The following is a 57671-nucleotide window of genomic DNA, read 5'->3' on the forward strand; positions in this document are numbered from 1 at the left end:
GGTTTGAATAAGTACCATGCAAATCGATATCCACATGAATTCAGTGGGGGGCAACGACAAAGAATTGGAATTGCGCGAGCGCTAGCGGTAAATCCAAAGCTTATTATCGCAGATGAGCCTGTGTCAGCACTAGATGTCTCGATTCAGTCGCAAATTCTTAATTTATTAAAAGATTTACAAGCAGAGTTTAATTTGACGTATCTATTTATCGCGCATGATTTAAGTGTGGTTGAACATATTTCTGACCGTGTTGCGGTTATGTACTTAGGAAGAATAGTAGAATTAACCGATAGGGATCGATTGTTTAAACATCCACTTCATCCTTATACAAAAGCATTACTGAGTGCAGTTCCAATTCCTGATCCTTCAGCAAAAAAAAATCGAATCGTTCTTACAGGTGATATACCAAGCGCTGCAAATCCACCATCAGGATGTACATTTCACACGCGATGTCCGTTTGCAAAAGATGTGTGTGTAGAAACGACTCCTGAATATAGAGACTATGGGGATAATCACTTTGTTGCTTGTCATTTTGCAGAAGAACTAGAAGGGTAGTTAGATGAGAAAACTCCACATTATCGCAAGTCAAAAAGCTTATTTAAATACGATTTCTTTCCAGTTGCTAGAAATATTTGGTGATAGCATTGCTTTATCTTCGACCACTGTGCAAGATATGACAAAGGATTTAGTGGTAGAAAACGATATCGTCGTTCTTTCTAAAGAAGTATTAATTGGAATCACACGTCCGTTTATACCAAAATCCTGCCCAGTTATACTTGCTAAAAGAGAAGTGAATATTGTTGCCACAAAAAAATTATTAAGTTTGCCTAAAAAACAGCAAATCCTAATTATTAATGACACATCCGAACATGCGGAAGAAACAGTGAATTCTTTAAGGAATATATTCTTTGAACATGAATACAGTGCTTACAATTCTATTAGTTCAATAGAGCCGACTACCGATTGGTTAGTTACACCAGGGGAAATAGAATTGGTTCCTAAAGGGTTTACAAATGTGATTGATATTGGTCCGAGAATCGTAGATTTCAATACGATTTTAGAAATTTCAAGTTATTTAGATATGAATATTAGTCAAACGTCATTAATGAATCGGTTTTTCAAGTCACAATTAGTTGTAGCTGAAAAATACAAAAACAAACAGTATTTAACTACTAGTTTGGATCATAAAGAGCATTCTTATGAACGTGAGCATACAACGCATAACGATGGAGAAACTCAAGTAAAAGATCGTTTTTCGAAAGATATAAGTTTAATGGTAAAAAAAATCGAAGTACATGGATTTTTAGACGAGAGTTTAGCAATCTTAAGAATTTACCGATCAGGAAAGAAAGAACTAAAGTCTTTTGGGCGAACAAAAGTTAAGTCGCGCTTACTAGATATGGGAATTACTTTGACAGATCAACAACTTAGGTTGCGTTTAGAAGTTCTCAATGAACTAGGTTTAGTGAACGTGCATAAAGGTAGAGGCGGTACAAAGCTGTCGGATAAAGGAGAAGTCTTTTTTGATTTTCATCAGTCAACTCATGAGTAAGTAACCAATTAGTATGAAAAATTACATGACTTTATCGAGAAGACTTTTTAATAAGGTGAATAGCAGAATTCTGAATCTGAAACACTTAGTTATAAGAAGCTTTTCGCATAAGTATGCCATCCAGTTTAAAATGCTTTGTACTAGGAGGAACACATATTGAAGGTTTTTATATCTGCAGATATTGAAGGGGTTTCTGGTGTTGTTCACGGAGAACATACGATGCGGGAAGGAAGAGAACATGATTATGCACGAATGTTAATGACAAAAGAAGTGAATGCTTGTGTACTCGGAGCCGTGGAGGCAGGTGCAGATAGGATTGTTGTAAATGACTCTCATGGAACAATGCGCAATATTTACCATGAACAATTACATAAAAAAGCGGAATTGATTTTAGGAACGCCCAAGAAGCTCGCAATGATGGAGGGCATCAGTAGCGATTTCGACGCAGCCTTATTTGTTGGCTACCATACAAAAATGGGGTCAGAAGGAATCTTAAACCACACATTTAACGGAAAAGTGATTAGATCAATTGAATTGAATGGGATAGAGCTTGGAGAATTTGGATTGAATGCTTTGGTTGCCGGACATTTTAATGTGCCTGTTGTTTTTGTATCCGGATGTAATTTAGTGGCAGAAGAAGCAACGGCGTTAGTTCCCTCTATCCACCAAGCGATTGTAAAGCAAACAGTTAATCGAACGACTGCATTAAATACACATCCTGTTTTGGCAAGAGAGCTCATAAAAGAAAATACAAAAACTGCATTAGCAGCTCGTAGTGAAATTAGTCCTTACCGAATTAAACCACCTTACATAGTGAAAATGACTTTTTTAAACACGGGACAAGCAGACGCAGTTGACATATTGCCCTACGTAAAAAAGGGGGGTCCGCTAGAAATATCATTTATTTGTACAGATATATTAGAGTGCTATCAATTAATTCGAAGTTCAATTATGATTGCGGGTTCTATCTCTTGATCGTTTTGTGCTCTTATAGAAGAAATACGAGACATTAACTATCATTCAAAAGAAAACCGCGATGTGGATTTTAAATCCATATCGCGGTTTTTCTATAAGATCAAACGACCAAATGCTCGTTAAGCGCTTGCTGTAAAGTTCCAAATGTTTTCGTCTTTGGATCAAATAACAAACCAAAAGCGACCATTTTACGCACAACGTCTGCACGTAATCCCGTAATGATGGATTTGCAGCCCATCATCGTCGAACTGTCGATAATTTTCATAATGTGAAAAATCACTTCAGGTTCCATGTCGACGATTCCGGACAAGTCCAAAATCAATGTTTGAATGCGAGATACACTGACTTCGGTTAAAACTTTTTCTTCGATAATAGATGCGCGGAAAGCATCGATTGAACCGATCAATGGCAAGATGGACACTGAGGAATTGATTGGAATGATGGGGACAGACAAGTTTTCAACGAGTTCTCTGTTTGCCAAAATCAATGAATCTTTATAAGTTGAATAGCTAATGAAAAACGTATTCAAAAATGTATCGACACGTGTATTGATCCATTTTTCCATAGCAAAAAAGTCGACTGCGTTTTCGTCGTCGGCCAACTGATTGTATCGCTCGAGAAACGTCCAAAGTGTGCGGCGAATCGCTTGGATCCATTCGAGTTTAAATGACAACTCAATCGAATGTGTAGCCCAAGCAATGGCTTCTTGTTCAGCAAATAGTTTCAGTTTTTCTTCATGACCTTCAATGATATACCCCACAACTGTATGGGCATTGGTTACAAGGTCGATGTTGCCAATGGTTAAAATCTCAGTGATTTTATCTTTTACGGTGACAGCTTCGTCCAGTAATTTATCTTGGAACGCTTCTCGGTGTTGTTGAAAAAACGCATTAATTTCTTCTGAATGTTGAACAGCTTCAGTCATGAGATTTTCTCCTTTATCTTTGAATCTATTAAGATCAAACTAGTTTTTTAAGTTAAGTATAGCATCAACAGAATGCCTTTTGTATAGCGGTTTAGAGAGGATAGAGAATTTACTTCTGTATACAAAAATAAAGCAAGAATTTCCATGTTACTGATATGATTAACAATATAATTGGTAAGTTAATAACCTATTGAAAGAAATCACACACCCTATAATAAGTCATCGATAGCAGAAGAAAAGAAGTCAAACAAGCCAAGTGGAAATCACATATGAAGTAACTGAAGACGCGTATATTGAGTTTAATTTATTTATAAAATAGCGGATTCTCTGCTTTTATTGTGCCGAAAAACAGTTTGAGTAAAGTGGATAAAGTTCCCCAGTTTTTATTAGATTAAATCAATAATCAGCATCAAGTAGATTAACTAACCATCTTTGAAAGTATTTCAAACGTGAAGATTATTTTTACTTAAAAACTATTTCGTAGGCCGAATTAAATGGGTACTCATATCTATAAAAAAATGAATAAAACAGTATAAAGTATTTCTATTCAGTACTTAAGAACTGAATATTCAGAATACATTTACTATTAGTGTTCCCTCTGGTATGCTCTTTTTGGAATAGGTTTTATACATAAAAGGGAGTGGATGTGTGTTGACGAAAAAGTGGATGAGTACAGTCGGAGCGTTGAGTTTATGTGCAGCATTGGCAATGCCAGCTTATGCGGTAGAAACCGAATCAAAACCAGCAGAACATCATCATGATAATAGCATTTCTGGATTTATTGACCATCAAGAACTACAAAAGAGTTTGAAAAAAATTGAAGCAACAAGTAAAGGTGTTGTCCAAGTAGATGTGGTTGGACAATCTCATAAAGGATTAGATATTTATACGGCAAGAGTTGGAACAGGAGACAAAGTGCTTCTTGTTCAAAGTGAAATCCATGGAAATGAAAAAACAGGAACGGTTGCCATTCTTAGTTTGTTGAAATCTTTATCAAATAACTCAAAACAAGCAAAAAAAATCAGAGAAGAAGTGACAATTGTCTTTATGCCAATGATGAATCCGGATGCTTCTGAAGGAGATAAACGTCGAAACAGCTTAACATGGAGTGAAGTTGTGGAAGATTATCCTCAATTAAATGACGTAGCTCCATCATGGAACTATTTAGATCGAGGCATTAGTCAAAGTTACGATTATGGTGCAAATCCTGGATTTGATGTGAATCGTGATTTTAATCCAGATTTAAATTATGTACCTGAAGAACAAGACTTCCCGGGAGCTTCAAATAAACCAGGATGGTTCATTACACCAGAAGCTCAAACTTCTCGTGATGTATACAAATCTTTGCAAGATGAGTTCGGCAATGTTGATGTTTTTGTTGATTTGCATCATCAAGGTCTTTATTATGTTGGCGGCACAGCGGATCCTGTCACTTTGTCATTGTCAGCTCAATTTGTTCCAAGTCCTTCTTCTCCAGAAGGGTCTAAGTATGCAGAATACGCGGATAAGTACAATTACGATTTCTCAAGACAGTTGAACTTAGCTGCATACAATGAGCTTCAATCATATGGGAATTCGAAATTTACAAATATCTCACTTTATTCACAAGGGCTTGATCTTCCGGGAACAGCGCTTGGTAGTTATGCATTAAATGGTAGTGGAACAGTATTGTTTGAAGTAAGAGGACAAACGCAAATGATGGGGCAGAAAGAAAAAGGACAATTGGTTAAATCAGTTGAACGCGGACTTTCTGGAATTATTGAAGGTGTCGCTGATGGATCAGTCGAGCAATTAGATCCAGAAGCCTACGAAGACATTCCATTAACTTCTTATAGTCCATCGTTTTAATCGAGCAACGCTTATGTGAATACAACATCAGAAACCGCAACTTGGAATTCTAAATCCAAGTTGCGGTTTTTCTATATGATGAAAACGTGTTTAACAGTACTAATTGACAGGAATAGTAAGAGTAGATCATTTGAAAAGGATGGAGAGTCAAGATGGACATTTATACAATTGGTCATTCGAGCCACTCGAAAGAATTTTTTGAAAAGATGTTAAAAGACAATTCGGTTGAAGTGTTAGCAGACGTGCGAGCATTTCCAGGCAGTCGCAAATGGCCGCAATTTTCGAAAGATATTTTCCCGGAATGGTTAGAGGCAGATAATATCCACTACCAGCATTTTCCGAAACTTGGAGGGCGTCGACGCAAATCGAAAGAAATTGAAGTAGAAGTAAACGCAGGATGGAACAATCAGTCGTTTCATAACTACGCCGACTATACCTTGACTGCTGAATTCAAAGAAGGCATAGAAGAGCTACTAGCGATTGCTAGCGAAAAGCGCGTGGCTTATTGCTGTTCGGAGCGGCATCCTTCACGTTGTCATCGTTTTTTAATCAGTAATTGGCTTGTTGCAAATGGTCATAAAGTTTTTCACATTATTGATGGAAAAGACGAAAGTATTGATATAATTGAGCATGAAATTGCCATGTGGGGAGCTCCAGCTGAACTGAAAAAAGAAGATAACGTAGAAGTTGTTTATCCAGAAGAACAAGAACGTTAATGGTATGGAATTACGCAAAAAGCAACACAAACCAGTTGGTTTGTGTTGCTTTTTTATCGTAAGTTATTTTTTAACTGTTAAATTTTCAACGTCTTTTTCTTTCTTTTCTTCTTGCTCAATTTTATGAATCATACTGCCAACAGAAGAAATACGACCTTGAATGTCTTTATGAGTTAAGTGTTTTCTCTCGAGCATTGTCGGAGACTCAACACCTGCAGCTGCGGCAATGTTGAACAATCCGGCACGCAAAGACATGACATAATTGGCAACACGGTACATTTTCTCACCAACTACTAAGCCGTCTTGTAAGTCAGGATCGGTTGTAGCAACACCGACTGGACAAGTATTCGTATGGCACACTTCTGCCATGATGCAGCCGACACTAATCATAAATCCTCGAGCGATATTAACGAGATCTGCACCCATTGAAAGCGCAATGGCGATTTTATCCGGTGTAATTAGTTTCCCGGAAGCAATTAGCTTCACACGATCGCGGACTTCGTATTGACGAAGCAATTCATCGACAATCGGCAATGCTGTCATAATAGGTAAACCGACTGAATCTGACAATTCTTGATAAGTTGCACCGGTTCCGCCTTCACCTCCATCGATTGTGATGAAATCAGGGCCTTTGCCGCTTTCTTTCATAATTTGAACCATTTCTTCGAGACCTTCGACATCACCGACGACAATTTTCATGCCAACTGGCTTGCCGCCAACTTCACGCAGCTCTTCAATAAAGTCAAACAGTTTATCAAATGAATCGTATTCCGTAAAACGGTTAGGACTATTAACGGTTTTTCCCGGTTCAATCAAACGAATCCGTGCAATTTCTTCGGTTACTTTATTGCCTTCTAAATGGCCGCCGCGTGTTTTAGCACCTTGAGCCAATTTGATTTCGAAAGCTTTGACTTGTTCCATTTCGGATTTTTCTTTGAACGCTTCCCAAGAAAATTCGCCACCGGCAGTCCGTACGCCAAACAAGCCAGGTCCGATTTGCATGATTAAATCTGCGCCACCCGCTAAGTGATGATCAGAAATGCCACCTTCACCAGTATTCATCCATGTGCCACCTGCAACGCCAAGTCCTTTTGATAAAGCGGTGATGGCATTTTCTCCTAAAGCGCCATAGCTCATCGCGGACATGCCCACTTGTCCTTTTATTCGGAATGGCTCACGACAATAGCCCTCACCTAGAACAACTGCATCTTCGTCGCGAAGATAGTATGGATCAGTAAGAACTTCTTCTCGGTGTTCTTTTCGCGACATCAAGCCTTCGTTGTCAACGACATATTTGACTGTTTTTACTTTTTCACTGTTATCCACTTTTAGTTCAGTTCGTAATTTAGGAAATAACGAATTGCGGATGTAAAAACCGTCTTCTGCAAAATTACGATTAGATCCAAACCCAATCAGGCGTTCATTGTATTTTCCAGCTTTGACGATATTTTGGTATTGGATACGTGAAAAAGGTAATCCTTCGTTGTCTCCAGAAAATAAATACTGGCGAAGCTCAGGTCCGATGTGTTCAGTCATGTAACGAACTCTTCCTAGTAACGGAAAATTGCGGAGTATCGCATGCTGTTTTTGGTGATTGTCTTTTTGGTAAATGTATGCAATATACGCAAGTGGAGCTGCTACAGTAGATCCTAGAATTGCGGATGGTAAGTATTTTGTTATTTTTCCCATAAAATCCACCTTTTTAATTTTATTATTTTTATATGTTTTTCAATGCTTTTTTAATTGGAGTCGTTCCAGATACAACTTTAAAGGTCTTATTGTATGTGGCTTTGTTGGCAAGTGATTCCACTAAAACAGCCGCCACGTCTTCAAACGCAATTTCTTTGCCTTTTTCACCATTGGAAGAAACGATATTAATCGTATTTTGACCTGGTTTGTGAACACCGCGACTCGAGTGGATAACCGTATACGTGAAACCATCTAGCTTGATCAGTTGTTCTGGAATTTTTTTGCCGCCGGTTTCTTGTGATTCTGCTGATTCGTCCACGCGAGCTGGGCTCAAGTAAATCACACGTTCAATTTGTTGTTCGCGTGCTTTTGCCATAGCATGTGCGACTGCGTCTTTATCCACCAACACGTTTTTGTTTTCGCCTGCTGTCGGATTCGCACCAGCTATGTAAATTATCGCTTCGCATCCTTCCATGACTTCGACAAAGCGATTGTCTTTGGCTACGCTTACATGAATAGCACCAATCATTCGCAGTTCTTCTGCTCGATTTTCCGTTTCTGCAATCGTGAATGCTTCGTGGTTTTCAGCAGCTAATCTCTTTAAGACATATTCACCAACATCGCCGCCTCCGCCAAATACAAATACTTTCATCCAATCCCTCCTTTAAAAGTTTCTTTACTAGGCTTTTCCCTAGCTTTCTACTAGTAAAACAATTTAATAGGAAAGAACAGATTTTATTCGAATCATGCTTTTGGCTACACCACGATCAATGGCAGGAACCTTTGTTTGGTCCCTGCCATTGATGTCGTACTATTTTTTTGGCAACTCAATTTTAAGGTTGCTATTGATATAATTGGGATAAGAAAACAATTCAACTTTCACAGGATTGAGATAGCCAGTGTCTTCTATACCGATATCAATGATTTGCCTATCTTCATATCCACTAGATATTCCAGAATATCGCATTTCTATAGGAGCACCGGTGGTATCTGTTATATTTCGATCAATTCCATACGTATGTTCATTTTCTGAATCTAGTTTCAAAGTCATTTCAAATCCAGTACGGCTCGACTTAGTTAACGCTAATTTGCCATCTTTCGGGCTATGGACTAACAAGTTCTGATCGGTATCGACTAAGAAATAAGCGTCTTCTTTGTCGACTGCCTGTATTTTGTTTATTCGCAAATACAGCTGTTTCGGCTTTTCAAAATAGTTACTTTGAATATAGTAAAGCATCTCGCCGTCTTCAATATCGCCAGTAGCCGAAATTCCGTTAGATATTGAACTCCAGATTTCACCGTTATCATCTTCTAAGCGCATATCTTCAAACTGAAGTATTTTTTTAGTGTTAGCTGGATCAAATGAAATCTTAATACCCACGCGAAGGGGATGAATTGTTACGTCTTCGATTGTGAATTTTTGTCCTTCGACTTCAACTTCTTTATTCATGTCATAAACGACACTCGGTTTTACATTTTCAGGAACGACAAACGGTATAGAAAAATCAAACAAATCACCGTTTAAAATAGTTTCTAGCTCGAGTGTAAATGATAAATCTTCAAAATTCATCGAGTCTTCAAACGTATATTTTAGAATATCTGTATAGATTTTTGGAGACTCTTCTTCAGGTACTGGAGAACTGTAAGAAATGCTTGCAGAATCAAGTTCTTGTTGCTGATTTTTTAAAACGGGTGTGTTTATAATAATATCATCCATTTCTGCAGGTGATTCAATTGTATAAAAGATATCCATTCCTGATTCATCTAAAACGACACCGTCAATCGTCATCGTCGTATGCCCAATTGTTTGAGACTCACCGATCGGTTGGTAGTAGTCATTTTCAAATATAGCAGTAAGCCCTTTGTCATCTTGTATCAATTCAACAAACGTCTCCATTCCTGGAATCGATGCTACCGCATTAGCGAAAGTAGGAGATACTCGAATTGTGGTGACTACTGTAAGCATCAACAGAGCAGCTACAGCCAGACTCCAAAAAGTTCGCTTCCGTTTGGCACGAGTTTGCATTTTGTCTCGTTTGGCTCGTTCGAGTCCCTGCATAATTGCCGCATCAGCTTTTTCGATAGGAAGTGGGACTTGTTCCAAACGTTCTCTGAAATCATTTAATTTTGTTTCTTCTTTTTCATACATGATCAATCCCTCCTTTATCTTCAAAATGCCTACGCAGCGTTCGCAGTGTTTTGTGCAAGCGTGATTTTACAGTGCCTTCAGGAATTTTCTCAATAGTCGCGATGTCTTTGATTTTGACGTCTTGAAAATATTTCATGTAAATTAATTGTTGATCAGCAGGAGACAGCATACTCAGAGCTTCTTGCAATTCAATTTGTGTCAAATCATCTGAAACGGAAGAATCTACATATTCGCCATTCCTGACGAAACGTTTGTCTTTTTTCAATTGGTCTTGACAATAATTAATCACAATGCGAATCAGCCAAGTTTTTGCATAGCTCGGTTCTTTTAACGTATGAATGTTCTTAAAGGCTCTGTAAGTTGTTTCTTGTAAAGCTTCGAGCGCATCATGTTCATTTTTGAGAAAAGCTAAAGCAGTCCGCAGCAAGGCTTCTTTATGCATGTGCATTAAAGCGATAAATGCGTCTTCATCGCCTTGTATCGCTTTTCGGGCGACGTTAATTTCATCCACAGCCAACACCTCACTTTCTTGTTATGTATTAGACATAGCAGTACCGAAAAAGTTCATGGAAAATAAAATTATTTATTAGTTTAAAATTTTGGTTTAGATTGGTGCAAATAAGCGATAAGTAAACGTGAAAACATCATAATTCAGGCTCTTTTACCCAAACTACGATGTTGATAGATAGCAATAGACTTGAGTTACTCCACAACAATGCGACCATTATCCGAATCAAGTTTAATAAGCGTGTCACCTTTGCCGAAAGTGACTTGTTCGGAAGTTTGACCAAAGATATCGATGCGTCCGTTGTCGACGTGTGTCTCAATACGTGCGTTAGTTGGCTCGGTTTGTGTCTGTATTTCAATGCGACCATTGTCCGTTTCAAAATCGATAGGGAAGTCGAGTGTGTCAGTAGTTAACTGAATGCGTCCGTTATTTGTTGTTGCTTCTAGTTTACCTGATGTATCTGTGAAAACGATACGTCCATTGGAGGTGTGGACTGTCATGTTAGCTTCCATGTTTGTCAGTTCGATCCGGCCGTTATCTGTTTCGGCATCGATGGTTTCACTTTCGACAGATTCCAAAGAGATGCGTCCATTATCTGTTTGAAGTGATAATTCTGCAGCTTTGATATCTTTTGCTCCAATCCGTCCGTTCTCGCTGTCTGCGGAAAGCGAGGTTAGACCGGTTGTTGGAACAAAAACTTGCAACGAGTAGGAGCGGTTAAAGTTTAATAGAGAAAACCAATTCTTGTTTTCTAATTCAATAAACAAACGATCGTCTGATACGTTTGTTTGCAACGTAAAGTTATCGTTATTGCCAACAACGATGATGCGAGTAGTAGCATCACCGCTCGGTAGAAAATCTACACGAGAATTTTCTAACGTTAATTCTATGTCATCGATTTGTACTTTGATCACTTTTTCTTCCAGTACGTTCTGTGGCTCCGGTTCCCAATTGTAAATAACATAAAAAACAGCCATGACACCAATCAGCAGTATGGCAGCCAAAATAATTAAAATTCTCACAAATTGATTTGTTTTCATAGCAAAATCTCCTTTCTTTACTAAAATGTTCTTAGTCATATAGACAAAAAGACGATTTTTAAAAGTGTGCCTAATGTGTATAGAATGAAGCAAGTACGTGACTGGAAGTAGCGAGCAATACAAATCACTAACCATATTGCCCATCTCGTAAACTTTATCATAAAAGTATATATTTATCAGAAAAATCAGTTTTAATAGTACTTTACATGTTATATTATGGAGTAAGAAAGTAGTCTTTTGTGTTCTTCGTAACTGCTTGAGAGGGTGCAGTGAGTGTAAGAAGAGAGGAGAATAGTGATGTGGGATGTGAAGAAAAGCATTTTCATCGACCGCAGTGTGGATGAAGTCCATCGATTCGCTACAAATCCAAAATTTTGGTATCAATGGTACGCCAATTTATCAGAAGCTGAAAACATACTTGGAACAGGTAAAAAAGGAACGAGTATGGATATGAAGTATTTTCTTTTAGGAAGAGAGCGATCTGTACATGTGCTGGTAGAAGAAAACGCACGCGTAGGGAATGGATACGTTTGGCGATGCTTCGTTACTGGTTCTTTTGATGCTACTCAAACGTGGAGGTATCTTACAAAAGATGAAGGAACTGAACTCAATTTTGAAATGAGTTATGAACTATCCGGCAGCATTATTGGGAAAGTAGCCAATACGTTTTATATTAAAAAATTAATGTCCAATTCAGTAGAGCAAACCCTGCAGAACTTAAAAGACATTTGTGAAAACGACTAATACACAAAACAACCTCCAAAGTCATGTGCATGATTTTGGAGGTTGCTTTTGCATCAAGCTTATATTCAATTCTCACAAAAGAGTGCTAGCTTTTGGAGCTCAAAGTTAGCGGGATTTACACAGTTGCTTCTTTTTCTGCAAGAGTAGCTGCGGCTGTTTTTGTTTCCGGAACAGCAGGTTTATCACGACGTAAAAACAAGCCCAGAACCGCTCCGACGATTGCTACGATGACCATGATGCCGAATGTATCCCCGAAAGAATTGGCGGCAACTTCAGCCATCGATTGTTGCATCGCTTCTGGCGTTAAGGCGGTTGTTCCTGTAGCGGCAGCGGCTGTTAACTCATCGGTTCTGAACGTAATTCGAGCTGATAAAATTGTTACCAATGTAGCGACAGAAAGTGAGTTGATCACTTGCTGCATCGAATTTGTTAGTGATGTGACTCGACTAACTAAGTCGCGCGGTGCTTTGTTGAACAAATGCGTGTTCATCGGCATGGTCATCATACCCATGCCGGCTCCTGCCATGATCAACGGCACCATTAAATCTTTGCCGACAGTTGTGATGTCAACTTGAGCATATTGATAAGTGGCAGCTGATACGAGTCCGAGCCCAATAACAACTAACCAACGGACACCGAATTTATCGAACAAATAACCTGCAATGGGCATAACAATCATCGAGGCAATTGCTTGTGGCAATAAAATCATTCCTGTATCGAATGCACCAAAACCACGTGCTTGCTGAAGAAACTGCGGCAATAGGAAAATTGCACCGAACAAAGCGAATTGTCCAATCCATTGTACGACGATTCCAATAGAAAAATCGATAGACCGGAATACGCGAAGATCAAGTAACGGTGTTTTAGTCGATAACTCACGGATGATAAAAGCAAGTAACGCGATGCCACCGATGATAATCCCAGCAAGGGTTTGGAAAGAAGTCCAACTGTTTGCACCTTCAATGACACCGTATGACAATCCCGCAAAAGCAATAGGTGCTAAAATCATACCCGGTAAATCGATGCCAGTTACGGTTTGACGTTCTACTTTTGGAAGTGTTTTTAATCCGAGTAAGATTGCAATAATACCAACCGGAATATTAATGATGAATAGCCATCTCCACGAATAAAATTCAACGAGCCAGCCTGAAAGAACCGGGCCAATTGCGGGTGCAAACAAAATCGGAATCCCCATCATAGCCATGACTGTTCCAACTTTGTGTTGGGGGCTCAAACGATACACATAAGCCATTGCAACAGGAATCACACAGCCTCCGCCCAGTCCTTGAATAATACGGAAAGCGATTAGCCAGCCGGCACTGTTTGGTAACGCGCATAAAACAGATGCCATCGTAAACAAGGCAATAGAACTTAAAAAAACTGTTTTTGCTCCGAACCGGTCGGATAACCAGCCGGCAAGCGGAATGACCGATGCTTGGGCAAGCATATAACCTGTCACTGTCCATTGGATTGTTGGGAAATCTGTATTTAAATCTTTCAGTAAAGTAGACAATGCTACGTTCATCGAGGTAGTGTTCAAAACAACCATGAATACGCCTGAAATGATTGCTAGCAAAGGTACAATAATACTTGTAATTCGAAATTCTTCTGGTGCCGCATTTTGTTCCATTTTGTGCCTCCAATTGTTTGTCAAATCTATTTGACTGCTGTTTAGTTTGCTTGTTATAATCAAATCGGACAATTGTCCGCTAAAAGAATAATACGGACAACTGTCCGTAATGTCAATCGCTATTATTTACTATTGAACATATTTTTTCTGAAAACAGCGGGGAGGCTTTAACATGACTGAAATTCAAGACAACTCCAAGACCTTGAAGTCTGGAAAAAAGCCAGTAGACTATCAAAATCGAATAATAAATGTGTCTGTCCAGTTGTTTAAAGAACAAGGTGTTGAACATGTGACCATGCACCAAATCGCTAAAGTCGCAGAAATTGGACAAGCAACTCTTTACCGTCGCTATTCCAATATAGGTGAAATTTGCATGGCGATTTTGAGCAATAACACACAAGACTTCTTAAAAGAATTAGATGAATTTCTCCTCTCTAGCAACCAAGACCAAAGCCCTTTAGCACAGTTAAGTAGCATCATCGAAAAAATTGCTGATTACATCGATGGCAAAGCAACAATGCTTGTCGTCATTAAAAATGAATACAGTCGCGAGCTTCAACTGTTGCAATTCAATCATCCCGTTTTTCTTTATTTACATGAAATTATTTCTGGCTTGTATTCAAAGTCTATCCAGCAACAAGAAATAGGAAAATTGAATGTCACGTTGACTACTCATTCGTTAGTCGCGGCACTAAGCCCTGATCTTTTTCTATATCAACAGCAAACACTGGGATTTTGTAAAGAAGAGATTATTGCCAGTGTGAGACAGATTTATATTGAAAGCTTGAAAAAATAAAACGAAACCCGCAATGTGGATGTATACATCCACATTGCGGGTTTTTTATAAACATAGAGTTACTTTAAAGGTTCTTTTCTTTGTGAAATATAACCTAATTTTTGTTGTTTAAAAAAAGTAGATGGCGCAACAAGTGTTAAAAGGTTTTGGCTGAACGTAATTTTAAAATCTACTTTTCCCTAAAAAAGAAATGTTAAGCAGCTTCTGCACGCTTATTTTGAAATACGCACGCTCCGGAGCAATTCTGCACGGTTAGAAAAATATACGCACGGTCGCGAACAACTTACGCACGTTCAGTGAAAAATACGCACGCTTCGAGCCACAATATTACTTATTTGATGGAATGACTAGCGATGGATCTTGTTATTGGAGTGATTCAATATGGACATTCAGACAATTCAGCTTCTATAATAAAGTATGTATTAAAATTATACAAAAACTATATAATGCAAGTTTTTAACACCAATAGATAGGGAATCAAAAGAGCTATAGCGATGTGTTGATCTGTTGATAGAAAACATAACGGTGAATAAGAAAGGCGGAATATAAATATGGGTAGTCTACAAAAATCCGTAATTGTAATTGGAGGGGGACTTGGCGGCTTATCAGCAGCTATTTCTCTTGCTCAAAAAGGATATGCGGTTTCTTTATATGAGAAAAATGACCATATTGGCGGAAAAGTAAATCGCCTCGAACAAGACGGATTTGGTTTTGACTTAGGTCCATCTATTTTAACAATGCCCCATATTTTTGATAAATTGTTCCAAGGCAGCGGCAAGCGGATGGAAGATTATGTGCAAATTCAAAGACTAAACCGGGAATGGCGTTCGTTTTTCCCAGATGGCACCAGATTGGATTTGTATCATGATCTTGACTTGATGGAACGAGAAAATCCTTCACTTTCTCGCAAAGACATGAAAGAGTATTATGCGTTATTAAAATACGCGCAGAAGATTTACAAAACAACAGAGCGCAGTTATTTAAAAGAGGGCTTTGAGTCACCGCAAGAAGCAGTGGCGCAAAACGGCATCATAGCGACGTTGACTGGATTCGATTTGACCTCAACGATGTATAGCGCGATTTCGAAACGCATAAGCCATCCACACTTGCGTGACATGCTGTCGTATTACGTTAAATACGTGGGCTCTTCTCCTTACAGTGCACCTGCTGTTCTCAATATGATGATTTACATGCAACACGCGCAAGGGTGCTGGTACGTGAAAGGCGGTACGCATAAATTGGCGGAAGGATTAACAAAACTTGCAGAAGAAATAGGTGTCAAACTGCATACGAGTATGGGTGTGATTCGTGCGTTGACCAGTGAAGAAGACAAAATCGTTGGTATTGAACTAGAAGATGGTTCATTCGAAACCGCAGATTATTATGTATCCAATATGGAAGTTATTCCGTTTTATAAAAAAATGGTCGCTACAGACGAAGCGTTTGTTGCTGACTTGAAGAAAAAGTATGAACCTGCAAGTTCAGGTCTTGTGCTGCATCTGGGCGTAAAAAAAACCTATCCATTCTTAAATCATCATAACTTTTTCTTCTCAGAAAACTTGCATGAACAAATGGAGAAAGTATTTGAAAAACACGAGTTGCCTGATGATCCAACTATCTATTTAGTAAATGTGAATAAAACCGATCCATCTCAAGCACCAGAAGGACATGAGAACATTAAAATTTTGCCACATATTCCGTATATTCAAGATAATCCATTTACACCTGAGCAATATGCGGATTTTGAAGAACTGGTGCTTGATAAATTAGAACGTATGGGCTTAGACGGGCTGCGGGAAAATATTGTGACACGTGACGTCTGGACACCACACGACATTGAACGTGTTTACGGATCAGATAGAGGCGCTATTTATGGAACAGTTTCTGATAAAAAGAAAAATGGGGGATTCAAACATAAAAAGCAAAGCGAATTGTACGATAATCTGTACTTTGTCGGGGGCACAGTAAACCCAGGTGGTGGTATGCCAATGGTGACACTGAGTGGCCAACAAGTTAGTGATAAAATTGTGAAACGTGATCAAGCTGAGAACACATAAAGACGCTATAGTTAGGGACGAAATCTGAGAAGAGGTGACTAGGTGAAGGTGATACGATTCATGGATGATGTAGTTGGCACGATTTTTGACGGATTCAAACTCGTCGTTTATTTTGTCGTTGGGGCATTTAGTGTATCAATGATCATGTACGGGATTACCGGGTTGTTTAATGTGATTACGGATCTGTTTTATTGAAATATGACTAGTGGAAAAAGCCATCTTTGAAAAAATCAAAGATGGCTTTTAGTAGTTAAAAAGAGCTGTGTAATTCAGAGCGAACGCGCGAAATGTGCTGTCCCATCAGTCGTTTAGCTAAGTCACTGTTTTGAGATGCGATGGCGTTGTAAATTTCTTCGTGTTCGTTGAGCGTTTCTTGATGACGATTAGACTCTGTAAAGCGATGCCTACGTGTTTCGCGGATGTTTTCTTCTATTCGTGTTGCTAACGTTCCCATTAAATCAATCAGTAATTGGTTTTTTGTGGCATAGGCGATTTGTAAATGGAAATCAACGTCTGCTTGAACACCTTTTTCAGGATCGCTTTTAGCTCTAGCCATTTGAATAAGTACCTTTTTTATGGCTTCCAGGTTTTTGGGAGTGGCTCGTTGGGCAGCTAGAAAAGCAGCTTCTACTTCAAAAGCACGTCGCAATTCGAGCATTTCATCGATCAAAATGGCCTTTGCTTTATCGATATGCGTCCGAAGTTCATCGCCGAGAAGGTCGCGTTTAGACGACGCACGAAAGCTCCCACCCCCTTGTCGGATTTCGATAAATTCTTTGCTTTCCAAGTCTTTTAAAGCTTCTCTTATGGAGTTGCGGCTGACACCAAACAAACTGGCAAGATCGCGTTCAGAAGGAAGACGATCTCCCGGTTGCAAGTTTTGTTCCAGGCAGAGAAGATGAATTTGTTCCACAATCAATTCATAAGTCTTTTTCTTCGGATTCAAAATAAACGCTCCTCCTGCTAGTTTTTTAGATTTACTTTATCATACAGCATAAAATCTGCAATGACTTTTAAAAAAACGTTGTACTTTTCAGATTATTATGTATAATTGGTTTTAATTGGTTGGACCAATTTCGCGGAAAACAAAATAAAACCAGTATTAACTATAGAAAAGTAAAAAAGGAGCGAACATCTATGACAATGACAAATCAAGAAACTGTCCTCGATCACTTAAAAGAACATTTAACAGCTGAGCAAATCAGCATGAATGAAACCATTAAAGAACTCCATGGTCAAGATGAGTCGTATCATCAAATGAAACTCCCTGATATTGTAGTTTTCCCAGAAACCACAGAACAAGTTTCTGAAATTATGAAAATTTCCACACAACACGAAATTCCTGTTATCCCATTTGGTCTCGGATCCAGTTTAGAAGGGCATGTCATCCCCGAAAATGGTGGAATCACTATTGATTTTTCATTGATGAATCGAGTATTGGAAGTATATGAAGAAGACTTTTTGGTAAGAGTGCAACCAGGAGTAACACGGACACAGCTCAATAAAGAATTAAAAAAATACGGCTTGTTTTTCACAGTAGACCCAGGAGCAGATGCAACACTTGGGGGAATGGCTGCAACAAATGCAAGTGGCACAACTTCTGTGAAGTATGGCGTCATGCGCGATCAAGTGCGTGATTTAGAAGTGGTTTTAGCAGACGGAAAAGTCATTCACACAGGTAACAAAGCCGCGAAATCTTCATCAGGTCTCCATTTAAACGGTTTATTTGTTGGATCTGAAGGAACGCTCGGGTGCTTTACGGAAATGACGCTGCGTGTTTATGGAATTCCTGAGTTCGTCACCGCAGCTCGTGCATCGTTCCCTACAGTAAAAGACGCTGTTGAAGCTGTCGTCTCCATTTTGCAGGCCGGCATTCCAATTGCCCGCGTTGAATTAGTTGATGAACAATCGATGAAGCAAGTGAACAAGTACAATGATACCGTTTATTTAGAAAAACCAACTTTATTTTTAGAATTTCACGGCAACGAAGCGGGTTTAAAACAAGATGTCGAATTTATGGAGGCAATTGTTCAAGAACATGCGTGTGAAGAAATTGCGTTTGAAACAGATACCGCAGCGCGTAACCGTCTATGGGAAGCGCGTCATACATTGGCTTATGCCTATATTCATAGCCATCCTGGAAAAAAGATGATGGTAACCGATGTATGTCTGCCAATTTCAGAATTAGCAGGAGCTGTCGGACATGCGCGTGAAAACTTGGTGGCATTAGATTTACCTGGAGGAGTCGTTGGGCATGTCGGAGATGGCAACTTCCATGCACTGATCATGATGGATATGAATAATGCAGAAGAAGTAGCAAAAGCACAAGAGTTTAACGAACGCATTGTGTTGTATGCACTTGAAAGAGGCGGTACATCTACAGGAGAACACGGTGTTGGAATTGGTAAGCAGAAATACCAACAACAAGAACACGGACATGCACTTGATGTTATGGAGAAAATAAAAGCTGCACTAGATCCAGCAAATTTACTGAATCCTGGTAAGAACGTCCAATCAGCAACCAAAAGAATCGAATAATATAGAAGCATTGCCTACACTGAGTCATATTACTAGAAACTGTTTTGCAGTCTGGTAATTTTAATGGCGCTTGTTGTTTTGTTATTCCCATGCGTCTAGAACTTACCGAAAAAAGTAGATCGTGTTTAATGCTTTCTGTATTGTAGTAACCCGTAATCAGGACAGTTCTGACTGCGGGTTTTGTTTAGATGGAAGGAAAGTTGTGAAAGTAACCGATAAATAGCTTACACTTTAGGAAGAACCGTAGAATTCGAGCATTACGTGAGGAGGACAATCATGAAGATCGGAATTATTGGAACCGGTAACATTGCAGCCTATTTACTAGAACAAGTAAACAGTAATCAGATGGTCGAAGGGAAAGTCATAGCCGTTTTTGGCCGCAATCAAAAAGTAGGATCACACTTGAGCGAGCAATTTGGTGTGGACTTTCATACCGACATTCACGAATTTTTAGAAACACCACTTGATATCGTCGTAGAAGCAGCGACGATAGAAGTGGCGGGTTTATATGCTAAAGAAGTAGTTGCTTACAAGAAAGACCTGGTTGTTAGTAGCATTGGCGTGTTTAAAGATAGCGATTTTTTAAAGGAAGTGGAACGGGTAGCGGGGTCTGTAGGTGCGCAAGTTTTCTTGCCATCTGGCGCAATTGGCGGATTAGACGTATTGCAATCGGCTAAAGCAACTGGGGGCTTAAAACAAGTTCGAATCACGACACGAAAGTCACCTGCATCTCTTGGTATCGAAGCAGACGAAGAGGAAGTGATATTCGAAGGTTCTGCTTATCAAGCTGTCGAGAAGTTTCCAAAAAACGTTAATGTGGCAATGACGCTCGCACTTGCTGGAATTGGTTTTGAAAAAACCATCGTACGGATTATTGTCGATCCGGACGTTGTGCGAAATACGCATACCATCGAAGCGATAGGGGATTTTGGACGGATTGAATTAACCGTCGAAAACAATCCGATGCCAAACAATCCGAAGACTAGTCTTCTTGCGGCATTAAGTGTTTTGGCAGTGTTGCAGAACAAAGACAAGGCGTTACGCATTGGGAATTGAATGCAAGCAACTATCAGTGCAACGGCTAAAATAAAAACGATTATACCTTTTTTTCCAGTAGTAGCTAGTTTAAGTGGAGACTTTTAATATATTGGGATTTACTTTTGAGTTGATGGAATTTGTTTTCAGTTTGACAGCTGTGACTAAACTAAAAAACTTGAAAAGAAAGTTTTTGAGATAGAGAAAAAATCTTGAATAATGTCTCATTGAGTATTTTTCTTATTGAATACATAGTCACCGCTTGAAGTGGAATTTAAAATTCTTCGAAAGAAGGTCATAGCCATGGTGATTTTTCAAGTTCTTTTAAGAGGAGGAATTCCATTAGTCATTATGGGTGGAATTGCTTTGTTGCTTTATCTTCAAGGACAGTATAGGGATGCTGAAAGTACTTTTTGGGTTAGTTTGATCTCGTTTTTCGTTGGTGCCACATCTGTAATTTACAGTATTGATAGATGGAGTCTAACTAAACAAAGCATTATTCACTTTTGCATAATGCTAGTTACTGTTTTACCTATTCTTTTGTTCAGTGGCTGGTTTGAAATTTCGACAGGTTTTGATGTTTTAAAGGTATTCTGTGTGTTTCTATTGTCTGGAATCGGTTTATGGTCATTCTTCATAATGAGTATCAAGCTTTTCTCTCGCCATTGACTACAATAGCAATACTGCAAAATAACAACCAGGTATTAAGAATTAACATAATCAAATACTAAGGAGTGGATTAGGTGGAGACGTTTGCAATTTTGGGATTTACTTTTGGAATGACAGGATTCTCTTTCGGCCTGATTGGATTTATTTTAAGTACTACAGCAACGAGTAAACTAACCAAACTGGAAAAGAGATTGGAGGATTTGGAGAAAAAAACTTGAGGCTTTCTTAAAGAGCAAACTTACTAGTAAGCAAGCCCAAACAGGTATAAATGGATTTATACCTGTCTATTGATAGAAAACTGAAAGTGATAATAAAAAACTCCAGTCGCCTAGTTAAAGCAGGGGACTGGAGTTTTTCTACCTATAGATAAAAGAGTACTTACATTAAAAAGATGTTTCAAAATGAGTTAATCTCGCATTGATTTATCATGCCTCTTATCTGAGTCTTTTTCGTCTTGTTAATACTGAATGATATCAGCGAATACAACGAAGATGCCGCCAATGACAAACCAAATGAGGATTAACGGCCAAATAAATTTAACCCATTTTTCATAGGGTACACCTGATGCCGCCAAATAAGCCATCAGCGTCGAACCGGTCGGGAAAATTAAATTTGTGAAACCGTCACCGAGTTGAAACGCCAAAACGCCTGTCTGTCGAGACATACCAATCAAATCACCTAATGGTACCATAAGCGGCATTGTAGCAGCTGCTTGTCCAGATCCTGAATTAATGAAGAAGTTAGTTATAGTTTGTGCTACATAAATACCGAGTACTTGGACTGCATCCGGCAAAAAGACGATAACGCTTGCTAATCCGTTAATGACTGAGTCGATGATCATTCCTTCTTCAAGTGCAACTGGAATCGCCATGGCAATCCCAACTATCAATGCACCCAGTGTAAAGGCTTTTGCCCCGAGGATAAATTCTTCTGCAATCCGACTTGGCCCCATTTTTGCACAAAGACCGGCAATAATACCAATGGCAAGGAACAAAGCGGCAATATCGTTGATATACCATGCTTTCGTTGAAACTCCCCAAACGAGGACACCAAGACCTAAAATGACTGTCAGTAGGACAAAATATTGTCTTGTTTGGAACCGACCTGATTCAAGAGGTAGTTCTTCTACCGATCGGTTTTGCTCCATTTCTAGAACGATGCTTTTGCTCGGATCTTTTTTGATCTTTTGCGCGTAGCGGATTAAGAACAAGCTTGAGGATACAAGCAGCACTACAAGTACGATTATTCTGAGCCACATGCCCGAATAGAGCGGAAGTTCAGCTATTCCTTGGGCGACACCCACATTAAAGGGGTTCATGAGTCCAGCAATAAATCCACAGTAGACACCAATCAAAACCATCGATACACCTGTAATTGCGTCATAACCGAGTGACCGAGCAAGCGCAATCGCCAGTGGTACGAGGGCCATTCCTTCTACCGTCATACCAATCGTAAAGCCGCCAACAGAAAATAGTAGTAGAAACAAGGGGATAATAAGGATTTCCTTATTGCCGAGTGCACCTGTCACTTTTCGTACTACTGCGTCAAAGACACCTGTAGCTGTAATAATCTGGAACGCGCCTCCCACCACAAAGATGAAAAGAATGATGTCGCTGGCTTCGTTTAACCCTGTGATGAAGAGACCTGGAACTTCAAAAATTCCCACTGGGTTTTGTTCAGCCGTTTGATACGTACCCGCTTCTACCAGTGTTCTTCCGGTTTCTGGATCTTCCACTCGATCAAATTCTCCAGCTGGAATCACATAAGTTGAAAGTGCTGCAATAATAACTATGATAAATAATAGAACAAACACATGTGGAACTTTAAAAAAGCGACGAATACCAATATTGTTAGGACCTTTGTCTGTAGAAGTGCTTCTTGCCATTGGTTTTCCTCCTTAATCCGTGATACTAGTGTGAATTTTACGAAAATACTTCTTTCAAGTAAAGTTAATTATACTCAACGAAATGATAAGTATAACTTAATATAAGGTTGAATAAAGAAATACAGGTACACAGAACTAAACGCAATTAATGAATAATCAAAATTATCTAAACGTTTTTTCGCGTAAAAATTATAAACTACAAGCGATAAATAACAGTTAACCTGATAGTCTATTTAATCATTTAGAGCTAATACCACATATACAATGACAGTGTCTGTAAAGCTAAGCAGATCTAATCTAGTAAAACCATCGATTTTGTTATTATAATTTCATATAGCGATTTATTTAAATGACAAGGAGGTTTTATGGGGTGAAAATTATTGTAGCACCTGATTCATTTAAAGGCAGTTTATCTGCAATTGAAGCAGCGCAAGCAATGGCTGAAGGGATACAAGAACTGGATAGCTCAGTAGAAGTTCACTTGTTGCCTGCGGCAGATGGCGGTGAAGGAACTATGGTTGCTATGGTCGAAGCGACAGATGGTGCATTAGTAGCTCACGAAGTTGAAGATCCATTTGGAAGGAAAATTTCAGCTTGTTACGGAATTTTAGGAGATGGCAAAACCTGTGTCATTGAAATCGCAGAAGCATCCGGATTGACGCTGTTGAAAGATCATGAACAAAATCCACTGACTGCTTCGTCGTTCGGTACTGGAGAATTGATTCGTTGTGCGTTGGATGCAGGATTTCGCACTTTTATCATTGGACTTGGGGGAAGTGCCACCAATGACGGTGGAACAGGAATGCTCGAAGCTCTTGGTATGTTATTCCTAGACCAAAAAGGACAACAGTTAGCACGCGGTGGTGGAGCACTCGATAGACTTGCTGAGATAGATGTCTCAAAATTTGATCATCGTATTTCAACGAGTAGATTTCTAATTGCTTGTGACGTAGAAAATACTTTGATTGGTGAACAAGGAGCTTCAGCAGTATTTGGACCGCAAAAAGGAGCATCGTCTGAAATGATTTTGCAACTCGATGACAATTTGCGGAATTTTGCAGACGTAGTCGAACGACTAACAGGCACAGTTCTACATAATAAGAAAGGGGCAGGTGCTGCGGGTGGCGCGGGTGGTGCGATGCAAGCATTTTTCGAAGGAAGCATGCGACGTGGAGTTGATGTGGTTTTAGAAGCTGCCTCGTTTCAAACTCATTTAGAGAATGTCGATTTGATTGTGACAGGAGAAGGCAAAACCGATAGCCAAACGCTATCTGGCAAAACACCTTTTGGCATCGCAGAGGCTGGAAAAAGAGCCGATATACCAGTTATCTTGATTTCTGGTATGGTTGATCCGATGAGTTATAGCTTGTTAAATCCTTATTTTGTCGAAATCCATTCGATTGTGAATGAGACGGTAGCGATAGATTATGCGATGGCTAATGCTTATAACCAGTTGAAAATAAAAACAAAAACAGTTATGAAAAATTATATGGAAAAACAAAAATAATATGGATATAATTTTTTTATAGCTTTGGGTATACTATTGTACTCAGTGTTAGTAATGGCTTCGACAGAAATAGAATCTGAACAAACGCTACATGATTTCAAGGCGTTATAACAATTGGGTTACTATAATTATCTAGACAGTTCTCGTCTGTGATTGAATTATATAAAAAAACGTCGCTCTCTGGATTTGGACTCCAGAAAGTGACGTTTTTTTAGCTGGTAGTGATTAAAAAGGAACTTGTGACAAAGGGAAAGATGTTCTGCTTGTTAACGAAGATATTCTTTTTTATTGATAAATTCACTCTCAGCATAAAGAGAAGATACACCATACTAATTTTTAATTTTTTTCTTCGTATGGGTCGAAAAACTTTCTCTTATCACATAGGAGTCTAAAAAATCCTTGAAAGTTTGTACAGCTTGGGAATGAAATTTCGATTGATGAGTAATGTAATGGAAGCGGCTTTCATTGGGATAATTGCTTACACTAAAACCTTTCAGTGTACCAGCTTGCATATCGCTTTTGATAATCGATTCGGATAGATATGAGATGCCAAGACCAAGTGCTACAGACTCTTTAATAGTCTGGGAGCTGCCAAAACTCATAATTCGTTTAGGTGAGATACCAAGTTGATTGAACAATTTATCTGTAACGTCTCTTGTGCCAGAACCTTCTTCTCGAATGATCCAAGTCTCCGTTTCTAACATTTTTTTGTCTATAGAAGAGTTTTTATTGAGAGGATGATCAGGCCGCGATACGATGAGCATCAGTTCTTCTGAGAACAAATCGACGTCTACATGATACTCTGCAACGTCTGCTTCTACGATAAAACCAATGTCTAGTTCTTGCTTATGAATTTGTTCTGCAATAACTTTTGAGTTTTGGATGGTAATATTCGGTAAGATATTCGGATGCTTTTTATAAAAAGCATAGAGAATTTCCGGAAGGAAATATTCACCAAACGTATATGCCGCACCGATAGAGATTGGCATATTCTTTGCTGGCTCTAAATCAATAAGTGACTGGTTCATATCGTTGTATTTTATCAAGATTTCTTTAGCATGTGTATAAGCGATTGAACCTGCTTCTGTTAATTGTACATATTTATTCGTTCGGTCGAATAGCTTAGTATCTAACTTTTTTTCCAGTGATTTAATACTCAAACTAATGGCTGAAGGGGTCAGATGAAGCAAATTAGCAGCGCGTGTAAAGCTTTTTTGTTCTGCTGTTGTAACGAATATTTCGAGTCTGTGATCCATTTCATCTCTCCTATCATGAGTTTTTTTAATTATAACATTAAATATATTTAATTTTACTAATGGTTAAAATTTTTGTAAGATTTCAATAAGTTAATTCATTAAAGTATTAACCAATAAATATTTTGTAAATTAGAATCAATAGAAAAGGTAGGGGGATAACTTTGGATTATTTAAATCATCCTTTTTCATCAAAAAGGCATACAATATTTGCGAAGAAAGGAATGGTGGCTACTTCACAGCCTCTAGCGGCACAAGCTGGAATTGACATACTGAAAAAAGGTGGAAATGCAATCGATGCAGCTATTGCGACTGCAGCAGCATTGACTGTGCTAGAACCAACGTCGAATGGTATCGGAGGTGACGCTTTTGCACTGGTATGGGTAAACGATAAACTGCATGGCTTGAATTCATCAGGGCCGTCACCAGATGCTTTAACAATCGAAGCTGTTAAAGCTCTTGGTCACGAAAAAATACCGATACATGGACTCGTACCGGTAACTGTACCAGGAGTTCCTGGTGCTTGGGCTGAGCTTTCTCAAAAATTCGGAAAACTTTCTCTACTTGAAGCACTTCAACCTGCTATTGACTATGCAGAAGAAGGTTACCCACTGACACCGGTTTTGAGCAAATATTGGGAGAAAGCTTACACTAGTTTTAAAAAATCACATAAAACAAAAGAATTTGAAGCTTGGTTTGATACATTCGCACCTGAAGGCAAAGCTCCGGCAGTAGGAGAAGTTTGGAAATCTCCTGATCATGCAGAAACGCTTCGCAAAATTGGTGAAACTAATGCTAAAGACTTTTATGAAGGAACTTTTGCCGATAAAATAGATGTATTTATGCGAAAGCACGGTGGATTTTTACGGAAAGAAGATCTTTCTCGTTTCAAGCCAGAATGGGTAGATCCAATTGCAACTACATACAAAGATCATCAAGTATGGGAAATCCCACCGAATGGTCAAGGAATGGTTACACAGATGGCATTGAATATCTTTAGCCAGTTAGATACGCCAGAGTGGCATTCTGCAAAAACATTTCATCAACAAATCGAATCGATGAAGTTGGCTTATACGGATGGTCAAGCCTATATAACCGAACAGAAAGATATGCCTGTATCAGTAGAACACCTACTGTCTGACGAGTATGCTAAAAAGCGAGCTGCTGTTATTAGTGATACTGCGATCGATCCAGTTCCTTATGAACTTCCAGCAGGGGGTACCGTTTATTTGGCAACAGCTGATGAAGAAGGCAATATGGTTTCCTTTATCCAGAGTAACTATATGGGCTTCGGCTCTGGAATCGTTATTCCAGGAACGGGAATCGGTCTTCAAAATCGTGGAGCAGATTTTTCTCTCGATGAAAATCATCCAAACGTACTAAGACCAGGTAAAAAAACCTTCCATACAATTATTCCTGGATTCTTAACGAAAGACGGAAAAGCAATAGGTCCATTTGGAGTGATGGGAGGCTATATGCAGCCACAAGGTCATTTTCAAGTTGTGACGAATACCTTGGATTTTTTACTCAATCCTCAAGCGGCACTAGATGCACCGAGATGGCAATGGATAGGAGGCAAGAAAATTCATGTAGAATCTGAATTTCCAAATTACTTGGTTCAAGCATTGCAGCGAAAAGGACATGATCTTGAAGTGATGCCAGATGGCGGGACCTTTGGAAGAGGCCAGATTATTTGGAGAAACCCTGAGACAGGAGTGCTTGCTGGCGGGACAGAATCTCGGACAGATGGAGCGGTTGCAGCTTGGTAAAAGAAGAAAAAGTTCGATTCAGCCACGTATTTATGGCGTTTTTCCGGACGGGCATGTTGGGGTTCGGAGGAGGACCGGCAGTGATACCTTTATTACAAAAAGAAGTGGTTGAACGGTATCAGTGGATGAATGACGATGAGTTTGGTGATACTATTGCGTTATCAAATACCATGCCAGGACCGATTGCGACAAAACTTGCAGGTTATATTGGTTATAAAGTTGGAGGCGTGTGGGGGTTGCTAACAGCACTCGCAGCCTCAGTCATCCCAACAGTTCTCTTGATGGTCTTATTGCTCGGAGTTCTCCAGCGTTATAAGGATGTGCCATGGGTACAAAATATGTCCCAGACGGTCGTACCGGTGGTTGCAGTGATGCTTGGAGTTCTTGCGTGGAATTTTGTCCAGCAATCGCAAAAAGCATTGGGGTGGAAAATAGCTATTTTTTTAATAGTGATTTCCGTTCTCTTATTAGAAGTAATCGGACTTCATCCAGCAATTTTAATTGCAATTCTTATCGCAGTAGTTTTAATTCCTTTTATTAAAAGAGTGGTGAGCAAATGATTTACTGGCAAATTTTTCTCGCGTTTTTTATTCCCGGTATTCTCGGATATGGAGGTGGCCCAGCATCCATTCCTCTTGTAGAAAAAGAAGTGGTTGATCGATATGGATGGATGTCAACACAAGAATTCGGTGAAGTCTTAGCTCTTGGAAATGCATTGCCAGGTCCAATTGCAACAAAGATGGCCGGGTACGTTGGTTATATAGAAGGTGGGATTTTGGGTTCGTTTGTCGGATTATTTGCTACCATTGCTCCTTCCTTGATTTTGATGTTAGGTTTGATGGCCATCTTATTCAAGTATAAAGATTCACCTGAAGTAAAGAACATATCAAAAGTTGTGAAGCCAGTTATTGCCGTACTTATTGGTTTTATGACAGTGCAATTTATTTCTGAATCACAATCATCACTTGGCAGTATCCAAACGATTGCAATAATGGCAATAAGCTATTTATTGCTGGAGCAGTTGAAAGTACATTCAGCATTTGTTATTGCACTGGCACTGGTATACGGAGCTGTAACAGGTATATAAAAAGGGGAGAATTGAAAATGACAAACAAGACATTCAAAAATACGATGATGACCGTTGCTCTTTCATTTACTGCATTCGGACTTGTAGCATGTTCACAAGGGGAGAGCAGCGACGATTCTGCTAAAAGCTATCCTGAGCGTGAAGTTGAACTGATTATTCCATGGTCTCCTGGCGGGGAAGTGATATCGAAGGAAGACTAGTAGCAGAGCATACGGAAAAAAACTTTGATTCGTCATTTGTGGTTATTAACTCTCCAGGAGTCGGGGGAACCGTTGGACTTGAAGAACTGTCTGAGAAAGAAGCAGATGGCTATAGTATTGGTCAAATACATGAAGGACTTTTAGTAGCAAATCAAACAGATATCACAACCATCAATTATGATACGTTTATACCGATTGCTGCGATGTCTTCATCAGATCAAATTTTAGCCGTACCTAGCGATTTTGAGGCAGACACACTCGAAGAGTTTGTGGCATATGGCCAGCAAAATGAAATACGCTTTGGCGGAACAGTAGCAGGAATTCCAAGGGTCTGGGTTGAGCAACTAGGAAATGAACTTGATATTAAATATAATCTTGTAGGTTACGAAGGTTTAAGTGAGGCGATTCAAGCGTTATCCGGCGGTCATATCGACGCAGCAATTGTTGACTATTCATCTGCGAATGAATTTGTCGAAGCAGGCCTAATGAAATTTATTGCGATTGGAACCAACGAACGTGCAGAAAATTTACCAGATGTTCCGACTTTTCAAGAAGAAGGCTTTGACATTAACATGAGTATCAACAGAGGTTACGTAGCTCCTGAAGGAACAGATCCAGCGATTATCGAAACACTCGCTGATGCTTTTGAAGCAACTTCACAGGACCAAGAATACATTGATGCTATCAATAATGTCGGTTCTTCTGTCAATTACATGGGACCGGATGAGTACCGTGAATACCTTGATAAACAAAATGAATTGATCAGTGAAATTGTATCTACTATTTCCGAGTAAGCTAGAAAATCTTCAAAAATTACGAAATGAATGGAAGGAGGGTGCGTGTGCCCTCCTTTTTTTGCTAATGAGATTGTGGTAATTAAAGACCAGAAAGTAGGATGGCAAATGGGAGAAATATTAATCGGATTAGCCTTGATCGTTCTATGTATCATTATTTACGTACAAGGCGGCAATTTACCGTCTTTGAATGAAGCGTATTTCAGTGCAGGTTCTTTTCCAAGACTGATAGCAGCTTTGTTGATTTTACTATCAGCTATTTTGATCATTTCAAAAATGAACGAATTGAGAAAGAAAAAACCTACTGAAGATAAAATCAGTACCCAAAAGCAACTAGCAGCTTTCTATATGGAATACCGACTGGTTGTTTTAACCACTGTGGTGTTTTTCGTGTACATCTTCTTGCTACAGTTTATCGGCTTTGTAGTTTCCACTATCCTCTTTATCATTGGAGCAGCTATTTTGATTGGCTATCGAAAAGGAAAAGAAGTGCTGACAGTTTCGGCCGTGGCGGTCATCCTTACGCTCAGCATGTATTTCTTCTTTGAAAATGTGCTTCATGTCCGGTTTCCATCGGGGATATTCATCTGAGAAAAATGAGAGGAGCTTAAAAAATGATAGATTTATTTATATTAGGGATTTCTGAAGTATTTCAACTGCGAATTTTGATTATTATTTTAATCGGTGTTGTTGTCGGTATTTTAGCAGGGCTGATTCCGGGATTTACTGTGGCAATGGCAATTGTTTTGACCTTGCCACTTACATTCGGCATGGACCCTGTAGCCGGTGTATCAGCAATGATTGGTGTTTTTGTAGGTGGTATGTCAGGAGGGCTTATCACTGCAGCGCTATTAGGCATCCCAGGTACACCTTCTTCAATCGCCACCACTTTCGATGCCTACCCTATGTCTCAAAAAGGAGAGCCAGGCAAAGCTTTATCGATTGGAATTTGGGCATCTTTCTTGAGCTCTATTATTAGCTTCGTACTACTAATCACTATCGCTCCACAAATTTCACGTTTTGCTTTGATGATGGGACCTTGGGAGATGTTTTCTTTAATTGTTGTTTCTTTAACTATAATTGCTAGTGTGACAGGGGATTCTATTATCAAAGGCCTAATTGCGGGGTTGTTCGGACTGTTAATTGCCACCGTTGGAGCAGATCCAATCACAGGAATTTCACGTTTCTCTTTTGATCTGACAACCTTACGCGCGGGAATTCCTTTTTTAGTTGTCTTGATTGGTATGTTTGCAATTTCTCGATTGTTAATCTCTCTTGAAACTAAAGAAATTAATAAAGACGATATGAAACGTCAAGAAGACAAAATCAAAAACTTGAAATTTGTTATGAGACCTATTCAAACAATGAAGTTAGTCCTGAAAAAACCAGGAACGTTATTCGGAGCTTCTACCATTGGCTCAATCATCGGGGCGATTCCGGGAGCTGGCGGAAGTATTGCCAATATTGTCGCGTATGATCAGGCGAAAAAATGGTCGAAAAACCCAGAGAAATTCGGCACGGGCTGTGAAGAGGGCATCATTGCCTCCGAAGCTGGTAATAACTCGACTGTCGGAGGTGATTTAATTCCAACAGTGGCACTGGGAATACCAGGTTCTGCTGTTACAGCGGTGTTGTTGTCTGCTTTGATGGTTCATGGCATTACGCCAGGTCCATTATTGATTGTCAACGAACCTAACGTAGTTGGCGGAATTTTTGTCGCTTTTCTTGTAGCGTCTTTCTGGATGCTCATTACTCAATTTTTGGGAATGAAGTACTTTATGAAAGTTACACAAATACCTGTGCAGGTACTTGTGCCGGTTATTTTGGTGTTATGTGTCGTTGGAACATTCGTGCTCAATAACCGCTTTACGGATTTATATATCCTTTTAGCCATGGGACTTATTGGATATATTTTCACCAAATACGACTTTTCTCTTGCACCGGCAATTATCGGTGTTATCCTTGGACCAATTGCCGAGGTAAATTTACGGAGAGCTGCTATGGCAGATCCGGATTGGACTTTGTTTCTAACACGTCCAATTTCCCTTGTTTTCTTAATTTTGGCTGTGCTATCGATTATCTATACCATCTGGCAGACATATCGCACAAATCATCGACTAAAAAAATCGATAGGTGAATAAAGAACTCGTTATTGATGTCTTAATTGTTGATTTATCAAAAAAGATGTTGTAAATTCGTTAAATCATGTCATAGCTTTTGAGTTTATAATTTAGTTGAAAGATTTGTAATACCATTACAGAGACTTAGAGAGTAACCGTCTCTTACAACTTTATTTTTACGCTCTCATTTTATAGCTAGAATTTATAATTAAAGAACGAAAGAAATCATCTATTGAATAATAGCTAAACTTACATCAATACTTATTAGCACTAGTAAAAGTAGTTCCACTTTCATCTGATTGTGTCACTATTTGAGGATAGTTGGGTTTTGGGATTCTTTATTCAAAATATACTTCCCTATATTTTTTATTCCTTAAATGACTAAGTGCTGAATGAGTGTCAGTGGACATTAAGTTGAGTATGTCTTTGTTGGAAAGCCACACGTGTCGTGACTTTCTTAAAATGTTGAATAATAAGATGTCTGACAAAACAGTAGCACCGAGAAACCAATCTGTCGCAAGTCCTCAGAAGACCTGCAAAGAATGTAGGCTGAAACAAGAAATGATTTACTCAACATGCTTGCGCTACGTAAATAATTGAAATCCTATCTGCAAATTTCTAAACGGATGACGTGTACACGTTATCTGTTTTTTTATGCGTAAAAGTATAGTTGTTTTAAATTAGAAAATAAAAATTAAACTAAGTATTCCGAACATTGTTGCAATTTGACAGGATTAATCATATACTAAAAAAAATAAGAAAGAGGAGTGGGATTAGTGCAAAGTGTTAACAGTTTACAGTTAACTTTTAAAAATCGAGTTGTAGTTGTTGTAGGAGCTGCACACGGTATCGGCCGTGCCATTTGCAAAGAATTTGCCGTTCGAGATGCACAGGTGATAGCGGTCGATATCCTTAAAGAAGTACTAGAAGAAACTAATAAAGAAGTAGAACAAGCAATTAAAGAGAGTGGTTCTGCAGGAAGTATCCATCTTTATGCTTGTGATGCGACTGACTCAGGTGCAGTAAAAAACCTCGAAGAACAAGTAATCAGCAACTTTGGGAAAACGGATATTCTCGTTAACGTAGCGGGAGGAGTTGCAGGACAAGTCCATCAAGTAATCGAGAATATTTCAGATGATGATTGGCAAAAGGTGCTTGATATTAACTTGACGACAACTTTTTATATGATTCGGGCGTTTGCCCCGCATATGAAAAAAGCAGCATACGGACGGATTATCAATATTTCAAGTGGCGCTGGAAGAAGTAGCAGTCTCACTGGCATACAAGCTTATACGAGCGCCAAAGCGGGACAAATTGGATTGACCCGGCAGATGGCGCGCGAACTTGGGCGCTTTGGCATCACTGTAAACAATGTGGCGCCTGGTTTTGTCTTATCGAATCCATCAACGGAGCGGCAATGGAAAGCGATGTCCAAAGACCAGCAAAATCAGTTGATAAATTCGATTTCGGTAAAGCGATTGGGTCTTCCCGAAGATATAGCACATCCTGTACTTTTTTTCGCTTCAGATTTCTCCCGTTATGTGAGCGGTCAGGTTATTTCAGTCGACGGCGGGTTACAACTTTTCTAGGAGGAACATGTGATGACTATTACGATAATCGGTGCAGGTGCGATAGGAGGAGTTCTTGGAGCTTATCTTGCTCGTGCGGGAGATGAAGTAGTATTCTGCGATACAGCAGAAGATCATGTCAACAAGATTAATTTGAATGGACTCACGATTGAAGGACCCGATGAAACTTTCAATGTGAAATGTGCTGCTTATACCCCACCTCAACTCATTAAAAAAAATCAATCATTAGAACTTATTTTTCTTTGTGTGAAAGCGCAACATACAGAAAAAGCGCTTTCTCCTTTCTTGCCTCTTTTAACTTCGACTTCACAAGTAGTGTCATTTCAAAATGGATTATGCGAAAGAGAAATTTTAAAACTAATTGGTGCAGAACGTACGATAGGCTGCTTTGTTAACTTTTCTGCAGATTATCTTGAACCCGGAAAAATTCTTTACGGAGGAGTCGCATCACTTTATCTAGGAGAACTAGATGGCCAAGTATCAGAACGCATAATGTCATTGAAAGATAAATTACAAGTTTGGGGACCGGCACAAGTAACCGATAACATTTGGGGATTTCTTTGGGGAAAAATGTCTTATGCTGGGTTGCTTTATGCAACAGCTTTAGTAGATGAAACAATGGCAACTGTTGTTGAGAAGTATGAACTTCGCGATATGTTAATGGAATTATGTTCCGAAATTCTTGAAATAGCAGATAAAGAAGGGGTTGTGCCACTAGGATTTGATGATTGGGAACCTAATTTAATATATCCAAGAAAAGAACGTAATAATAAAAAGTTAGATGCCGGTCTAAAAAAATTAGCAGAAAGAATGGCTAACAATAAAAAAACGAAAAGTGGGATTTGGCGAGATTTGGCCATTAGAAAACGTCAAACAGAAGTAGATGCACAACTTGTACCCATTCTTGAAATCGGCAAGATTCATAAAGTGGAAATGAAGCTTTTAGCAGCTTTAGTAGAAGCAATTAAAGAAATTGAAAACGGCAACCGAAAAATGAGTTGGCAAAATCTTTATGACTTGCAGAAAATATATAAATCTTTACCTCATGAGATAAGAAGAATATAGGAGTGAAAGAGATGATTATCTTAGATCAGAGAACATTATCAGACGACGTATCAAAAATTATACGAAAAATGATTTTAAATGGCGAGTTGAAAGCTGGAGACTGGATAAATCAAGCGCAGTTGGCCGAAAAATTTAATATATCGAGAGGACCAATTCGAGAAGCATTGAAATTATTACAAAATGAAGGTCTTATCAAGCATGAAACAAACAAAGGTACGTTCGTTGCCACGCTTTCTGATCAAGATGCATTTGAAATATACACTTTGCGGGCATTGATTGAAGGAGAAGCAGCACAATTAGCATTACTGCATTTAACCAGTCACGATTTTTTGGAACTTGAAAGGTACATCGAAGAGTTTACTGAAGCTATGGAAAACCAAGATATTGAACGTCAAGTGCAATGTGATATTTTATTCCATGGAAAAATCGTTGCCGCTTCGAAGCATAAACGCTTAATCAGTATTCATAAAAATTTGGATACACAGGTGGGTGTCATGTATTTAACGATTGCCAACCAAGTTCCGATGCGTGTAGAACAAGTAGTCTACAATCACAGACTCTTGCTCAATGCACTCCGAACACGAGATAAGAAAAAAATAAAAAAAGCATTCTCAAACCATTACACGACAGCACTAAAAGACTTAGCAACAGAGATCTCAAGAAAAGACTGAGGGGCGGTGGAAGAATGTTATTGGATGTTAAACACATGTCCTTATCCTTGAAACGAGCAGGTAAATATTCGAAAATCTTGGACGACATCTCTTTCTATTTAGAACAAGGAGAGACGCTTGGAATCGTTGGTGAATCAGGTTGTGGAAAAAGCATGACCGCGTTGTCGCTGATGCAATTACTACCCGATAAAGCACGACTTGAAGGAGAAGTGGATTTACAAGGACAGATGATTTCAGGATCTTCGAAACGTAAATTAGAGAAAATTAGAGGCAACCAAATGTCGATGATCTTCCAAGATCCGCTAACGTCACTTAATCCGCTCCAAACAGTAGGCGTCCAGGTTGAAGAATCCCTTATTCTGCATACGAAAAAAAATAAAAAAGAGCGCAGAAAACGTGTCTTAGAACTGCTGAATGCTGTAGGACTGCCAAGAGCTGAAGAACTAATTGATGAATATCCACATCAATTATCCGGTGGAATGCGGCAACGTATTATGATTGCCATCGCAATGGCTTGTGAACCTCAACTTTTAATTTGTGATGAACCAACAACGGCATTAGATGTTACGGTTCAAGCTCAAATTTTGGAATTAATGAATGAAATTAAACGCGAAACCCGCATGGGAATCATCATGATTACTCATGACATGGGTGTCGTAGCAGAAGTTTGTGACCGTGTACTTGTAATGTATGCTGGAAAAATTGTAGAAGAAGCACACGCCACTGAATTGTTCGGGAATCCAAAGCACCCATACACTCAAGGACTTTTAGCATCTATACCGAAACTCGGAAGAAGGAAAGAAAAACTTGGGTCGATTCCAGGTACGGTTCCAACGCCGGGAAGTATGCCAAATGGCTGCAGGTTTGCCGATCGTTGCCCGTACGTTATGGATATTTGTCGTACTGTAACACCTCAAATGATTCAAGTTAAAGAAAATCATCAGACGGCTTGCTGGCTTTATGATGAAAAAGGAGGGAATGAGAATGCCACTACTCGAAGTCACGAACTTGAAACAACACTTTACAACTAAAAAGGGCTTTGTAGGTAATAAAACGATTGTTAAAGCAGTTGATGGGGTTTCAATAACTATTGAAGAAGGAAAGACACTTGGCATAGTTGGTGAATCAGGTTGTGGAAAATCCAGTCTTGGTCGCTCCATTTTAAGGCTCGTGGAACCAACCGAAGGAAGTATCAAGTTCGAAGGCCAAGAAATTACCAATATGTCTGCAAAAGAGATGAAAGAGTTGCGTAAAGAAATGCAGATCGTTTTTCAAGATCCTTATGCTTCGTTAAATCCAAGACGTACGGTACGCCAAATTCTTGAAGCGCCACTTATTATTCATAACATAGGAAATAAGACAGACCGCAAAGAGTTAATTGAAAGTCTATCTGAAAAAATAGGGCTTCGGAAAGAACAATTAAGCAACTATCCCCATGAATTTTCAGGAGGGCAACGTCAACGTATTGGTATCGCCCGGGCGATGGCATTAAATCCGAAATTGATCATCGCTGATGAACCGGTTTCTGCACTTGATGTCTCGGTGCAGTCACAAGTACTAAACTTAATGCTTGAACTTCAGCAAGAGCGAAATTTAAGTTATATGTTCATCTCGCATGATTTATCGGTAGTTCAGCATATTTCAGATAAAGTGGCTGTGATGTATTTAGGGAAAGTAGTTGAAATTGCTGATGTTGCAAAAGTCTATGATACGCCGATTCATCCATATACGCGTGCACTTTTGTCAGCATTGCCAATTCCAGATCCGACTCATATTAAAAGTCGAATAATTCTTCAAGGTGATTTGCCAAGTCCATCCAATCCACCAACGGGTTGCACGTTCCACACGCGTTGTCCAATGGCTACAAAAGAATGTAAGGAAATCGTACCTCCATTAGAAGAAAAAGAACCAGGTCATTTTGCGGCTTGCATTCATGTTTGACAAGAAAAGGACCTAAAAAGCTATTAAAGGGGGACAGCCCAATGGACGCGTTACGATTTATCGGTAAACGATTGCTGTTGATGATACCAATTATAATCGGTATCAGCATCCTGACTTTCTCTATTTCTAATACAATTCCGGGAGACCCTGCTCGACTCATACTTGGACCAAAAGCTACTCCAGATGGGCTCGAAGCACTGCGTGAAGATATGGGATTAAACGATCCTCTTTATGTGCAATATGGAAGATATATGGGCGGAATTGTCCAAGGTGATCTTGGACAGAGTACGTATTCTCAACGACCGGTTATGGACGATTTGTTGAGGTACTCACCAGCCACATTTGAACTGACAATGTTTGCAATGTTTATCACATTAATCATCGGAATTCCTTTCGGAGTCATCAGTGCCAGCAGGAAAGACCGGATTGCTGACCAATTCACCAGGATTTTCGCACTGATAGGTGTAGCTATGCCAGCGTTTTGGCTTGGGTTGTTATTGCTCCTATTCTTCTACTTGAAGCTCGGTGTATTGCCAGGTTCTGGACGTTTGGATGGAGGTATGTCTCCACCAGAGTATATTACAGGCATGTACACAATTGATGCTTTGTTAACAGGAAACTGGTCTGTGTTTTATGCAGCTTTTATGCATTTAATTTTGCCAGGAATTACGTTGGCTGCGGTGACAGTTGGGATGATTACTCGAATGACTAGGTCGAGTATGCTGACTGTGTTACAAAGCGATTATATCCGCACGGCTTTTGCAAAAGGAGCGCCTGAAAATCGAGTACTTTACGGACATGCACTTCGTAACGGTATTATGCCAGTCATCACGCTTCTCGGTATGGCATTTGGACATGCGCTTGGAGGCAGTATTCTGGTAGAAGCTGTGTTTTCGTGGCCAGGACTAGGTCAGTATGCTGTGAATGCCATCAACTACTTAGATTTCCCGGCGGTTATGGGTGTGACAATGTTGATTGCAGTCATGTTTATTATTGTTAACTTGATTGTCGATACATTATATTTCTTCATTGATCCAAGATTGAAACATAGCTAGGGAGGGGTGGTTGAGTTGGCACGAAGAATTTTCAGAAGCCCGTTGACAGTGCTCGGTCTCTTCATTGTTTTAGGAATATTAATCGCTGCGTTATTTGCTCCAGTAATTGCTACTCACAGCCCAACCGAGGTGGATTTGGTGAGTAAACTCGAAGCGCCAAGTGTTGAACATTTTTTTGGTACGGATGAAGTTGGAAGGGATATTTTCAGCCGAGTTGTGTACGGCACGAGGATTTCATTGCGTATCGGTCTCTTAGTAGTATTGATAGCATTCCCATTGGGTACAATACTCGGCGCAATTGCCGGGTATATGGGCGGCCGAATCGACCAAGTGATTATGCGAATTACAGATATTTTTCTCTCTTTTCCAGGCATCATTTTGGCAATGTCAATAGCAGCTGCACTTGGACCATCCATTGAAAATGTCATGTTGGCGCTTGCCGCTACTTGGTGGCCTTGGTATACGAGAATTGTTCGTTCATCGGTACTGTCAATCAAACATTCGGAATTTATTGAAGCATCGCGAGCACTCGGAGCAAATCCATTTCGGATTTTGTTCAAGGAAATCATTCCGAATTCTATTGCACCAGCTACCATCCAAGCATCTTTGGATCTTGGATTCGTTATTTTAGCTGCTGCGGGACTCAGTTTTATTGGTCTCGGTGCACAGCCACCTTCACCAGAATGGGGCGCGATGCTTTCGAATAGTCGTGAAATACTGCGTGAAGCTTGGTGGGCTGCAACGTTCCCAGGCATTGCCATTCTATTGACTGTACTAGGATTTAACTTACTTGGAGATGGACTGAATGATTTGCTAGATCCAAAACAGCGCTGAATCTGTGTACAAATCACTGAAAGGGGGATAGAGGTTGTCTGCCAATATACTTTCACAATCAACATCAAAATTAAAGGGGGAAATACAGTGAAGTTCAAAAATCAGTGGTCAAAGTTATTTTTATTCCTCGTTATCGCTGTTTTAGTACTTGCAGGCTGCCAAAATTATAGTGAAGAAGAAACGAGTTCGTCAGAAGGAACAACTACAAGTTCAAATGAAAACTTCAATGCTGAAGTCTTTAATTTTGCCACTAACCAAGATATTCCAGGACTTGATCCCCATGGAGCAGCGGCAAATACAACATTTCGTGTTATTTATCTTATGTATGATCGTCTTGTGACATATGAAGGCTCATCAACTGAACCTACACCGATGCTTGCAAAGAGCTGGGATATCTCTGAAGATGGGCTTGAATATACATTTCATCTTGTCGAAGATGCAAAATTTCATGATGGTTCTCCAGTGACGGCTGAAGCCGTACAGTATTCATTTACACGAGCCATTGATGTCGGGAAATCTGCTGCAGGAATTTTCAATAAAGTTATTGATAAAGATAGTTTCGAAGTTGTTGATGATTATACGATAAAAATCACATTGAAAGAACCATTTGCACCATTTATCAGTACATTAGGAACAGCTTTCGGTAATATCATCAACCCGGTACTAGAAGAAAAGCACGGAGATGATCTTGGAGAAAGTGTTCTTGCTGAAACTGAAATGGGCTCAGGGCCGTATGTCTTAGAAAGCTGGAATCGTGGTGAAACCATGGTGATGAAAGCAAATCCAGATTACTGGGGAGAAGCCCCAACTATGGAAACTGTTAATATTCGATTTATTTCAGAAGCTTCTACTGCGCGTCTTATGCTAGAAAAAGGAGAAATCGATTTGATTGATAATACGGTCATTTCACCTGAAGTACTTGGACAGATGCGAGATACAGAAGGTGTAGAAGTTGTTGAAGCAGACGGCTATCAAATTGACTATATGCCAATGAATACAGAAAAAGGTGCACTTGCTGATGTGAAAGTACGCCAAGCAATTGCTCACAGTATCAATTACGATGCTCTTCTTGAAAGTGTCTATTTGGATCAGGCAGAACGTATTGGTGGGGCAGTTCCGAAAGGAATGTTTGGATTTAGCGAGGAAGCTAAGCTTTACGAATATGATCTTGATAAAGCGAAAAAACTATTAAAAGAAGCAGGTCATGAAACTGGTTTAACACTTGAAATAGCGATTTCAGACGACAGTGAAGTACGAAGCAATACCGCTTTGTTATTGCAATCTGATTTAGAGAAAGTTGGCGTAACATTAGATATCAAAACATATGCATGGCCAACATTCCTGGATTTGGTAACAAGCGGCAAACATGATTTCGGCCTTGTTTCTTGGACGCCAGACTATCCAGATCCTGACTATAACCTTTGGTACTTTGCTCATTCATCAAGCAAAGGCCCTGGATTCAACTTGGCATTCTATGAAAACAGTGAAGTCGATAGCTTGCTAGAAGAAGCTCGAACTTCAACAGATGAAGCACTACGAGAACAAAATTACATGGAAATTCAAAATACAATGGCTGAAGAAGTTCCTTATATCTTTGTTGCACAACCGAAACTTGAAGCACCTATGCGTACATGGGTCAAAGGGTATGAACTAAACCCGATGAATTCTTGGTACGTACCGTTCCATAAAATTACAAAAGAAGAGTAAAGGTCATGGGAGCAGTTGTGGAAACACGATTGCTTCCCTCTTTTTTAGAAGTCTATAGTTTATCAATCTGTATAGTAAACCAATGAAATGGAGGAAAGAATGGATGAGCACTAAATGGGGAATTGGTAATTTGTTTGCTGCTAAAGGAGAAAAAACAAAAGGACATTTGGAACTGCCAACGCTCAACGAAAAGTTACCTGCATTTTTAGCCAATGGATTACATGAAGGTCCAACCGTCCTTGTTATGGGTGGGATTCATGGGTGTGAGTACACCTCTATTGACGCCGCATTAAAAATTGGGATCTCATTGGATCCTAAGTATATACAAGGCAAGATAATCATACTCCCAATTGTGAATATCTCTTCATTTTATGCGCGTAGTATCTATGTTCATCCTGATGATCAGAAAAATCTGAACCGGATGTTTCCAGGAATTCAACATGGAACAAGCGCAGAACGCTTAGCTTATTGGCTGAATGAGATAGTTTTTAAGAAAGTAGACTATATTATCGATCTTCATGGAGGCGATATGATTGAAGCACTGGTCCCATTTACTATTTATCATGTGACAGAGGATAAAAAAGTTCTTCAAATCTCTAAAGAAATGGCTTCTCTTTTTGACATCAAATATGTAATTGGAAGTGATGGACAAGTACCGGGTTCAACATATGGTTGCGCTGCAGAACAAGGGATCCCTGCAATTATCGCTGAAGCAGGTCAACAAGGAATTCTCAGTAAAGAACAATCTTTAATGTTGCAAGAAGGCGTAAAGAATATTCTTATATCAATCCATGTACTGAAAGGAAAAGTTATCAATAGAAATTCGATATACCTATCTGTCTTTGAATGGTATCGTTCTGATGTCCAATGTCTTTGGTATCCTGAGATAGCAATTGGAGATCAAGTAGAAAAAGGACAGTTGCTTGGTCGATTGTCTGATGAATTTGGTGAAACTATTCGGGAAGTATATTCGAATTCAACGGGTATTGTTCTTTTTCTTGTCAGTTCACTGGCAATCAATCAAAATGATCCATTACTTGCAGTGGGGGCGTAACGATGGAACATTTATTGGATATCTCACTCACAGAACTCGCCAAGCTTTACCGAAATACTGAAGTATCACCAGTCGAAATTGTAAAAGCTACTTTTGAGCGACAACTAAAAGTTGAACCTCAGCTAAACGCATTTATTTCACTTACTGAAAAAGAAGCGCTGCAACAAGCAAAAGAAGCAGAAAAACACTTTTTAAGGCGTGAATCTGTTCATATATTAACTGGAATTCCTTTTTCTGCAAAAGATTTGTTTTATACGAAAGACATTCGGACTACGTGCGCTTCAAATATTCTCAGAAATTTCAAACCAGATTTTACTGCTACTGCTATTAAAAAGCTTTTAGAAAATGGTGCTGTAATGATTGGCAAGAATAATATGTTGGAGTTTGCTTATGGTGTAGTTCACCCTGATTTTGGAAAAACAAATAATCCGTGGGATCTTTCCAAAACTTCTGGAGGTTCTTCAAGTGGATCGGTAGCAGCAGTTGCAAGTGGTATCGGGTTTTTCTCGTTAGGCACTGATACGGGTGGATCGATCCGAATTCCAGCTTCTTACTGCGGCGTAGTTGGATTAAAGCCAACACGTGGACTTGTTAGTACACACGGTGTCTTTCCGCTGTCACAGTCGCTCGATCATGCTGGGCCTATAGCTCGAAATGCGCTTGACGCTGCGCTTGTAATCGAAACAATTTCAGGATGTGACTCGGAAGATCCTTACTCGCTTGCAGGAAAAATTACAGCAGTCGACATTGAAAATTTTTATGCATCGATTAATAAACGTATTGGTATTTTACCTGAGCGACAGCTCGGAGGGCTTACACCAGATGTTCGTAGCGTTTATAAAAATACACTTAAACACGTACAATCACTCGGTTGGGAAATAGAAGAAATCACAATTCCAGGTTGGTCGCAGACTGAAGATATCATTATGAACGTCTTGCTTCCGGAAGCAGCCCAAATTCATAAGCAATGGCTTGATCGAAAAAAAGAGTACGCAACCATGACATATCATCAAATTGAAATGGGCATGGAAAAGAAAGCGGTCGATTATTTAGACGGCTTGCTTAGTTTAAAAAAATATACTGAAGATGTCACAAGGCTATTTAAGAGTATAGACTTTTTATTATTGCCAACGGTAGCTTTTGCGGCGCCTGCTGAAGACCCAGTTATTGGCAGTTCAGAAGAAGATGAAATGGTTTTTACAGGACCATTTAATATTTCGGGACATCCAGCGGTTACGATCAATATGGGATTCACTGAAAATGGATTGCCAGTTGGAATGCAGCTCGTTGCTCCACATTTCCGAGATATTGAGCTTTTGCAAGCTGCAGCACAACTTGAACACTTAAGAGCTGTGAAGTTGCCGCCACTGATTGGAAAAGGAGTTTAGATGATGCAAACTATTCTGGAATACTCGGAACAACATAAAAATGACATGAAAGAAACATTAATTCGTCTTGTTCAAGCAGAATCACCTTCACGCAATAAGCTACTATCCGATCGTTGTGGCCAAGTATTGGCAGATTTGTTTGAGGAGTTGGTTGAAGGGCAAGTAAAAGTAATTGAAAAAGAAACTGTTGGCAATCAGTATCGCTTTACGGTCGGTTCTGGCTCTGCACAAATACTGATTATTGGTCACTACGATACAGTGTGGGATCAAGCAACTATCCCGTTGCGTGAAGAAAATGGAGTGCTTTATGGACCTGGTGTATTCGATATGAAAGGCGGATTGATTGTCACGTTATGGGCATTAAAAGCATTAAAGAGTACAGGTATTGACTTAACTAAAAAAATCGTCTTTCTTGTAACGTCAGATGAAGAAATTGGCAGCTCGCATTCGCGTGCGCTAATCGAAGAAGAAGCAAAAAAAAGCGAGCTTGTGCTGGTGCCTGAATCGAGTATTTCTAATTCTGGATCTGTCAAAACGTTCCGTAAAGGCATTGGGATTTTTAAGATCGAAGTTAACGGCATCGCGGTACACGCAGGCATCAATCCGTGGCAAGGAGTCAGTGCCATTGATGAACTTGTTCTCCAGTTACAGAAAATTAAAAAGTTAGACGATCGCGAAGCAGGAATTTCGGTGAACATAGGAACGATTTCCGGTGGAACCCGAACAAATGTAGTAGCAGATTATGCAGAAGCGATGATTGATGTGCGCTTTACGACGAAAGTACAAGGTCAAGAACTTGAGGCTGCTTTGCGTAGCAGTTTACCTTTTTCACAAAGAGCGGTCGTCACTATTACAGGTGATATTAACCGATATCCGATGGAAGAGACCAAAGAAGTCCTCACTTTGTTTAATGAACTTAAAGAAATTGCTGAGGGGCACGGTTATGTCCTTCAAAAGGGCGGTTCTGGAGGAGCTAGTGACGGCAATTTTACTGCAACACTTGGCATTCCAACGATTGATGGACTTGGACCAATGGGCGATGGTGCCCATGCTGTACATGAACATATCTTGCTTGGAAATTTACCTTATCGCGCAGCGTTAATTGCTGAATTGCTTGAACGTCATTTGACTTATAAGGAGGGCATATGATTAATGGACATGATGACAATAAACTTAAAAGAATTTAAAGAAATGCAAAAAACGGTAAACACAGTGCTGTTGCCAATCGGCATGATTGAAGCGCACGGGCCACATTGCGCACTTGGAACGGATGTTTTGATTCCACGTGAGTTTGTTCGTCGATTAGAAAAAGAAAGAGGTAATCAGATTTTGATGGCACCTGAAGTAACATACGGCCATTCTTGGGGACTCGCATCATTCCCAGGTACCATTGATATTTCAGCAAAAGCGTTTAGCAATTACGTGTTCGAAATTTGCAAAGGATTTTATGAAAATGGGTTTAATAATATCATTTTGTTTAACGGCCATGGAGGCAATATTTCAAGTCTTGATATTGTAACTGAAAAACTTGCAGATATCGGTGTTCGAACATTGACAATTAATTGGTATGTTGATTACCGAGAAGACATTAAAAAAATCGCAGCAAATCCAGGTCATGCCGGTGAAGACGAGACTTCACTGGTATTAGCAATTAACGAAAAATATGCTTTTACTGAAGGAGTAGGAAGCCACGAAATTCCTTTAGCAAAACGTTTTCGTTTTAAGGATGGAGGCGCCACATTATATCCAGAAGCTTTCTCTGGTGATGCAGAAAATGCGACAGCTGAAAAAGGTGAAAAATTATACCGCATGATGATGAACTTGATACTCAAAGATATTGATACATTATGGAAAATTGAACAGCAACAAGAGAGGAGATAAAAATATGACTTTACGTTGGACACCACAACCAGTGGGCGATGCGATTGTTGATATCGTTTTAAGCCTAAATGAACAAGCCCAATCGATGCACGGAACAGAAGTGGCAACAGCAAGTTATAGTAAAATCAAACCTTCAATTAATAACTTAGACGCCATAGGGCGAAAAATTGAAGAAGTAGAAAAAGAAATCCAAGAGCTTGAAGGGCATCCGGGAAGATATCTCCGTTCAATGCTCAATGCCTATGGATACTTTGTGCGTAGCTTGCAAGGAGATGATTTGCCATATGCTGAGTATATCGCAAATATTCAAGAACTGCCTGCCACGCTCATTTCAGAAGAAGCGATGAAAGGGCATAGAGAACTTGTAGAACAAGGGCTAACTAATTTGAACTATAAAGGAAGCTTAAAAGACAAAGCGGAGAATTGGCTTAAAGATACACTGATCTCACCTGAGAAAGTAGTAGAAGTGGCAGAATCAATGAAGGAGAAAAGTAAAATAGGTACATTAAAGCGCGTCATTGAACTACCGAAAGAAGATGGTATCGATTATATCAAATCTATTCGTGATGTGTTTTGGAGTGGTTACTCTAAATACACTGGTGATTTCAGAGGGAATCTGACGTTCAATATTGATAGACCTTGGACGGAACCGGTACTTGCACAAATTATGACACATGAGAGTTACCCAGGTCATCAAGCATTTTATTGCCGGTGGGACTATCTTTTCCAACAAGATAAACTACCACTAGAAGCGTCTTATTATCTCATCAATTCACCAACCAATGCGCTATTTGAAGGTGGGCCGGAAAGCGCACTTCACTTTTTAGGGTGGGACCGAGATGAAGAAGAGACAGAAGAAATTTCTCTTGAGCAAAAAGAACAGTATAAACTGGCACGTGACTGGATTGATATGCAACGCATGGCTATGACAAATGCGTGTTATATGTTTAACACAAGGGAGATGAACAAAGAAGAGTCTGTTGCCTACATGATGGAAAAAGGATTGCTTGGAGAAATTGAAGCAAATAATTGTTATCGTTTCTTTTCGCATCCTATACAGAAGACGTATTATCCCTCTTACTATTATGGACGTTGGATGGTTGGCAAAGCGTATGATTCCGTTCCAAAAGAGCAACGACCAGCATTTTTTGAAACCCTTTACGATACACCTCATACAACCAATACATTTATCGACGCAGTAAGTAAGTTAGTGGGTAGAAAATTTCAACCCTTTGAGCAAGTAAAAAATTCCAAAGAAGATTTTTTAATCTAATTATAGATGAGTGCTCAAAGAAAGGAGCGTTTACATGACCACTAATTTGACTGCCATTCAAAAGAGCCTGGTTGGAGCTGTTTCTGCGGATGGTCTGATGGCATACACAGCAGAAATTTCAAAAGAAATACGGCTCTCGGGCTCATTAGAAGAGTTGCGAGCATTTAAATATGCCAAAAGCGTACTCGATGAGCTAGGAGCAGAAACCCGCTTGACGTTTCATGACGGATTTATTAGCTTACCCGTATCCGCTGAACTAAAAGTAGGGGAAATCAACATGCCATGTATCACTCATTCGATGTCTGCCACAACGGGTACTGAAGGTTTATATGGAGATTTGGTTTATATAAGATCTCTTAGTTCCAATGTGAATACAATAGGGAAGATTGTGTTGATAAAAGGAATTGCTACACCAGGTACTGTAGAAATGTTGGAAACAGCCGGAAGTCTAGCAGTCATTTTTATTAATGGTACAATCACCCACGAAATGACCGTATCACGGGTGTGGGGCAATCCGACTCCAGAAACCAAAAAAGAGTTCCCAAAAATTCCTGTGCTATCCATTACAGAAGTCGAAGCAAATTTGTTACTTAAGCAATTAGACCATTCTAGTAACCACATCGAAGTTTGGTTGAAAACAATTGTTGATACCGGATGGCGTAAAATCCCTACACTAGTTGCTGAATTGAAGGGGGAAGTGGAGCCGGAGAAGTTCGTTTTGTTTAGTGGACATATCGACTCTTGGCATTATGGAGCTATGGATAATGGAAGTGCCAATGCAGCAATGCTAGAAACTGCAAGAGTGCTAACCGAATGCCAAGTGCCTCTTCGACGGACGCTAAGGCTGGCTTTTTGGTCGGGGCATTCACATGGGCGATATTCTGGGTCTACTCATTACAACGACATGCATTGGGAAGACTTACACGAAAATTGTTTCCTACATGTATATGCTGATTCATTAGGTGGAAAAGGCGCTACGATTCTGAGTGAAAGTAATTGCATGGCTGAAACGAGAGATTATGGAGGTGGATTTGTTAAAGCATTAACTCAAGAAAATTTTATCGGCAAAAGATTTGGTAGAGGGGGAGACCAATCTTTCTGGGGAACGGGCATTCCTGCACTATTTATGGGAATGTCGGAACAACCACTAAGTGATAATTTGGCTTCGCAAACGCTTGCCAGTTTGTTTGGTGGCATCAAATCTGGTGGATTTGGATGGTGGTGGCATACAACTGAAGATACACTGGACAAATTAGATCCTGCTAACTTGCGCCGTGACTGTCAAATTTATGTGTCCGTCATTCATGACGCTTGTACGAGAAAAGTTCTTCCCTTTAATCATGAAGCAGGTGCGCACGAAATTCGAAAAGCGTTAGAGCATTATCAAAAATTGGCGGACAGTCGCCTAGACCTGACACGAGCGCTTGAGCGAGCAACATTACTTGAAAGTTTAGGTATGCAACTCAACAAAGTTATGCACAACAGAAACTGGAGTGACGATGCCGCAAAAGCATTCAACGATGCCATGCTCTCGATTTCACATGAACTTATTCCACTCAATTATGTGAGTGGAGACAGATTCGATCAAGATTTAGCGATGAACCAGCCTGTTCTTCCCCTTTTGAAGGATATCAGTTTGCTGGCTTTGACAGAACAAGGAAGCGCTGAAGATTTGGAATGGCAAACACTTTTAAAAAGAAGATTAAACAAAGTGGAGTATAGTTTACTGAAAGCTTGTCGAATTGCACAAGCTCTCATTCCGTAAAAAAGAAGACATTTTCTTGTTGGCTGTCGTAAGTAACTTTTTATAGAAGCGAATTGAAAAATACTTAAAGAAATATGAAATCCATCAGCATTTTTTTTATAAAATACGAATAATTCTCATCAAATTCTAATGTTCTTCTCAGTCTTGTCTCATTCTTGAAAGTTATGATTGGTTTGTAGACAGATAGAGGAGGAATAATTTTGAAAAACACAGTTATAATTGGAACAGTAGTAGGTACAGTCGTTTTAGGTGGTCTTGGAGGAGTAGCAGCTTTTGCAGCAACCAGTGACCACAACTCAGCAGGGCAATCTGGAATTACGGCAGAAAAAGCGCTTGAAATCGCATTTTCTCATACAGAAGGAACAGTTCAAGAAGTAGAACTTTCTTTTGAAGAAAATGGAGATTATTATGAAATTGACATCGACAGCAATACGAGCGAATATGAATTTAATATTGATGCAGTAAAAGGTGAAATCCTAGATCAGAATGCAGAAAATGTAGAGCAAGAAGAAAAGGAAGACAATGCAACTGACAACGGCAACCATTCAAATGAACTAGCGGATGTCGCTTCTTTTGATGAATACAACATGATTGTTGACCAAGTAAACACAGATGAGCTAACGTTCCAGCTAGCTACTGATAACCAAGGAAACCGCATCATGTTGCTACTAGACGAAAACGGTAAAAAACAATATAAAACGATTTTCGTTAAATACGATAAACACTTGAAAATTATTGATGTGAATAATGGTGGATTGGTATACAACGGTCGTATTTAATTGATCTAGTTATAAACTAATTGAATCGAGTAAAGGCCCTTTCGAAATCAAGTGATTTTGAAAGGGTATTTTTTTTGATTTTGCAGAGCGCTAACAAGTCTTAATAAATGCTCGTAAATCATGTTAAGCATCTATAACAATTTAACTTCAAAATTCACAAGATAAAAACCGCATTTCTTCGAATAGATGATATGATTAGATGAAAACAGATCAGACACAATGCGTCGATTTGAAATTTATTTAGCTTCAGAGAACAGGTGATTACATGAAGAAAGCACATACAGTTATTTATAAAACATCAGTACGGCTAACCAAGACGGCAACGGAAAAAATGGGCGTGTTCGGCATCAGCGAACGCTCTTTTTTTGTTGCAGACAAAGCTTTTAAGGTGTTTATCGAGCGTTATCCTTCAAATGCGGATGGCGAGCTTTCGGTTGCGTTTATTTTTGACAAGTCAGAGAATATTCGGTTGATGGAAAAAGAGACAAGTGCACCAATTGTTTTGCACGGGATTTTTACCAATCACCATTTGTTGATTACCAACGTGACACAACGAAAGTCTTATCAAGCACTTGGTACCAACTGGCAACGTGAGGAATACGTACTATTTGAACGTTCGCGTGAGACGGCTTCTAGTCTATTGATAGACTTGGTCAATCGAATGACACCTGCTAAAGAAAGCTCCGAGTACGTTAAAAAGCGGATTAGCAGTTGGGAAGGGTATTTAAAGATTCAAGAACGCGGCATGGATATTCCAGACATCAAGACCACTTATTCAAAGTTGTCGTATAGCCATGATTTTAGTCGAATTACTTTAACAGGCTGTCAGCTCAAAGATTCTGAATGGAAATCCTTAAAAAACTTAACGGTGCGATTAACTGGGATTTCCGGAGATGTCGGGACTGTCATTAAAGTAGCAAATCAAACTGTTGAAATAGAGCTTCAAAACTATATAGTCAAACAGGTGCGTGAAAATGGCTCATCACTCGATAAAAAAGAAGTGATTTTTAGTAATTTTGCGGCTTTAAGTCAAATTCGTCGGCTACGACAAGGGTTTGCCAACTTGGAAAAAGGGATGGCAGTCAACCCCAATTTGGACCGACTGTTATTTGAAGAAAAGCCACCCGTTAAACCACTACGATCTTTAGAAAAGTTGTCTTTTCATAACCGGTTAAATGAATTTCAACAAAAAGCCGTTTCCGGTGCCTTAGCAGCAGAAGATTTATACGTCATACAAGGACCACCAGGAACAGGGAAAACAACGGTTATTTCAGAAATTTGCCTACAAAATGCAAAAAAAGGATTGCGTACGCTTGTTGCTTCGCAGTCAAACTTAGCAGTTGATAATGCACTGGGGCGATTACTCGCAAATAAAGACATTCGGATTTTACGTGTGGGCCGTACCGAAAGCATCGAAGAAGAAGGCAAAAAGTTTATTGAAGAAAACGTCGGCCAATATTGGAAAGACCACACGCTAGCAGAAGTGTCGGCACAATACACGATGCGTGAAAAACGCGAACCAGAATTAAAAAAAGAACTTACACATAACAAACAAGCTACAGAGAGATTAGAGCCAGTGTATAAAAACTTACTACTGGCCGTAGAAGAGAAAAAACAAGCACAGCAACAGCAACAAGAAATTCAACCACAACTCGAAAAAGAACAAATCCTGCTGTCCACACACAAAAAAGAACAAGAAAAAGTCGCACGTGACAAAAGAGCTACTGAAGAGGCGATACATGCCTTTGAAATAATACTTGGGCAAGATCAGTTGTTTATTGAAGACAAAAAAGGTATTGACTGGCTTGCACAAGAACAAAAAATCCAAGCAACCATTAAACAACTTCAACGAGCTCTTGGGCGAGAACGACTCGAGCAAGAGTTAGAAACAACAAGACAAGAACTTACTGTCATCACAGATAGACGTGATCAAATGGCAGACATTATTAAACAAAAGCAATTAGCAGTCAACAATATGGACAGTATCAAAAAAATGGACGGCTTGTTTGAAGTATTAACAGAAGAACGCATCGAAGAAACAGCGTCAATTACCTATTTGACTAACCGCTTAGAAGCCAATCGTGAAAATATGGCTGATTGGATCAAGCTCAATGAATACAACGAACTTGTTTCTACTGCGATTACCTATATCGAAAAATTATTAATATCAGTTGATATTGCTGTTGAAAAATTGAAACAACAAGCCTCTTTAAAAACACAAGCGTATAGCTCTACAGAAATTGATCAGTACTTGGAAAAGCTGAGAGCAGTATTAAAGAGCTCTCAGCGAACCGATCCGATGCTTCTGCAAAAAGCGCTCATTGGCTTATATAGAAGACAAAGTAATTTATGGCATAGAGGTGCGAAGTTTAAAGAAATCGATATTTATAAAGCAGAGTCAAAACGTGCGTTTAATGATTTGAAAAAAGCGTTATGCGAAGAACTCGTTAAACAACAAGAACAATACCGCATCTGGGACCAAAAATGGTTGGAAAAACAAGAAAAGCAACAAGAAGAAATAACACCACTTGAATTGCGTTATAAGCAATTGCCAAATACAGCAGAACTTCCGTTAGACATTAACGGGGCGATTCGTGATCAAAAAGAACAATTAAAAAAACTTCAAAAAGACAAAACTTTGGTTGAACAAATAAAACAGCGTATAGCAGATCAGCAAGCTGAACATGCACAAAAAACAGGAGGGCTCAAAACTCATCATGCTCAGCTAATTAAAATAGAAGCTGATATTGAACAAATCGAAATAGCCATAGCGAGTTACGAAAATCAACTTGCTGCTTTAACAGGGATTTTATCTTCAGCTCCTGAACGTCAGTTAGAAGAAACCGCAAAAGCACTCGCCAGTTTATCGTTTACGAAAGAATCACTAAACCAAGAAATGAAAAGTTTGCCTTTATTGCAATCGGTTCAAAAAAAATGGCTGGATTTATTGGCTGGTGCGAATGAACACGATTTGGACGAAATCCGAAAACTGTATATTAAACACGCCAACGTTATCGGAACTACGTGCGTGGCTTCGGCGCGCAAAGACTTTATCGATAACTATCCGGAGTTTGATGTGGTTATTATCGATGAAGTTTCAAAAGCTACACCACCTGAGTTATTATTGCCAATGTTAAAAGGACAAAAAATCATTTTAGTGGGCGATCATCATCAATTGCCACCACTTCTGGGCAATGACACATTAGAAGAAATGCTTCAAGAAATGATTGCAGAAGATAACGGCTTTGAAGAAAAAAAAGAGCTGGAAAAGCTATTAGAAGAATCGTTATTTGAGCGTTTGTATAAAAACTTACCCACTGCCAACAAAACGATGTTGGCCATTCAATACCGCATGCATGAAGATATTATGGAGACCATCTCACCGTTTTACCGGTTAGAAAGTGAACAATTAAAGTGTGGGATTGCAGATTCTAATAGCGAACGCGACCATTTGTTGGAATCGAATAGTGTAAAGCGTACTAATCACTTGATGTGGCTGGATTTGCCAAATGAACCGACCTATTTTGAAGAGCGCATGAGTGGCGGAAAAAGTTTATACAATGCAGCAGAGCTTCAAGAAATTCGTGGTCTATTAATAGAGTTAAACGATGCAGCAGCTGAAGCGAAACGAGCAGGACGAATGGCTCTAGATCAACAAAAAAGTATTGGCGTTATTAGTTTTTACGGCGAACAAGTGAAACGACTTCAACGCATGCTCGACCAAGAATTGTGCTTACCGCATTTAACGGTTCGAACAGGAACGGTCGACCGTTTTCAAGGAAGCGAACGAGATATTATTGTCCTGAGTATGGTGCGCAATAATCAAAACAAGCACGGCGATATTGGTTTTGCTAAAGACTATCGCCGCTTGAACGTGGCATTATCTCGTGCTAAAGAGTTGCTAGTACTTGTTGGCAGTTCCGAGATGTTTACCAAACGCGCAAAGCAACCAGAAACACGGAAAATGTATCAACATGTATTAGACATCGTTAAAAAGAAGAACGGCTTGAGAGTATTAGAAAAAAGTAAGGGGTAATAATGTGGACACTTTACGAAAGGACTTACGTGCAACGATAACAAGCAATCGGGATGTCTCTGTCGTTAACGAACTGCTATGGAAACTGCCGATTGCTTTGTACGATGTTGGGTTTGATCAAGTCAAACGCATGAAAATGGATATTTTGATGAAGATGCTCTTGTTGGCTTTTCAACAAGCCGACATTCGTCGAGCGGCTAACTTGTCGGAGATGTTGTTTGTAGAAGAATTGTTTATAAGCGACTTGATTTACAAAATGCAACGCATCGGATTAATCCATTTGGAAAAAGTGGGGTATAAGTTAACGCCGAAAGGACATAGCTATTTAGAAAAAGGAATTTTCGACGAAGAACTGGAAGGTGGTCAAACGGTCATTTCGTATAGCGCGATTCATGATGACTATTGTTTGGCAGTAGAAGACTCTTCGGAAGAAGCAGACGAAGCACTCGCACTTTATCGCTATCCCGCTCATGGCAGCTTAAACAAAGACCGAATCGAACAGCTCTTGTTTAAAGAAGGTGTTAGCAGTGGGGAAGAAAGCTTGCAAACCATTATTACCGGCATGACAAGCTGTATAGAGCAAAAAACAAAATACATTTCTTGCGTGGAATTTCAAATGTACGATGAAAAACAAGATCTTTTTTTTGCGCGTGTTTGGAATACGATGACGAGCAGCTGGGATGAAACAATAGAAAAGCAAATCGAAGCGCGTGAACTCGTGAAATGGCGCAAAACAATAGAAGAGCAGAACGTAAAAAAACAAGTGCAATAAAATCGTTGCACTTTTTTTATGTTTAAATCTATTGTAAAAAAATAGGCGGTCTGCTACGCTTATCTACAGAAGAACGATTACGAACCAAAGGAGACCAACTCATGTCGAATCTGTCATTAGCAGAAGCTGTAAAGTTAAAATCAGTCCTAGCAAAACGTATTCATGAATTGGAAGAAGAAATGGATCGCGTTGCTTTTGTGGAAATGGAAAAAGGCAAAAAAACACCAAAACAAGTGCGTTCGCTTTTCCAAGTAGAACAAGAAATAGACGACATTCGAAGAGATTTTCGACTGCTGGATAAATTGATGTACCAAGCGAATTTCGAAAACAAAGTAAGTTTTAATGGAGAAGAGCTTGCCATTGTCGAAGCAATTGAATTGGCAACACAGTTGCGTGCCAAAGCACGTAAGTTTAAAGAGTTTGGAACGTCTCTACAAGAAGAGCTTCAATTTGGTTATGGAGAAAGCGTTCCGGTTATTCGAAAAGCGATGTTCGACCCAGAAGAATACCGCATAAAAGCAGTTGAACAAGAACGATTGGCAAATCGGTTGTCAAACGCCATCAACACGAAAAACTATTCAATTGTTTTGGATTTTGATAGCGACAAGTATTTCTAAACCTTGGAGAGGTGAGACTCCGCTCCAAGGCATGGAAGGAAACCTCTTTTGTACTTCGGTGCAATCAACTCTAATGGCTACTGGCAAACCAATAACCCATACCCCATTACGATATTACCTGTTACCGATCACCAACTATAAGCAAGTGACGGTCGATGACCACTATCCTGTTTTAAAACTCCTTCCATGAATCCTCTTGCTTTCGAGCGAGAGGATTTTTCTTTTGTTCGAAACTTTTCGCGTGCATCAGACGTTCTACTACATAGACTTACTCGTTATTGTTACCACTACTGATGTAGTGTTTTTTAAGAAAAATAGATTTTTGAGGTAATGATAAAATAATTGAAGATTTAGAAAAAACGCCAAACTGTCATTTCTTAGTGTATTAGCGTAAAATAGAAGATGTTGTTGAAATATTGGGTATTGAGATGTTGAAAAAGTACCTAAATCCTTATAAAGATTAACTATAGAGAAGGTGTATTATGGAAAAAAGTAAAACGAACAATAAAAAAACAATAAACAAATACATACCACTGTTTGTATTAGCAGTGGTGATGTTGTGGATTAAAACTTATATATCCCAAAAAACACAGTTTAAGTTGGATGTTGAAGGAGCACTTCAAGAAATGTTGCTGTTTATCAATCCACTTGGGTCGGCCTTATTGCTTCTTAGCGTGTCATTCTTTTTCAAAGGTGCACGAAAATATTGGTCACTGTTGTTGATTTATACATTAATGTCTGTATTGTTGTATGCAAACGTTGTGTACTACCGATTTTTTAGTGACTTTATCACATTGCCAACCCTGTTTCAAACACAAAACTTCGGTGATTTGGGCGGCAGTGTGCTGACACTGATTCAACCAACTGATGCCTTCTTTTTTGTTGATGTATTGCTATTAATGTATCTCATCCTGTCGAAAAAAGTGAAAAAAGACAAAGGAAGTTTTAAAACAAAAGCAGTCCTACCCGTTATCACGATTGCGTTGGCGATTTCGTTTTTTAACTTAGCAATAGCAGAAACAGACCGCCCGCAATTATTGACGCGCGGATTTGACAGAAACTATATTGTGAAATATCTAGGGATGTACAATTACGCGCTTTATGACACAGTCGAAACAGTAAAGTCGTCATCTCAACGCGTACTTGCGGATAGTGATGATAATACAGAAATCTTAAACTACACTAAATCTAATTTTGCAGAACCCAACGAAGATTTTTTTGGTGCTGCTGAAGGAATGAACGTGGTCTATCTTCATTTGGAATCGTTCCAAACCTTTTTGATAGATTATGAATTAAATGGGGAAGAAGTAACGCCGTTTTTGAATTCGTTAACTGGAGATCAAAATACCTTGTATTTCGATAATTTCTTCCATCAAACCGCTCAAGGAAAAACGTCAGATGCAGAGTTTATGCTCGAAAACTCCTTGTTCGGCTTACCCAAAGGATCGGCTTTTATTACGAAAAGTCAAAATACGTATCAAGCAGCACCTGCAATTTTAAAAGACAAGGGCTACACGTCAGCGGTATTCCACGGTAACAATGGCACATTTTGGAACCGTTCTGAAATCTACAAGTCGTTCGGTTACGATTATTTCTTTGATATCGAGTCTTACGAAAACCTAACACCTGAAGACATGGCAGAGTATGGAGTCATGGACAAACCATTCTTCGAACAATCAGGTGAGATATTGGAGACATTGCCAGAACCGTTTTATACAAAATTGTTGACGGTTTCGCATCACTTTCCGTATCACATCAATCCAGACTTAACGACAATTGGAAAAGCAACAACGGGTGACCCAAGTGTTGATAATTATTTCCAAACAGCTCGCTATGCAGACGAAGCAATCGAACAGTTTTTCACACAATTAGAAGAGTCTGGTTTAGCTGACAATACGATGGTTGTGTTGTACGGAGACCATTACGGAATTTCTGATAATCACAATAACGCAATGGAACAAATACTTTCAAAAGAAATCACACCAGTTGAAAATGCAGATCTTCAACGCGTGCCGTTATTTATTCATGTGCCCGGCATGGAAGGTGGCATCGATCACACGTATGGTGGACAGATTGACTTGCTGCCGACGGTGCTTCATATGATGGGCGTAGAAACAGAAGATTATGTTCAATTTGGCGCTGATTTATTATCTGAAGATCACGAAGAAATAGTGACATTTAGAAATGGTGATTATGTCACTCCTGAAATTTATTCGATCGGTGAAAAGTACTACAACCCTGAAACGGGATTGCTGATAGAAGATGCACAATTAGAGCAAGCGGAGAAATTCCAGCAACAATCCAATTACGAACTAGAACTGTCTGACCAGCTAGTTAATGGGGATTTGTTGAGGTTCTATACGCCAAACGGATTTACACCCATTGTTCCGTCTGATTATAGCTACCAAAGTAGTCAAGTAGAATAACTTGTAAAACAAAAAGCATCACGACTTGCGTTGAAATCGCAAATCGTGGTGCTTTTTTGTGTTCAAACGCGTACCAATCCTCTAAACCCTCTTGCACTGTAATACGAGTCTGCTCCATTGTGATACAAGAAAACTTGACCGTACCGGCAATCGCAAAACAACGCGCCACCGCGATCGCGAATCGCTTGCGGTGTCAGTATCCAACTTGATGTTTTTAAATCGAAGTCGCCGTACTTTTGCAATTCGCGGTACTGATCTTCTGACAGAAGCTCAATGCCCATATCTGAAGCCCGTGTTAACGCATTGCTTTCAGGTTTGTTTTTTTTTCGATCATCTAGTGCCTTCTGATCATAACAAACACTTCTTCGACCACTTGGACTTTCGACAGCACAATCATAAAAAACGTATTCATTTTGATTTTCATCAAATTCGATAACATCAGGTTCTCCACCTGTTCGTTCCATTTCAAAAAGAGTCCATAACTTTTCTGGGTTCTCTTCGAGCTTTGATTGAATTTTTTTCCAAGACATCCATTTATGACGGGCAATGTTTTTCTCGAACCGCTCTTTTAATGTGTGAACCAATTCTTCACGTTGTTGGGTTGTGAGTTCTTTTTTCTGTACCATTATCTTTACCTCCTTTAGTTTGATGGTCTCAGTTACGTCTATATTCTAAGTTTGCCTGATAGACAAATTTTTGACAACTCCTTATTTTTATTTAAACGTATTGTCCAACTCTTCTTGACTTTTCATTGATAACGATTATCATTATTAGTTAGAGACAACTTCGAGAAAGAGGGTTCCCCCATGAAAAAAATGCCGTTTTTATTATCAACTTTGCTTATAACTGCTGCATTGGCAGGTTGCGCGGAAAAAGAAACAAGTTCGCAACCTGTTGAAGCAGCTCAAGAACCGATAGATTTGCAAGAAGAAGTAGGCGCTTACAAAGAGTTTGCGATTGAGCAAATGAATGAATTTGTTTTAGAAACAGAAAAATTTACAGAAGCTGTTAAAAGTGGTGATATGGAAAAAGCAAAAGAGCTTTATCCACTCGCTCGTATGTATTTTGAACGTTCAGAACCGATTGCTGAAAGCTTCGGAGACCTCGACCCTCGAATCGATGCGCGCTTAGCAGATATTCAAGAAGCAGGGCAAGGAGAAGAAGATTGGTCGGGGTACCATAAGATTGAATATGGTCTATGGGAAGAAAGCACAACAGAAGGTTATGCAGAAGTAGCAGACCAGTTATTAATGGATACAAAAGAACTTCGTGCACGTGTGGAAACAGTTGATGTCACACCTGACTTGATGATGACAGGCGCAGTGGATTTGT

At 39.4% G+C, this 57671-nt stretch carries 52 protein-coding genes (2 of these 52 running past the window's edge); 41 read left to right on the forward strand and 11 right to left on the reverse strand.

Going from position 1 to position 57671, the window contains the following annotated elements; all coding sequences use genetic code 11:
* The 3 genes from I858_RS03570 to I858_RS03580 form a co-directional block, all read left to right on the forward strand.
* Positions 1-555, forward strand: partial view of an ABC transporter ATP-binding protein gene (locus I858_RS03570; RefSeq protein WP_049694882.1) — the 3' portion only. The gene continues 423 nt to the left of window position 1, outside the view; the window shows 555 of its 978 coding nt (coding positions 424-978); the start codon falls outside the window, past its left edge; its stop codon occupies positions 553-555.
* 4 nt (positions 556-559) lie between these two features.
* On the forward strand, positions 560-1552 hold the full coding sequence (locus I858_RS03575) for a hypothetical protein (protein ID WP_049694881.1): 993 nt from the start codon (positions 560-562) through the stop codon (positions 1550-1552).
* 156 nt (positions 1553-1708) lie between these two features.
* Complete coding sequence (locus I858_RS03580) at positions 1709-2527, forward strand: M55 family metallopeptidase (RefSeq protein WP_049694880.1); 819 nt, start codon at positions 1709-1711, stop codon at positions 2525-2527.
* Positions 2528-2627: 100 nt separating this feature from the next.
* On the opposite strand, the gene I858_RS03585 is transcribed toward I858_RS03580, so the two are convergent.
* Positions 2628-3452: an STAS domain-containing protein gene (locus I858_RS03585; protein WP_049694879.1), complete on the reverse strand. Its 825-nt coding sequence runs from the start codon at positions 3450-3452 to the stop codon at positions 2628-2630.
* A 648-nt stretch (positions 3453-4100) separates the two neighbouring features.
* Between I858_RS03585 and I858_RS03590 the strand changes: the two genes are divergently transcribed.
* Positions 4101-5300 (forward strand): M14 family zinc carboxypeptidase, encoded by a 1200-nt coding sequence (locus I858_RS03590; protein WP_420812632.1) that lies wholly within the window; start codon positions 4101-4103, stop codon positions 5298-5300.
* 152 nt (positions 5301-5452) lie between these two features.
* Positions 5453-6016 (forward strand): DUF488 domain-containing protein, encoded by a 564-nt coding sequence (locus tag I858_RS03595; protein ID WP_049694878.1) that lies wholly within the window; start codon positions 5453-5455, stop codon positions 6014-6016.
* 63 nt (positions 6017-6079) lie between these two features.
* Here I858_RS03595 and I858_RS03600 read toward each other — a convergent pair whose 3' ends face one another.
* The 5 genes from I858_RS03600 to I858_RS03620 all read right to left on the reverse strand — a co-directional run bounded on the left by I858_RS03600 (position 6080) and on the right by I858_RS03620 (position 11402).
* Positions 6080-7705 (reverse strand): FMN-binding glutamate synthase family protein, encoded by a 1626-nt coding sequence (locus I858_RS03600; RefSeq protein ID WP_049694877.1) that lies wholly within the window; start codon positions 7703-7705, stop codon positions 6080-6082.
* Positions 7706-7733: 28 nt separating this feature from the next.
* Positions 7734-8357, reverse strand: a complete 624-nt coding sequence (locus tag I858_RS03605; protein WP_049694876.1) for an SDR family oxidoreductase — start codon at positions 8355-8357, stop codon at positions 7734-7736.
* Between the two features lie 159 nt (positions 8358-8516).
* Positions 8517-9854 (reverse strand): DUF4179 domain-containing protein, encoded by a 1338-nt coding sequence (locus tag I858_RS03610; RefSeq protein ID WP_049694875.1) that lies wholly within the window; start codon positions 9852-9854, stop codon positions 8517-8519.
* Positions 9847-10365 (reverse strand): sigma-70 family RNA polymerase sigma factor, encoded by a 519-nt coding sequence (locus I858_RS03615; RefSeq protein ID WP_049694874.1) that lies wholly within the window; start codon positions 10363-10365, stop codon positions 9847-9849. The genes I858_RS03610 and I858_RS03615 overlap by 8 nt, the downstream gene beginning before the upstream one ends.
* 191 nt (positions 10366-10556) lie before the next feature.
* Positions 10557-11402 carry a DUF4097 family beta strand repeat-containing protein gene (locus I858_RS03620; protein WP_049694873.1) on the reverse strand — a complete coding sequence of 282 codons (846 nt, stop codon included), beginning with the start codon at positions 11400-11402 and terminating at the stop codon, positions 10557-10559.
* A 297-nt stretch (positions 11403-11699) separates the two neighbouring features.
* On the opposite strand from I858_RS03620, the gene I858_RS03625 reads away from it, so the two are divergent.
* Positions 11700-12146 carry an SRPBCC family protein gene (locus I858_RS03625; RefSeq protein WP_049694872.1) on the forward strand — a complete coding sequence of 149 codons (447 nt, stop codon included), beginning with the start codon at positions 11700-11702 and terminating at the stop codon, positions 12144-12146.
* A gap of 115 nt (positions 12147-12261) precedes the next feature.
* Here I858_RS03625 and I858_RS03630 read toward each other — a convergent pair whose 3' ends face one another.
* Positions 12262-13776: a DHA2 family efflux MFS transporter permease subunit gene (locus I858_RS03630; protein ID WP_049694871.1), complete on the reverse strand. Its 1515-nt coding sequence runs from the start codon at positions 13774-13776 to the stop codon at positions 12262-12264.
* Between the two features lie 172 nt (positions 13777-13948).
* Between I858_RS03630 and I858_RS03635 the strand changes: the two genes are divergently transcribed.
* The 3 genes from I858_RS03635 (at position 13949) to I858_RS16895 (ending at position 16824) form a co-directional block, all read left to right on the forward strand.
* Positions 13949-14572 carry a TetR/AcrR family transcriptional regulator gene (locus I858_RS03635; protein ID WP_049694870.1) on the forward strand — a complete coding sequence of 208 codons (624 nt, stop codon included), beginning with the start codon at positions 13949-13951 and terminating at the stop codon, positions 14570-14572.
* Positions 14573-15123: 551 nt separating this feature from the next.
* Positions 15124-16629 carry a phytoene desaturase family protein gene (locus I858_RS03640; RefSeq protein ID WP_049694869.1) on the forward strand — a complete coding sequence of 502 codons (1506 nt, stop codon included), beginning with the start codon at positions 15124-15126 and terminating at the stop codon, positions 16627-16629.
* Between the two features lie 42 nt (positions 16630-16671).
* On the forward strand, positions 16672-16824 hold the full coding sequence (locus I858_RS16895; protein WP_157886474.1) for a hypothetical protein: 153 nt from the start codon (positions 16672-16674) through the stop codon (positions 16822-16824).
* A 55-nt stretch (positions 16825-16879) separates the two neighbouring features.
* Here the strand turns inward: I858_RS16895 and I858_RS03645 are convergent, their stop codons facing one another.
* A complete protein-coding gene (locus tag I858_RS03645) occupies positions 16880-17575 on the reverse strand; it encodes a FadR/GntR family transcriptional regulator (protein WP_049694868.1) in 696 nt (231 codons plus the stop codon).
* 191 nt (positions 17576-17766) lie between these two features.
* On the opposite strand from I858_RS03645, the gene I858_RS03650 reads away from it, so the two are divergent.
* The 4 genes from I858_RS03650 (at position 17767) to I858_RS17170 (ending at position 21089) form a co-directional block, all read left to right on the forward strand.
* A complete protein-coding gene (locus I858_RS03650) occupies positions 17767-19167 on the forward strand; it encodes an FAD-binding oxidoreductase (RefSeq protein ID WP_049694867.1) in 1401 nt (466 codons plus the stop codon).
* Between the two features lie 276 nt (positions 19168-19443).
* Complete coding sequence (gene nadX, locus I858_RS03655) at positions 19444-20223, forward strand: aspartate dehydrogenase (protein WP_049694866.1); 780 nt, start codon at positions 19444-19446, stop codon at positions 20221-20223.
* Positions 20224-20505: 282 nt separating this feature from the next.
* Positions 20506-20871 (forward strand): DUF3021 family protein, encoded by a 366-nt coding sequence (locus tag I858_RS03660; RefSeq protein WP_049694865.1) that lies wholly within the window; start codon positions 20506-20508, stop codon positions 20869-20871.
* 74 nt (positions 20872-20945) lie between these two features.
* On the forward strand, positions 20946-21089 hold the full coding sequence (locus I858_RS17170; RefSeq protein ID WP_204249439.1) for a hypothetical protein: 144 nt from the start codon (positions 20946-20948) through the stop codon (positions 21087-21089).
* Positions 21090-21328: 239 nt separating this feature from the next.
* On the opposite strand, the gene I858_RS03665 is transcribed toward I858_RS17170, so the two are convergent.
* On the reverse strand, positions 21329-22756 hold the full coding sequence (locus I858_RS03665) for a YfcC family protein (RefSeq protein WP_049694864.1): 1428 nt from the start codon (positions 22754-22756) through the stop codon (positions 21329-21331).
* Between the two features lie 370 nt (positions 22757-23126).
* On the opposite strand from I858_RS03665, the gene I858_RS03670 reads away from it, so the two are divergent.
* Positions 23127-24263: a glycerate kinase gene (locus I858_RS03670; RefSeq protein ID WP_049694863.1), complete on the forward strand. Its 1137-nt coding sequence runs from the start codon at positions 23127-23129 to the stop codon at positions 24261-24263.
* 329 nt (positions 24264-24592) lie between these two features.
* Here I858_RS03670 and I858_RS03675 read toward each other — a convergent pair whose 3' ends face one another.
* Complete coding sequence (locus I858_RS03675; RefSeq protein ID WP_049694862.1) at positions 24593-25519, reverse strand: LysR family transcriptional regulator; 927 nt, start codon at positions 25517-25519, stop codon at positions 24593-24595.
* A gap of 161 nt (positions 25520-25680) precedes the next feature.
* Between I858_RS03675 and I858_RS03680 the strand changes: the two genes are divergently transcribed.
* From I858_RS03680 to ltaS, 26 genes are all read left to right on the forward strand, one after another.
* Positions 25681-27285: a gamma-glutamyltransferase family protein gene (locus I858_RS03680; RefSeq protein ID WP_049694861.1), complete on the forward strand. Its 1605-nt coding sequence runs from the start codon at positions 25681-25683 to the stop codon at positions 27283-27285.
* A 32-nt stretch (positions 27286-27317) separates the two neighbouring features.
* Positions 27318-27845, forward strand: coding sequence for a chromate transporter (locus tag I858_RS03685; RefSeq protein ID WP_049694920.1), 528 nt, complete (start codon positions 27318-27320; stop codon positions 27843-27845).
* Positions 27842-28372, forward strand: coding sequence for a chromate transporter (locus I858_RS03690; protein ID WP_049694860.1), 531 nt, complete (start codon positions 27842-27844; stop codon positions 28370-28372). The genes I858_RS03685 and I858_RS03690 overlap by 4 nt, the downstream gene beginning before the upstream one ends.
* Positions 28373-28389: 17 nt before the next feature.
* A complete protein-coding gene (locus I858_RS16900) occupies positions 28390-28572 on the forward strand; it encodes a hypothetical protein (RefSeq protein ID WP_157886475.1) in 183 nt (60 codons plus the stop codon).
* Positions 28533-29366, forward strand: a complete 834-nt coding sequence (locus I858_RS03695; protein ID WP_083553648.1) for a tripartite tricarboxylate transporter substrate binding protein — start codon at positions 28533-28535, stop codon at positions 29364-29366. The genes I858_RS16900 and I858_RS03695 overlap by 40 nt, the downstream gene beginning before the upstream one ends.
* A 108-nt stretch (positions 29367-29474) precedes the next feature.
* Positions 29475-29957, forward strand: coding sequence for a tripartite tricarboxylate transporter TctB family protein (locus I858_RS03700; RefSeq protein ID WP_157886476.1), 483 nt, complete (start codon positions 29475-29477; stop codon positions 29955-29957).
* Between the two features lie 23 nt (positions 29958-29980).
* The gene (locus tag I858_RS03705) at positions 29981-31507 is read left to right on the forward strand and encodes a tripartite tricarboxylate transporter permease (protein ID WP_049694857.1); all 1527 of its coding nucleotides are present in this window, start codon (positions 29981-29983) and stop codon (positions 31505-31507) included.
* Positions 31508-32262: 755 nt separating this feature from the next.
* Positions 32263-33075 (forward strand): SDR family NAD(P)-dependent oxidoreductase, encoded by an 813-nt coding sequence (locus I858_RS03710; RefSeq protein WP_049694856.1) that lies wholly within the window; start codon positions 32263-32265, stop codon positions 33073-33075.
* A gap of 12 nt (positions 33076-33087) precedes the next feature.
* Positions 33088-34140, forward strand: coding sequence for a ketopantoate reductase family protein (locus I858_RS03715; RefSeq protein WP_049694855.1), 1053 nt, complete (start codon positions 33088-33090; stop codon positions 34138-34140).
* Between the two features lie 11 nt (positions 34141-34151).
* A complete protein-coding gene (locus I858_RS03720; protein ID WP_049694854.1) occupies positions 34152-34811 on the forward strand; it encodes a GntR family transcriptional regulator in 660 nt (219 codons plus the stop codon).
* 14 nt (positions 34812-34825) lie between these two features.
* On the forward strand, positions 34826-35842 hold the full coding sequence (locus tag I858_RS03725; protein ID WP_049694853.1) for an ABC transporter ATP-binding protein: 1017 nt from the start codon (positions 34826-34828) through the stop codon (positions 35840-35842).
* Positions 35790-36752, forward strand: a complete 963-nt coding sequence (locus I858_RS03730; protein ID WP_049694852.1) for an ABC transporter ATP-binding protein — start codon at positions 35790-35792, stop codon at positions 36750-36752. The genes I858_RS03725 and I858_RS03730 overlap by 53 nt, the downstream gene beginning before the upstream one ends.
* A 41-nt stretch (positions 36753-36793) precedes the next feature.
* On the forward strand, positions 36794-37807 hold the full coding sequence (locus tag I858_RS03735; protein ID WP_049694851.1) for an ABC transporter permease: 1014 nt from the start codon (positions 36794-36796) through the stop codon (positions 37805-37807).
* Between the two features lie 6 nt (positions 37808-37813).
* Positions 37814-38641 carry a nickel transporter permease gene (gene nikC / locus I858_RS03740; RefSeq protein ID WP_049694850.1) on the forward strand — a complete coding sequence of 276 codons (828 nt, stop codon included), beginning with the start codon at positions 37814-37816 and terminating at the stop codon, positions 38639-38641.
* A gap of 87 nt (positions 38642-38728) precedes the next feature.
* A complete protein-coding gene (locus tag I858_RS03745; protein WP_049694849.1) occupies positions 38729-40348 on the forward strand; it encodes an ABC transporter substrate-binding protein in 1620 nt (539 codons plus the stop codon).
* Between the two features lie 103 nt (positions 40349-40451).
* Positions 40452-41402: a M14 family metallopeptidase gene (locus I858_RS03750; protein ID WP_049694848.1), complete on the forward strand. Its 951-nt coding sequence runs from the start codon at positions 40452-40454 to the stop codon at positions 41400-41402.
* A gap of 2 nt (positions 41403-41404) precedes the next feature.
* A complete protein-coding gene (locus I858_RS03755; RefSeq protein ID WP_049694847.1) occupies positions 41405-42790 on the forward strand; it encodes an amidase in 1386 nt (461 codons plus the stop codon).
* 3 nt (positions 42791-42793) lie between these two features.
* Positions 42794-43939 carry a M20 family metallopeptidase gene (locus tag I858_RS03760; protein ID WP_049694846.1) on the forward strand — a complete coding sequence of 382 codons (1146 nt, stop codon included), beginning with the start codon at positions 42794-42796 and terminating at the stop codon, positions 43937-43939.
* Positions 43940-43942: 3 nt separating this feature from the next.
* Entirely contained in the window at positions 43943-44671 is a 729-nt protein-coding gene (locus I858_RS03765; RefSeq protein WP_049694845.1) for a creatininase family protein, read from the forward strand.
* 4 nt (positions 44672-44675) lie between these two features.
* Positions 44676-45944, forward strand: coding sequence for a hypothetical protein (locus tag I858_RS03770; RefSeq protein WP_049694844.1), 1269 nt, complete (start codon positions 44676-44678; stop codon positions 45942-45944).
* 34 nt (positions 45945-45978) lie between these two features.
* Positions 45979-47709 carry a M28 family peptidase gene (locus I858_RS03775; protein WP_049694843.1) on the forward strand — a complete coding sequence of 577 codons (1731 nt, stop codon included), beginning with the start codon at positions 45979-45981 and terminating at the stop codon, positions 47707-47709.
* 200 nt (positions 47710-47909) lie between these two features.
* Positions 47910-48488 (forward strand): PepSY domain-containing protein, encoded by a 579-nt coding sequence (locus I858_RS03780; protein WP_049694842.1) that lies wholly within the window; start codon positions 47910-47912, stop codon positions 48486-48488.
* Between the two features lie 265 nt (positions 48489-48753).
* Entirely contained in the window at positions 48754-52524 is a 3771-nt protein-coding gene (locus I858_RS03785) for an AAA domain-containing protein (RefSeq protein ID WP_049694841.1), read from the forward strand.
* A 4-nt stretch (positions 52525-52528) separates the two neighbouring features.
* On the forward strand, positions 52529-53296 hold the full coding sequence (locus I858_RS03790; RefSeq protein ID WP_049694840.1) for a hypothetical protein: 768 nt from the start codon (positions 52529-52531) through the stop codon (positions 53294-53296).
* A 101-nt stretch (positions 53297-53397) separates the two neighbouring features.
* Positions 53398-53913: a hypothetical protein gene (locus I858_RS03795; RefSeq protein ID WP_049694839.1), complete on the forward strand. Its 516-nt coding sequence runs from the start codon at positions 53398-53400 to the stop codon at positions 53911-53913.
* 482 nt (positions 53914-54395) lie between these two features.
* Positions 54396-56339: a lipoteichoic acid synthase gene (ltaS, locus tag I858_RS03800; protein WP_049694838.1), complete on the forward strand. Its 1944-nt coding sequence runs from the start codon at positions 54396-54398 to the stop codon at positions 56337-56339.
* Between the two features lie 62 nt (positions 56340-56401).
* Here the strand turns inward: ltaS and I858_RS03805 are convergent, their stop codons facing one another.
* Positions 56402-56965: a DUF4256 domain-containing protein gene (locus I858_RS03805; RefSeq protein ID WP_049694837.1), complete on the reverse strand. Its 564-nt coding sequence runs from the start codon at positions 56963-56965 to the stop codon at positions 56402-56404.
* A 180-nt stretch (positions 56966-57145) separates the two neighbouring features.
* Between I858_RS03805 and efeO the strand changes: the two genes are divergently transcribed.
* On the forward strand, positions 57146-57671 hold the 5' portion of the coding sequence (gene efeO, locus I858_RS03810) for an iron uptake system protein EfeO (protein ID WP_083553652.1). 323 nt of this gene lie beyond the right edge of the window; 526 of the gene's 849 nt are visible here — the first part of the coding sequence; its start codon is at positions 57146-57148; its stop codon lies beyond the right edge, outside the window.

The sequence above is a fragment of the Planococcus versutus genome (assembly GCF_001186155.3).
In the GTDB taxonomy this organism is placed as follows: Bacteria; Bacillota; Bacilli; order Bacillales_A; family Planococcaceae; genus Planococcus; species Planococcus versutus.

Bases quoted from the DNA above. Each gene is read 5' to 3' on its own strand.
- I858_RS03575 (WP_049694881.1), top strand. From the start codon at position 560: ATGAGAAAACTCCACATTATCGCAAGTCAAAAAGCTTATTTAAATACG.
- I858_RS03585 (WP_049694879.1), bottom strand. From the start codon at position 3,452: ATGACTGAAGCTGTTCAACATTCAGAAGAAATTAATGCGTTTTTTCAA.
- I858_RS03595 (WP_049694878.1), top strand. From the start codon at position 5,453: ATGGACATTTATACAATTGGTCATTCGAGCCACTCGAAAGAATTTTTT.
- I858_RS03600 (WP_049694877.1), bottom strand. From the start codon at position 7,705: ATGGGAAAAATAACAAAATACTTACCATCCGCAATTCTAGGATCTACT.
- I858_RS03605 (WP_049694876.1), bottom strand. From the start codon at position 8,357: ATGAAAGTATTTGTATTTGGCGGAGGCGGCGATGTTGGTGAATATGTC.
- I858_RS03610 (WP_049694875.1), bottom strand. From the start codon at position 9,854: ATGTATGAAAAAGAAGAAACAAAATTAAATGATTTCAGAGAACGTTTG.
- I858_RS03620 (WP_049694873.1), bottom strand. From the start codon at position 11,402: ATGAAAACAAATCAATTTGTGAGAATTTTAATTATTTTGGCTGCCATA.
- I858_RS03625 (WP_049694872.1), top strand. From the start codon at position 11,700: ATGTGGGATGTGAAGAAAAGCATTTTCATCGACCGCAGTGTGGATGAA.
- I858_RS03630 (WP_049694871.1), bottom strand. From the start codon at position 13,776: ATGGAACAAAATGCGGCACCAGAAGAATTTCGAATTACAAGTATTATT.
- I858_RS03635 (WP_049694870.1), top strand. From the start codon at position 13,949: ATGACTGAAATTCAAGACAACTCCAAGACCTTGAAGTCTGGAAAAAAG.
- I858_RS03640 (WP_049694869.1), top strand. From the start codon at position 15,124: ATGGGTAGTCTACAAAAATCCGTAATTGTAATTGGAGGGGGACTTGGC.
- I858_RS03650 (WP_049694867.1), top strand. From the start codon at position 17,767: ATGACAATGACAAATCAAGAAACTGTCCTCGATCACTTAAAAGAACAT.
- nadX (WP_049694866.1), top strand. From the start codon at position 19,444: ATGAAGATCGGAATTATTGGAACCGGTAACATTGCAGCCTATTTACTA.
- I858_RS03660 (WP_049694865.1), top strand. From the start codon at position 20,506: ATGGTGATTTTTCAAGTTCTTTTAAGAGGAGGAATTCCATTAGTCATT.
- I858_RS03665 (WP_049694864.1), bottom strand. From the start codon at position 22,756: ATGGCAAGAAGCACTTCTACAGACAAAGGTCCTAACAATATTGGTATT.
- I858_RS03675 (WP_049694862.1), bottom strand. From the start codon at position 25,519: ATGGATCACAGACTCGAAATATTCGTTACAACAGCAGAACAAAAAAGC.
- I858_RS03685 (WP_049694920.1), top strand. From the start codon at position 27,318: ATGGCGTTTTTCCGGACGGGCATGTTGGGGTTCGGAGGAGGACCGGCA.
- I858_RS03690 (WP_049694860.1), top strand. From the start codon at position 27,842: ATGATTTACTGGCAAATTTTTCTCGCGTTTTTTATTCCCGGTATTCTC.
- I858_RS16900 (WP_157886475.1), top strand. From the start codon at position 28,390: ATGACAAACAAGACATTCAAAAATACGATGATGACCGTTGCTCTTTCA.
- I858_RS03695 (WP_083553648.1), top strand. From the start codon at position 28,533: ATGGTCTCCTGGCGGGGAAGTGATATCGAAGGAAGACTAGTAGCAGAG.
- I858_RS03700 (WP_157886476.1), top strand. From the start codon at position 29,475: ATGGGAGAAATATTAATCGGATTAGCCTTGATCGTTCTATGTATCATT.
- I858_RS03705 (WP_049694857.1), top strand. From the start codon at position 29,981: ATGATAGATTTATTTATATTAGGGATTTCTGAAGTATTTCAACTGCGA.
- I858_RS03715 (WP_049694855.1), top strand. From the start codon at position 33,088: ATGACTATTACGATAATCGGTGCAGGTGCGATAGGAGGAGTTCTTGGA.
- I858_RS03720 (WP_049694854.1), top strand. From the start codon at position 34,152: ATGATTATCTTAGATCAGAGAACATTATCAGACGACGTATCAAAAATT.
- I858_RS03725 (WP_049694853.1), top strand. From the start codon at position 34,826: ATGTTATTGGATGTTAAACACATGTCCTTATCCTTGAAACGAGCAGGT.
- I858_RS03730 (WP_049694852.1), top strand. From the start codon at position 35,790: ATGAGAATGCCACTACTCGAAGTCACGAACTTGAAACAACACTTTACA.
- I858_RS03735 (WP_049694851.1), top strand. From the start codon at position 36,794: ATGGACGCGTTACGATTTATCGGTAAACGATTGCTGTTGATGATACCA.
- I858_RS03750 (WP_049694848.1), top strand. From the start codon at position 40,452: ATGAGCACTAAATGGGGAATTGGTAATTTGTTTGCTGCTAAAGGAGAA.
- I858_RS03755 (WP_049694847.1), top strand. From the start codon at position 41,405: ATGGAACATTTATTGGATATCTCACTCACAGAACTCGCCAAGCTTTAC.
- I858_RS03760 (WP_049694846.1), top strand. From the start codon at position 42,794: ATGCAAACTATTCTGGAATACTCGGAACAACATAAAAATGACATGAAA.
- I858_RS03765 (WP_049694845.1), top strand. From the start codon at position 43,943: ATGGACATGATGACAATAAACTTAAAAGAATTTAAAGAAATGCAAAAA.
- I858_RS03770 (WP_049694844.1), top strand. From the start codon at position 44,676: ATGACTTTACGTTGGACACCACAACCAGTGGGCGATGCGATTGTTGAT.
- I858_RS03775 (WP_049694843.1), top strand. From the start codon at position 45,979: ATGACCACTAATTTGACTGCCATTCAAAAGAGCCTGGTTGGAGCTGTT.
- I858_RS03785 (WP_049694841.1), top strand. From the start codon at position 48,754: ATGAAGAAAGCACATACAGTTATTTATAAAACATCAGTACGGCTAACC.
- I858_RS03795 (WP_049694839.1), top strand. From the start codon at position 53,398: ATGTCGAATCTGTCATTAGCAGAAGCTGTAAAGTTAAAATCAGTCCTA.
- ltaS (WP_049694838.1), top strand. From the start codon at position 54,396: ATGGAAAAAAGTAAAACGAACAATAAAAAAACAATAAACAAATACATA.
- I858_RS03805 (WP_049694837.1), bottom strand. From the start codon at position 56,965: ATGGTACAGAAAAAAGAACTCACAACCCAACAACGTGAAGAATTGGTT.